Origin of the sequence: Amycolatopsis albidoflavus, assembly GCF_039525725.1 — a bacterium.
In the GTDB taxonomy this organism is placed as follows: domain Bacteria; phylum Actinomycetota; class Actinomycetes; order Mycobacteriales; family Pseudonocardiaceae; genus Amycolatopsis; species Amycolatopsis albidoflava.
The window spans coordinates 348,960-405,215 of the sequence record NZ_BAAAHV010000003.1 but is presented as its reverse complement, the minus strand read 5'-3'; the positions used below and the strand labels follow the sequence as shown (position 1 = coordinate 405,215).

Sequence of the window (56,256 nt, the reverse complement as noted above, 5' to 3'; positions counted from 1 at the left end):
CAGTCCAGATGAGTCCCAATCACCGGCACTTCACAGCAAGGCACAGCCGGGACACAGATTCCGCGAACCCGGACAGAGGATGTCAGGGTTCGCGCGCACGCTGGTGGTCCACCGAGAGAAAAGGGGACGAACGGAATGAGCGGGGAACTGGCGGGCAAGGTCGCGCTCGTGGCGGGCGGCACGCGCGGGGCGAGCCGGGCGATCGCGATCGAGCTGGGCCGGGCCGGGGCGTACGTGTACGTCACCGGTCGCACGACGCGCTCCGGGCGGTCCGAAGTGGACCGTCCGGAGACCATTGAGGACACTCTGGAGCGGATCGAAGCCGCCGGCGGCAAGGGAAGCGCGCTGCGGGTCGACCATCTGGTGAGCGACGAGGTCGCCGCGCTCGCCCAGCGGATCGACGCCGAGCACGGCGGGCTCGACATCCTGGTCGACGGCATCTGGGGCGGCGACCGCTACCTGGAGTGGGGCAAACCGGTCTGGGAGCATTCGCTGGACGCCAGCCTGCGGATGATGCGGCTGTCCCTCGACGCCCACCTGATCACCAGCCACCATCTGTTTCCGCTGGTCATCCGCCGTCCGGGCGGGCTCGTGATCGAGTTGACCGACGGCACCGCCGAGTACAACCGGAAGTACCGCGAGGGCACTTCGCTGCCCTACTACCTGGCCAAGGCGGCGATCAACGTCCTGGCCGTCGGCGAGGCGGCCGAGCTGAAAGCGCACGATTGCACGGCGATCGCGTTCACGCCGGGCTGGCTGCGTTCGGAGGCGATGCTGGAGATCTTCGAGGTCACCGAGGAAAACTGGCGCGACGCGACGGTCCGCGAGCCGCACTTCGTGATCTCGGAGTCGCCGGTCTTCTCCGGCCGAACGGTCGTCGCACTCGCCGCCGACGCGGACCGGCACCGGTGGACCGGCCAGACCGTTTCCAGCGGACAGCTGGCGAAGGTCTACGAGATCGACGACGTGGACGGCAGCCGCCCGGACGCGTGGCGGTACATCACCGAAGTCCAGGAACCCGGAAAACCCGCCGACGCCACCGGCTACCGCTGATGCCGACTGTCCGTGAAGGACTCCTTGAGGGAATCAGATTCCCTCAAGGGGCCCTTCACGGACGGTTGCGGTCGGCGAGCGCCTGACCGAATTCCGCGACGGCGGCGCGGATCTCCGGCGGGGTCAGCACCTCGACGCCGGGGCCGAGGGAAACCAGCTGTCCGACGGCGACTTCCTTGCCCTCCATGGCGAATTCGGCCTCGGCCCACCCGTCGTCGTCCTTCGGGCCGAGCGACACCAGCACCTCGTTCACGTGCTCCGGCCCGAAAACCCGCCGCAACGCACCCGCCGCGGATCGGTCGAGCCGAGCCGTCACCTTCAACGGCAGCGGCATCTTCTCGAACTCCGCCGACGACGCCCGCCACCAATCAGCGAGCGAGAATTCTTCCGGCCGCGCAAAGGTTTCCCCGGTCTCGGCGACCGCCTCCAACCGGGAAACGCGATACGTTCGCAGGTCTTCCCCGACCCGCGCCACCAGATACCAAACCCCGGCTTTCAACACGAGCCCCAGCGGATCGAGCGTCCGCCTGGTGACCTTGTCGCGCCGCCGATAGCGCACGTCGAGCTGTCGTTGCGTCCACACCGCTCTCGCGACCGCAGGCAGCGCGGCCGCGTCGTCCGGCGAGCTGAACCAGGCTGAGGCGTCGAGATGGAACCGCCCGGCGACCGTCCGAGCCTGTTCCTGCAGCTGAGCGGGCATGCTCGCGGACACCTTGGCGTGCGCGGCGGCCACCGCGGTGCCGAGGCCGAGCCCGGCGAGCGCGTCCGGCACGTCGAGGGCCAGCAGCGCGACGGCCTCCCGCGAGGTCAGACCGTCGAGCCTCGAACGCCAGCCGTCCACGAGCCGAATGCCGCCGTACCGCCCTGGTTCACTCCAGAGCGGCACGCCGGCTTCGCGCAACGCGGCGAGATCGCGCCGCATCGTCCGTTCGGTCACGCCGAGTTCGTCGGCCAGCTCCCCGACGGTGCCCGCGCGTTTGCGGTGCAGGGTGAAGAGCAGCGCGACCAGACGCTCAGCCCGCACACCTACCTCCCGCCCGGCCCCGACCGCCTAACCGCCCCAATGTGGCGTTGGGTGCATGCGATGCACCGAACGCCACATTGGGTGCGTGTGACGCACCCAATGCCACATTGGGGCGCATCAGGCTCGGGTCAGCGGTTGGCCCGGTTGACCGCGCTCACCACGGCGCGCAGCGAAGCGGTGACGATCGACGGGTCCACGCCGATGCCCCAGAACACGCGGTCGGAGATCGCGCATTCGATGTAGGACGCGGCGCGCGAGTCGTCGCCAGGGCTCAGCGTGTGCTCGCTGTAGTCCAGGAGCCGCAGGTCGTAGCCCACAGTGGACAGTGCGTCGAAGAACGCGGCGATCGGCCCGTTGCCGCGGCCGGTGATCTCGTGCTCGTCGCCCTCGACCTTCACCGTGGCCTCGAGGTCGTACTCGCCGCCGCCGTTGTCGGTGACCCGCTGCTTGATCAGCTCCAGCGGGGTCTTCGACTCCAGGTACTCGGCCGAGAACGCGCGCCACATGGTGGCCGGGTCGACCTCGCCGCCCTCGGTGTCGGTGTAGGCCTGGATGACCTTCGAGAACTCCATCTGCAGCCGGCGCGGCAGGTCGAGCTGGTGCTCGGCCTTCATGATGTAGGCGACGCCGCCCTTGCCGGACTGCGAGTTCACCCGGATCACGGCCTCGTAGGTGCGGCCGACGTCCTTCGGGTCGATCGGCAGGTACGGGACCTCCCACGGGTGCTCGTCGACCGGCACGCCCTTCTTGTCCGCGGCGTCCTTCATCGCGTCGAGGCCCTTGTTGATCGCGTCCTGGTGGCTGCCGGAGAAGGCGGTGAACACCAGGTCGCCGCCCCACGGCGAGCGTTCCGGGACGGGCAGCTGGTTGCAGTACTCGACGGTCCGCTTGATCTCGTCCATGTCGGAGAAGTCGATCTGCGGGTCGATGCCCTGGCTGTAGAGGTTCATGCCCAGCGCGACCAGGTCGACGTTGCCGGTGCGCTCGCCGTTGCCGAACAGGCAGCCCTCGATCCGGTCCGCGCCTGCCTGGTAGCCCAGTTCGGCGGCGGCGATGCCGGTGCCGCGGTCGTTGTGCGGGTGCAGCGACAGGATCACCGAATCGCGGCGCTCCAGGTTGCGGCTCATCCACTCGATCGAGTCGGCGTAGACGTTCGGGGTCGCCATTTCGACGGTCGCGGGCAGGTTCAGGATGACCGGCTTCTGCGGCGTCGGCTGCCAGATTTCGGTGACCGCGTTGCACACCTCGAGCGCGTAGGACAGCTCGGTGCCGGTGTAGGACTCGGGCGAGTACTGGAAGCGGAAGTCGGTGTCCGGCTGCTTCGCCGCCAGCTCGACCACCATTTCGGCGGCCTGCGTCGCGATCTTCTTGATGCCCTCGCGCTCCTCGCGGAACACCACGCGGCGCTGCAGGATCGAGGTGGAGTTGTAAATGTGGACGATCGCCCGCGGCGCGCCTTCGAGCGCTTTGAAGGTGCGCTCGATCAGCTCGGGACGGCACTGGGTCAGCACCTGGATGTGCACGTCGTCCGGGATCGCGCCCTCTTCGATGATCTCGCGCACGAAGTCGAAATCGGTCTGCGAGGCGGCCGGGAAACCGACCTCGATCTCCTTGTAGCCCATGCGGACCAGCAGGTCGAAGAACTTGCGCTTGCGTGCGGGAGACATCGGGTCGATCAGCGCCTGGTTGCCGTCGCGCAGGTCGACCGCACACCACAGCGGCGCGCGCTCGATGCGCTTGTCCGGCCAGGTGCGGTCGGGTACGTCGATGTTCTCGACTACGTCGTACCAGGGGCGGTACCGGTGCACCGGCATGGACGTGCCGCGCTGCGGATTCCACGAGGGCTGTCCGGCGGGCGCGGGACGGGAGGGCGTGCGCAGACGGGAGTTAGTGGTGCGGGGGTCGGTGCTCATCGCGGGAAAATCTCCTGACGGGTTCGGTGCGGACGACCGGCACCACAAAGCCCCGCGACGAGGAGCCGGTCAGATCAGGCCCCGTCGCGGCAGCGAAGCAGGAGTTCACGCGCCACGAGGTCACTGTAACCACCCGACGCGCCGAAAGGAAAGCCGCCCGCCGCGATCGAACTGTTACGTCGGGTGGCTGATACCTGTTACTAGCGGGTAGCGGGCCGCGAGGCGACGTGCCAGACTGCCCGGCATGGGCGAGCACGCGGAACAAGCGCAGGAAACCGAGGCGAAGGCGCGACCCCAGCGCACCCCGGTGGACTGGCGGCGCACTCGTGAGCGCACGGTGTCGTTCATCGCGTCACTCGTGCGCTGGGTCGGCCTGCTGTTCGCCGCGGTCTTGGTGCTGCACGTGATTTTCGTCATCGGCGAGGCCAACCAGGGCAACGGCATCGTCTCGTTCGTGCGCAGCTGGGCCGACGGGTTGTCGCTCGGTTTCAAGGACCTGTTCACGCCGAGCGACGCGAAGCTGCGAGTGCTGGTGAACTACGGCATCGCGGCGGTGTTCTGGCTGATCGTGTCGGGGATTCTGGCGAAGATCATCCGTCGGGTCGGGGGCGCTGGCGCCTGATCACGGCTGCCAGACGATCGGGTTTTCCTGGTAGTCCGTGCCCTTGGCCAGCCAGGCGTAGCCGTCGTCGTCGTACTTCGCGCCGGTAACCGTGGTGCCGGGGATGGCCAGTTCCATCGTGCAGGTGCCGTAGGCCGCGCCCTTGGCCGTGAAGTCGCCGGTGGTCGTCGCCGAGATTCATCCGGGCCAGCTCCGCCTCGGTGCCTCGGTCGATGCGCGTCACCGTGATGCCGACCGCGCCGACGGGCGAGTAATCGGTCGTGAACGGCACCACGGCCTTCTCGCCGATTTTGAGTTTCGTGCCCGGCTTGGTGTAGGCGATCTTCTTCCGCGCGGGCGCACTGGTCGAGGCAGGTGCTGAGGCCGTGGCGGTGCCCGGCGGCGGTGCGTCGGCCGCGCTCGAACACGCGGACAGCGCGAACGCCAACGCCGCGACCACAACGATCGGTCTTCTGCCAGACATCAAGCTCCCCCAGGACGCGAAGAGGGGCGCCAGTCCTCGACTGACGCCCCCGCGGCGGTCTCGCGCCCAGCTTACTGCCAGGTCACCGCGTCCTTGCCGTAGTCAGTGTTCGGAGCCAAGTCCCGATACGTGCTAGCCCCATAGCTAGCCCCCTTGACCTCCGCGCCAGCCGGGGCCAGCGCCAGCACGCAGCTGGTGTACGAAGCGCCCTTCGTCGTGAACGCCTTGCCGGAGTTCCCGCTGTCGCACTTCTCGAACTTGCCGATCACCGTCACGTGCGGGCCGCTGGTGCCGTCCGCGAGCAAGCCGTTCATCAGGCCCAGCGAGCTGTACGCGAAGTCCGAGCCGGTCTCGTTCGTGACCTTGACCTGCACGTAGTACGGCGTCATGCCCTTCGCTCGGTCGCCGAGCTTCAGCGGGGCCAGGTCGGCCTCGACGCCCTTGTCGATCCCGGTCACCGTCACGCCGATCGCGCCGGTGTTCTTCTGCGACTTGAACGGCACCACGGCCTTCTCGCCGATCTTCAGCTTCGTGCCCTGCTTCGTGTACTCGGCCGAGGCGGAGTCGCCGGCGGGCGCGGCGGCGGAGGAAGACGGAGCCGCCGCCGAGGACGAAGCGGGCGGCGTGGCGATCGCCGGAGTGGGAGCCTTGTCGTCCGAGCTGGAACACCCGGACAGCGCGAACGCCATCGCAGTTGCGGAAACCGCCATCAAAACCGGCACCCCAGTACGCATCTCGTCACTCCTTGAGGAATCTCCCACCGATTCAGTGGCCTGACCGGTTTGGTGCCTATCAGACCTCGGAAGCGGGGCGCCGGTTCCCTCGAATGCTCACGGATCGGTCACAGTGCGGGCGAACCCCATCGGTCGCCGAACGCGAACTCCTCGAGCGGCAGCCGTCGCCGCGGGGCGAGTTCCCGTTCGATGCGGCGCGGGTCCTCCAGTACCGAAGGGTCGGCGGGCGAGCCGACGGCGATCGCCACCCGAGCCACCGCGTCGGAAGGCAGGCCGAATTCGTCGTGCACCCGCTCCGGCGAGAAGCCCGCCATCTGGTGCGCGATCAGGCCGAGTTCGACCGCTTGCAGGACGAGATTCTCGGTCGCCAAGCCCAGTCCGTAGTCGGTGTAGGGCACCTCGCCCTTTTCGTTCGTGGTGACCATCACGCCGATCAGCAGCGCGCTCGCCCGGAACGCCCACGCCTGGTTCCCGGAGTTCAGCGTCGCGAGGAGGCGCGGGAACACCGGATCGCCCCGGCGGCCGACGAGGTAGCGCGCCGGCTGGGTGTTGCCGAAAGACGGCGCCCACCTGGCGGCTTCGAGCAAGGCGGTCAGCTGGGCGTCGGTGATTTCGGCGGTCTCGTCGTAGGCCCGCGGGCTCCAGCGCTCGGCGATGGCCGGCGCGACGGGGACGCTCGTCTCGGCTGGTTTGCGCATGCGGCGAACCGTAGTACGAGCGGGAGTGCTCTCCGTCACTCCGGAGGAAGGGCTTCGAGCTTTCCCCTGGCGTCAAGGAAAATTTACTTCCAAATGCTCCGAAGGGGCCGTGGCGGACCACTCGATGGGGTGGCGGGCGCCGTTCTCGCCGGTAGGCTCTTCTCCAAATGAAGGGCCGTGGGCGCTCCTCGGTGCCCTCCAAGGAGTACGCCCCGGCCCGTCAAGGAGGTTCGGGCGTGGCCCTCGTGGTCCAGAAGTACGGCGGATCGTCGCTGGAAAGTGCCGACCGGATCAAGCGCGTCGCAGAACGGATCGTCGCGACCAAGAAGGCGGGCAACGACGTGGTCGTCGTGTGCTCGGCGATGGGCGACACCACTGATGAGCTGCTCGATCTGGCGCAGCAAGTGAACCCGGCGCCGCCGGAGCGGGAAATGGACATGCTGCTCACCGCCGGTGAGCGCATCTCGAATTCGCTGGTCGCGATGGCGATTTCCGCCCAAGGCGCGCAAGCCTGGTCGTTCACCGGTTCCCAAGCGGGCGTGGTCACCACGTCGGTGCACGGCAACGCGCGCATCATCGATGTCACTCCGAGCCGCGTCACCGAGGCGCTGGAGCAGGGTTACGTCGCGCTGGTGGCCGGTTTCCAAGGCGTGGCACAGGACACCAAGGACATCACGACGCTCGGCCGAGGCGGTTCCGACACCACCGCGGTGGCGCTGGCCGCCGCGCTGAACGCGGATGTCTGCGAGATCTATTCCGATGTGGACGGTGTGTATTCGGCCGACCCGCGGATCGTGCCGGACGCCAAAAAGCTCGACACCATCCCGTACGAGGAGATGCTGGAGCTCGCGGCGAGCGGATCCAAGATCCTGCACCTGCGTTCGGTCGAGTACGCGCGCCGCTACGGCGTGCCGATCCGAGTCCGTTCTTCTTACAGCGACAAGCCGGGCACCACGGTGGCCGGATCGATCGAGGAGATCCCCGTGGAACAAGCGCTGATCACCGGTGTGGCACACGACCGCTCGGAAGCGAAGATCACCGTGACCGGCGTGCCGGACCACGCCGGGGCCGCGGGCAAGATCTTCCGGGTCGTCGCCGACGCCGAGATCGACATCGACATGGTGCTGCAGAACGTGTCCAGCACGTCGTCGGGCCGCACCGACATCACCTTCACGCTGTCGAAGGCCAACGGGGCCAAGGCGGTCAAGGAACTCGAAAAGATCAAGGCCGGGATCGGCTTCGAGTCGGTGCTGTACGACGACCACGTCGGCAAGGTTTCGCTCGTCGGTGCCGGGATGCGCTCGCACCCGGGCGTCACGGCGACGTTCTGCGAGGCGCTGGCCAACGCGGGCGTGAACATCGAAATCATCAACACCTCGGAGATCCGCATTTCGGTGCTGATCCGCGACGCGCAGCTGGACGAGGCCGTGCGCGCGATCCACGAGGCGTTCGAACTGGGCGGCGACGAGGAAGCCGTTGTCTACGCGGGGAGTGGTCGCTGATGGCACAGGGTCTTCGGGTCGGCGTGGTCGGGGCGACCGGCCAGGTCGGCGCCGTGATGCGCAAGCTGCTCGACGAACGGAACTTCCCGGTCGAGCAGATCCGGTACTTCGCCTCGGCCCGCTCGGCGGGACGCACGCTGCCGTGGCGCGGCGAGGAAATCACCGTCGAGGACACCGCGACCGCTGATCTGTCCGGTTTGGACATCGCGCTGTTCTCCGCGGGCGGCGCGACCTCGCGCGAGCAGGCGCCGCGGTTCGCCGAGGCGGGCGCGATCGTGGTCGACAACTCGTCGGCCTACCGCCGCGACCCGGACGTGCCGCTGGTCGTCAGCGAGGTCAACCCGGAAGCCATCAAGGACGCGCGCAAGGGGATCATCGCGAACCCCAACTGCACCACGATGGCCGCGATGCCGGTCCTCAAGCCGCTGCACGACGAAGCCGGTCTGGTGCGGATCATCGCGAGCACCTACCAGGCAGTCTCCGGAAGCGGCCTGGCCGGCGTCGACGAGCTGGCCGCGCAGGTGAACGCCGTCGCCTCGCGCGCGGCCTCGCTCACGCACGACGGTTCGGCGGTCGAATTCCCGGCCCCGGCCAAGTACGTCGCGCCGATCGCGTTCAACGTCCTGCCGATGGCCGGGTCCATTGTGGACGACGGCACGTTCGAGACGGACGAGGAACAGAAGCTGCGCAACGAAAGCCGGAAGATCCTTGGCATCCCGGAGCTGCTGGTTTCGGGTACGTGCGTGCGCGTCCCGGTGTTCACCGGGCACTCGCTGTCGGTGAACGTCGAATTCGAGCGGCCGCTGTCGGTCGAGCGGGCGACGGAACTCCTGTCGACCGCACCGGGCGTGCAGCTGGCCGACGTGCCGACGCCGCTGCAGGCCGCCGGCATCGACCCGAGCCTGGTCGGGCGCATCCGCACCGACCCGGGCGTCCCGGACGGTCGCGGGCTGGCGCTGTTCGTTTCCGCCGACAACCTCCGCAAGGGCGCGGCGCTGAACACGGTGCAGATCGCCGAGCTGGTGGCGCAGAACCGCTGAGTTTCCCGGTAAAACTGCCCGGTCCCTTGTTCAGGGGCCGGGCAGTTTTCACTTCTTCTTCTGCCGCGGCTTGAGCGGTTTCAACCCGAACGCGGCCCGGAACTCCGGCTTCTGCAGCGGACGCAGGACGGCCTGCATCAGGAAGCCCCACAGGATCAGCCCGACCGGTGCGCCCGAGGAGCCCGAACTCGTGGCCAACGCCACGATCGCACCGAGCAGCAGCATCGCCATGAACCCGCACTCCAGCCAGATGAGCGCGAGCACGACGGTGCGCTGACGCCTGCTCAGCAGGACGGCGCACACCACCAACGCGATGGTCAGCGCCGAGTTGATCACCATGATCGTCACCGGAACGGCCACGGCGCTCGAGGTGCCGCCAAGCCCGAGCAGGTATCCGACGAACGCCGCGAGAGCCAGGTAAACCACGGCCTGGCCGCCGATCGCCCACCGCATCGACCGGATTCCTCGCCGCACCTCCTGCTCCGCGTTCGCACCGGACGCGGGCATGGGCTGATCAGGACTGGACGGGAACACCGCGGACACCACCTCAGGTCGGGAGCCGGGCCAGGGGACCACGCGGCGCCCGGGACCGGTCCCGGCTACTTGGCCAGCCGGCAGGCCCGGCTCCGGATCTTCCGGAACTCGTGCACCGAGCCGAACGCGTGGTAGGACCACACAAAACCGTCCGCGTGCGCGCCGAGGTGCCGGAACTGCTCGATCGCTTCCTTGCCGCGGTTCAATTCCACCAGTGCGCGGGCGGCGAACGCGCGGCTGTCCCGGGCTTCCGGCGCGTCGCGGCCATCGCCGTCGAGCCAGGGCAGCAGCGTGTCGAGGGCTTGCTCGACCCGCTTGTCCTGCCACGGGTTCTTGACGTCCGCGGCCCACATTTCAAAAGCGGCCGCCAAAGGCAGCCACGCCAGCTTCGGATGCTTCGCCGCGCCTTCCTCGGCGAACTCCCACATCAGCTCGTGCGAGCCGAACCACTTCGCGCACCAGTACTGCATCGCGCGGCCGTGTGCGGCGACGTGCAGCGGGTCACGCTCCATGACTCCAGCCCATACTTCGCGGAAATCGTCGCGCGAGTACTGGCGGCCCATCGCGATCGAGCACCGCTTTTCCCACGGCGTCGGGTCTTCCGGGGCGAGGTCCGCGGCGAGCTGGCAGGCTTCGTCGGCCTGTTCGAGGACGCGCCGGAAGCCGGCGAATTGCTCCGCGCTGACGTTGCTCGCCCGGTGCGAGCTCCGGATCTGCCAGGCGACCTCCGTGAGCGAGTCCGCGTGGACGATGGCGGCGTCCGCGTCGTCGGGACGGGCGGCGCGCCAGGCTTTCAACGCGGTGTCGTCGTCGGCCGCGGCCTTGGAAAGGACGCTCACCGCGGTGCTGCGGCGGTCCCAATCCGTGCCGATTCCGGCCAGCAAGTCGGCACCCGGCTGCCATTCTCCGGCTCGGTAGGCGTCCCGGGCGACGCGAAGCGGTTCGGGCAGCAGCCGTTCTTCGGTGATGTCGTCGTCCGCGGGCAGGCCGAAGCGGGCGACGTCCGTCGGCTTGAGCGGCGGAGTGAGGTAGCGGGCCATGTCCTCCTGGTTGAGGGTCTCCATGAAATCGAAAGTGCCCATTCCGCGCTGCTTCGCGTCTTTCGCGACCGCCTTCATCATCCGGCGGTATTTCGGAACGGTGTAGAGCTTGATCAAGCCGAGCAAGGGTGTTCCTCTCAGGAATGAACCGGGGCGAGCAACGCACGGAGCGCAGCGGTGTCCCCGTCGATCGCCGCGCCGACGGCGGGATCCAGTTCGGTGGCATACGGTTCGGCCAGTACCAGCTTCGCCGGCCCGGACCAGGACAGTTCCCAGTGCGCCGCATCGGCTTTGGCGAGCCGCGCGTGCACCACAATGGACAGTCTGTTGTGGACTGAGTGCCGGTAGAACTCGCGTTTCGCCCGCAGCCCGGCCCCCGCCGGTGCGGGGTTCTCCGGGTCGGCAAGGTCCTCGATGCGCCCGGCGTCGAGCAGGTCGAGCAGCTCGTCGACGCTGCGGCTGCGGCGAATTCTCAGCGCCTCGGCCTGAGTGGAATCGCGCATCCCGATGTCGACCAGGCTGGCCCAGTCGAGCTTCTTCTTCGAGGCCGCGTCCTCGGTGAAGCCCGTCGCCAGTACCGCTTCGAGCAGCTCCGAACCGTTGCGCAGGAGATCCGTCGCGGGCCGTTCGCCGCCGGGCGGCACCGGGATGGCCGGCGCGGCCTCCAGCAACGCGATCCGTTCGGAGATCGGCGGGTGGCTGTCGTATTTCGAGGCAGGCCGCGACGGCGGATTCTCCCGCAGGGAAGCCATTTCCTCCGCGCGGGTTTCGTCGGCGAGCAGCAGCTGATAGCCCCCGGCCAGCTGCTTCGGCAGATATCCGGAGGACCAGGCGACCGTCGCGTAGTTCTCCAGGAAGACCCACCAGGCCGCGTCCAGGACTTCGGTCTCGCGCAACGCGGTGGTCGCGGCCGTGGTGCCCGCGGCCCGCGCGGAGGCGATGTCCGCGGCGAGTTCCTGTTCCTGGCTCACGCGCGCCGAGACCCGGTAGTACACGGCGGCATACGCGGTGAAGACCGGCCGCAGCAGCCGGCCGGACCCCGACGAGCGGAGTCCGTTCACGACTCGCCCGATCGTCTGCCGTCCGCGATAAGTCGCACCGGCGAACCGCGTGTGGCGATTGCTGTAGTGGCCGAGTTCGTGCCCGAGAATGGCCCGGAGCTGACTGATCCGCAGCCCGGCGAAAAGCTGCGCGCCGATGAACATCCGGCGCCGCCGCACGCGCAGCCCCGCCCAATGCGTCTCCTCGGTCACCCCCGCGTTGACCTGGGGCAGGAGGTAAATCTCGTCCGGCGGCCGGGTGCCGACTTCCCGGGCGAGTTCGCGGACGGCCGCCCACAGCTGCGGCTGCTCCTCGGGCGTGACGGGCACCCCGTCCACGTCGTCGCGCGATCGCTCGTAGGTCACCAGGGCGGCGAACAGCACGTACAGCACCGGACCGACGAGGAAGGCGAGCCGTTCCGCGGTGAACGGACTGTGGCGGAACGCGGCGATCTCGAGCCAGATCAGCGACCCGGCGACGGCGAGCACCAGCACCGGAAAACCGGCCAGCAGCAAGACAGCGAGCAACGCCCGCGGCGAGTTCTTCATGGAAAAACGGAATCCTCCCCAAGACCGGCACCCTGGGCGAACCGGTCGTCCGAGCCCGTTATCGACGCAAACGCCGATTTCGTTTCATCCGTGCCCCGATGCCGGAAAACCCGTTGTCGCGTGCGGCCCGGTGCCGGATGCTGACTTGAGCAAACTTCGTTCTGGGAAAGGAAAGTCATGTACACGGCAGTGGACGGCGCGCGGGTTCCGATCCGGATGTGGGCAGACCCCGCTTCGGTCGAAGACCAAGCGATGCGTCAGCTGCGCAACGTCGCCAACCTTCCGTGGGTGCACGGCGTCGCGGTGATGCCCGACGTCCACTACGGCAAGGGCGCGACGGTGGGCAGCGTCATCGCGATGCGCGACGCCGTCTCCCCGGCCGCGGTCGGCGTCGACATCGGCTGCGGGATGAGCGCGGTGCGGACGTCGCTCACCGCGCGCGACCTGCCGGACGACCTCGGCAAGCTCCGCAAGCGGATCGAATCGTCGGTGCCAGTCGGGTTCGGGCTGCACAAGACGCCGGTCAACACGGCGAAGGTGCACGGAGTCGGCGGCTGGGACACGTTCTGGAAGTCGTTCGGCGACCTGCACGAGGGCGTCCAGGACCTGCGCAAGCGAGCGCACCTGCAGGTCGGCAGCCTCGGCGGCGGCAACCACTTCATCGAGGTCTGCCTCGAACAGGGCGGAGCCGACGAGGGCCGCGTGTGGCTGATGCTGCATTCGGGTTCGCGCAACATCGGCAAGGAACTCGCTGAGCGGCACATGGCGATCGCACGGAAACTGCCGCACAACCGGGATCTGCCGGATCCCGACCTGTCGGTGTTCGTCGCGGACACGCCGGAAATGCGGGCGTACCGGCGCGACCTGTTCTGGGCGCAGGACTACGCGGCGCGGAACCGGGCGACGATGATCGCGCTGGTGAAGCTCGCGGTCGCGGAGGTCATTCCCGGAACCAGTTTCGACGACGCGATTTCGTGCTTCGCCGCCGAAACTTTGGTCATGACCGAAGCGGGCAGTCGCCCGATCTCGGAACTGTCGGGCGGTGTGCACAAGGTGCTCACTGAAGGCGGCGAGTGGGTCAAAGCGCCGGTGAAGTCATTCGGCCGGCAACCGATCTGGGAGGTCGTGATCGGCCGCTTCGGAGAGGAGCGGACGATTCGCACGACCAGAGAACACCGTTGGTTGCTGCGGCCAAAGGTGGCGCACAACCGAACTGAGGCAACAACGGCAGGGCTTCGAGTCGGAGACCGTCTCGCCTACGTGTTCCCGGCGCGCACTCCCGGTCTGCGGCCGTCTCGCGAAGGTGTGGCGCGCGGATTCGTCTTCGGCGACGGGTCAATTTCCGGCCGAGGGATGGCGCATGCCAACTTTTACGGGAAGAAGGACGAAGTTCTGCTGCCATACTTCGACCAAGCGGATCGTGCGCGGACGTACTACTACGCGTACGACAAGGCTGAAGCGAAGAAGACGCATGTGCCCGCAGGCGAGGTCGGAACACTTCGGTCTGCGGGAGTCGTGGTCGGGGAAATGAAGCGACTCGGCGGTCTTCCTTGTGAGTGGAAGCGCGAATATCCCCGCGTCGAGGGTTCGGTGACGGACCTTTACGGGTGGCTCGCGGGCTACTTCGCGGCCGACGGGGAGGTAGGCAAGACAGGTCGGCCTGCGATCTGGTCCGCGAACAGGCAAAACCTCGAGTTCTTCAAGGAGGCGTGTGACTCGCTGGGCATCTGGACGCTTCCGATCCGGCAAAAGATGCGCACTGGGTTCGGCACGGTCGACACTCCGATATTTGTGATGGGGCTGTCGAGAACTGACCTCACGCAGGAGTTCTTCATCCACGACGAGCACCGGGCCCGTTGGGAAGCGAACCGGGATGCTGTCGAGCGGCGTGGCTGGACCGTCCGCGCAGTGCGTGCCACCGATGAGATCGAGGAGGTGTTCTGCGCCGTAGTCGAGGACAGTCATTCATTCGCTCTCGATGGGAACATTCTGACCGGCAACTGCCATCACAACTATGTCGCCGAGGAAACCTACGACGGCGTCGACCTGCTCGTCACCCGCAAGGGCGCGATCCGGGCCGGCTCCGGGGATCTCGGGATCATCCCGGGCAGCATGGGAACCGGTTCGTACATCGTGCGCGGACTCGGCAACACGGCGTCGTTCGAATCCGCGTCCCACGGCGCCGGCCGGCGGATGTCGCGGACGAAGGCCCGCAAGACGTTCACCGCAGCCGACCTCGCGGCGCAGACCGCGGGCGTGGAATGCCGGAAGGACACCGGGGTCGTCGACGAGATCCCGGCCGCGTACAAGGACATCGAGACCGTGATCAAGGCACAGACCGACCTGGTCGAGGTGGTCGCGCACCTCAAGCAGGTCGTGTGCGTGAAGGGCTGAGGAATCCCGCGGGCGAACCGCACTGGTCCGCCCGCGGGACCCGCTACCCTGAAGCCATGAAGTACTGGGGGGCGGCTGTCGCCGTGGTGGCGGCCGGAACGCTGCTGGCCGGATGCGACCAGGTCGATTCGGCGGTCAATCAGACGAATTCCGCGGTGGACAAGGTCTCCACGTGCACCGAGGCGCTGGGGCTGGCGGACCTGAACCCGTTGGTGGACGGCGAAAAGCTCAAAGCCCGCGCGCAGGACAAGGAACGACGGCTGCGCGAACTGGCGGCGAACGTCAAGGAGGAGGACGTCAAGAACGCCCTCCTCGGCATGGCGGACTCGTACGTCCAGGTGCAGAAGGAACACCTCGAGGACGCCGGGGTGATCGCCCGGTGGACCAAGCGGAACCTGGAGAAGCTCGACGGGCTGCGCAAAGCCTGCACCTGACCGGGCCCGCGGCCTTGGCCCGTCCCGACCCGGCGACCTGCTTCGACCTGCCCCGTGCCTGCCACGACCCGATCTGACGGCCCGCTAGCGTGACCCCAATGCCACATTGGGTGCGTTGAACGCAGCGAATGCCGCATTGGGTGCGTTGAACCCACCGAACGTCACATGAGGCGGTTCAGCGGCGAGCCCGAACCGCGGCCGCCAGTGAAGGCGTCCGCACCGGCCTCCGGCGCAGCGACCACACCAGACCCAGCGCCGCCAGCGCCAGCCCGCCGAATCCGGCTGCCGCGAAGCCCCACGCCGGGCTCGAATGGTCGATCGCGAACCCGACCACCGGGCTCCCGGCGGCCAGCCCGAGCCGCGTCGACGCGTCCTGCAGTCCCATCGCCTCGCCGCGGACCGCGGGCGGGGCGAGTTCGCTGACCGCCTCCGTGGTGGCCGCGAGCGTCGGGGCGCAGACCAGGTTCGTCGGGATCAGCACGAGCATCAGCAGCCACCACGGCTGCGTCACCAGCCCGACCGGGATCACCAGCAGCGCGAGCAGCAGCATCAGCAGCCCCTGCGGCAGCGACTTCCGCACCGCGCCGTGCACGATGCCGCCGATCATCGACGCCGCGCACATCACCGCGATGACCAGGCCGGTCCAGCCGACGTCGCCGTGCGAGCGCAGCGCGGCCAGCGTCGCGACCTCCGTGCCGACCAGGCAGAACAGCGTCCCGGCGGCGATCAGCAGGGTCGCCAGCAGGCGTCCGGTCAGCCACGATCGCAGCGGCGGCCGCGCGGTGCCGGTCGGGGCGAGTTCGTCCTCGTTCCGGATCGGCGGGTTGAGCAGGAAGATCAGCAGCGCGGTGACGCCGAAGATGGTGCCGATGCCGCTCAAGGTCAGCGTCGCCGACAGCCCCGAGATCGCCGCGATCCCGGCCGCCGGGCCGATCATGAACGACGCCTCGACCAGGATCGTGTCCAGCGAGTACGCCGCGCGCCGCTGGTCGGCGGGCACGAGCGCGGCCAGGATCTGCCGTGCCAGCGAACCCGCGGGCACCGACAGCACGCCGGCCGGCAGCGCGCACACCACCAGCGCCTCGTAAGAAAGATGCGGAGCCGCGAACCAGAACGCCGTGGACGACAGCCCGCACACCGCGACCACCGGGCGCAGGCCGTAGCGGTCGATGGTGCGCCCGATTAGCGGCGCGCCGAGCGCCATGCCCAGCGTGACGGCCGCGCCGACGACGCCCGCCGCGCCGTAGCCCCGGCCGAGACCGCTGACGACGTACAGCGTCAGCGTCACGCCGGTCATCGTCATGGGCACGCGTGCGAAGAACATCAGCGCCATCGACGGGCGGACCCCGGGGACGCTCAGGACGCGGCGATACGGCTGAAAAGGCACGTACCCCATGAGAGCAAGAGTTGGTACGAGCGTGCAACTTCTTTTCGTCACACCCTCCGCGCTGCGTCGCGCACCCGGTCGGGTGTCGCGCAGGCGTTCGGCGGGGCCGGAAAACGCACGCGCGACCTGGGTGATAACTTCGTCGTCAGCACGGAAAAGCATTCTCGCCGCCCATTCGCGAACAGTTTTTCACTTTTCTGCGCCGACCTTGGAGTTCTCCGGTCGAAGCGGCGGCGGTCCCCGGAAAAAGGGGAACCGACCCGAATGCGGGCGGCGGTGCGTGCGTGGGGGACCCACCACGGTCGGACGAGCGAGATCGCGCGTCCCGACGGGGTGATGAAGGTAATCGATCACGAACTACGCCTGTGTGAGTGAGCAATGCCGCCATTTGGGCAATCCGGCTACTATGAGTCAGATTCAGGTCCGCGGTCCGTGATCGTCGGGGGACGCGCAAGCCGTCCACGTTAATCAATTGCGGGCCGGTTCCCGGTTCTTGGATTCGGCACGTAAGGGTTAGAAAAACTCCCTATCCGGTGATCGGCTGGTGTTGGGCCGACACGGCGGGTATCGATTTACCCGGCAGGTCCCAAAGGCCAGGGAGGTAAAGAATGAAAGGCAAGATCGGGCGGATCATCGCCGTGGTCGCCGCGGGCAGTCTGCTGGCCGTCGGCACTTCGGGGATGGCCTCCGCGAGCCCGGCGGGCGGCAAGGGCTCCTCGGCCACTCAGGCCGTCGCCGCGCAGGTGCTGCAGATGCGTGACGACTTGACCAAGGTGGCGTACGCGGGCGACGTCGCGAAGACGAGGGCGGACCTGGGCAAGCTCAGCCCGGTGCTCGCCGACATCGCGGCGGGCAAGCGCTACCAGGTCCAATCCGAAACCCAGCAGCTCTCGTCGGCGGCGAAGGTCCGCGCGGACGAGTCCAACCGGCTCCTGGCCGACCCGACTGCGACGCCGCGGCAGATCCCGCCGTTGCCGATTCCGCCGCTGCCGGACCTGCCCGGACCGCTCAAGGCGGTGAGCGACCTGGTCAAGGGCCTGCTCGCCGCGGTCACCAGCCTGCTGGGCGGTTTGCTCGGCGGGGTGCCGGTGCCGCCGCTTCCGGTGCCGACGCCGCCGTTGCCCGCACCGCCGGTGCCCGCGCCGGTGCCGGTGCCTGGCACCTGAGCAGCCTGAACAGGAGGGGAAAAGGCCCGGAGCCTGGTGCGGTTCGCCGCGCCAGGCTCCGTTCCATGTCCGGGCTCGTGAGTGGCGATGCCGGTTCTAGCCGGTTCTAACCGGCATAGACGCTCACGAGCGCTTCGCGAGTCCCACCCGCAGCGCGCCGGCCATCTCCGCGATCGCCTCCCGGAACCGCGTCCCGACTCCGGCGAAGTTGAGGAATCCGTGGATCAGGTCGGACTGCCGGCTGAGCGCCACCGGAACCCCCGCCGCACGCAGTTTTTCCGCGTACGCCTCGCCTTCGTCGCGCAGCGGGTCGAAGCCCGCGGTCACGATGTAGGCGGGCGGGAGTCCACTGTGGTCAGTCGCGAGCAGCGGCGACATCCGCGGGTCGGCCTTGTCGACGCCCTCGGGCGCGTAATGCCCCTCGAACCACACCATCGCCGCGTCGGTGAGGAAGAGGTCTTCGCCGAACAGCGTGCGAGACCGGCGTCGCGTGGTGAAGTCGACCGCCGGGTAGATCAACAGCTGGAACGCCGGCGCCGGGCCGCCGCGCCGGGTCGTCTCCAGCGCGACGACGGCGGACAGGTTGCCGCCCGCGCTGTCGCCGCCCACCGCGATCCGGTCCGGGTCCGCGCCGAGGTCGGCCGCCTTGGCGTGCGCGTAGTCGAACGCGGCCAGCGCGTCGTCCACCGGCCCGGGGAACGGGCTCTCCGGTGCGAGCCGGTACTCCACCGACAGCACCCGGACGCCGGCGTGCTTGGCCAGGTAGCGCGCGGCGTTGTCGTGCGTGGCCCGGCTGCCGATGACCCAGCCGCCGCCGTGGAAGAACACCAGCAGCGGCGACGGTTCGGGCAGCCCGGCCGGGGTGTAGAGGGTGGCGTCCAGCGACGCGTCGCCGGACGGGATGGCGACGTCGCGGGTCGCGACGGGGTTGACCCGCTTGCCGTTCACCAGGTGCTGGCTCGCTTCCAGCAGCACGCGCGACCGCTCGACCGAGCCGTTGACCAGCGCGGCGCCGGAAAGCTTCTGCAGCCGCAGCAGCAACTGGGCGTCGAGAGCGAGTTCCTGGCCGTCCAGCCGCAGCGGCGCTCCGGCGATCAGCCTGCGCACCGGCCGGGGCAGCCAGAACAGCAACTGGGCGGCGGCAGTCTGGGCGCGGATCTGCAGCGGAATGGCCATCGTTCCTCCTCGAACGCCGGATGAGCCGAGGTTACTTGCCAGTAGGTACGTTGGTCCAGTCGGTGTGTGACCCAAGCCTCCGTCCCAGATTCTGGTCCTCCAGTTAGGTCGAGGGGTTAGCCTCGAAACGAGCCAGCGTGGCGCAGCCACTCCGTTGAGGGTGGCGGTGGGGAGGAAGGTCGGAAGTGACTTCAGCAAATAAGGTCAAGGTGCTGGGCATTGGCGGCTCCCTGCGGGAGGGCTCGCAATCCGAGCGCGCGTTGCGCATCGCGCTCGCCGCCGCCGAAGAACGCGGCGTCGTGACCGAGCTGATCCCGGGTCCCGAGCTGGTCCTGCCGTTCTACGACACCGCCATCCCGGAACGGGACGAACGCGCGCGGAAGCTCATCGAGGGCATCCGCCAGGCGGACGGGCTCATCGTCGTCTCGCCCGGCTACCACGGCGGGCTGTCCGGGCTGGTCAAGAACGCCCTCGACTACGTCGAAGACCTCCGCGAAGACACCCGCCCCTACCTCGACGGCCGCGCGGTGGGTCTCGCCGCCGTCGCGTACGGCTGGCAGGCCGCGGTCACCACGCTCGAACAGCTCCGCACGATCACGCACGCGCTGCGCGGCTGGTCCACTCCCTTGGGTGGTTCGATCAACTCCGCCGAGACGAAGTTCGACGAGGCCGGCGGGGCCTCCGACGAGAAGAGCGTCCGCACGTTGCGGCTCATCGGAGAGCAGGTCGCGGAGCACGCGCTGCTTCGCGCGCGCTGACGTTTGGCCTCCTCGCATCCCGGTTATTCCTGGGGTGATGACTGCCATGCCGGGGCACTGTTCCGCGGATGCGGAGCGTTGAACTCATTGAGACGCTGACTCCGGAGGCGTCCCCGATGAGGAGGCAATACGCATGGCCGAGCCGATTTACACCGCTGTCGCGACCGCGCGAGGAGAAGGCCGCAACGGCGACGTGACGTCCTCGGACGGCGTGATCGACGAGTCGCTGGCGATCCCCAAGGAGATGGGCGGTCCCGGCGGCGACAAAACCAACCCGGAGCAGCTGTTCGCCGCGGGGTACTCCGCGTGTTTCCTGAGCGCGCTGCAAGCCGTGGCCCGGCAGGCGAAGGTCGCGCTGCCGGCGGCGACGGTGACCGGTTCGGTCAGCGTGTTCAAGAAGGACGTCGGGTTCCAGCTCGGCGTGCGGCTTGACGTGTCGCTGCCCGGCTTGGCGAAGGCCGACGCCGACCAGCTGGTCGAGCAGGCGCACCAGGTCTGCCCGTACTCCAACGCGACCCGCGGCAACATCGAGGTGGAGCTGACCACCCGTGTCTGATTAGGCACCGTCTGAACCAAGACCGAGGAGGGACACCCGAGATGACGACTTCCCCCATCAAGAGCCCGCTTTCCGACGCGGACAAGGAGATCACCAGCAACGCGTTGCAGGCGACGCTGACCGATCTGATCGACCTCTCGCTCATCGCGAAGCAGGCGCACTGGAACGTGGTGGGCCAGAACTTCCGCAGCGCGCACCTGCAGCTCGACGAGCTGGTGTCGACCGCGCGGCAGTACGTCGACGAGGTGGCCGAGCGCGCCGCCGCGATCGGGGTTTCGCCCAACGGCAAGGCGAAAACCGTCGTGGCGACGTCCGGGGCCCCGGAGTACCCGGACAACTGGCAGTCCGTCGACTCGACCATCTCCGCGATCGTCGACACGCTCGCGACGCTGATCGAACGGCTCCGCAAGCGCATCGACGAGACCGACAAGAGCGACCTCGTGACGCAGGACCTGCTCATCGAGATCACCCGCGCGCTGGAAGAGGCGCACTGGATGTGGCAGGCGCAGCAAGCCTGACCCGCCTCGCTCGCCAGAAAAGCCGTCCGCCTTCGTGGCGGGCGGCTTTCGGCATCCGGTGGTCGTCACCGGCGCCCCGCAGTAGGTTCGCAGCCATGGTGCTGCATCAGGGGAAACAAGATCGGGCAGACCGGAAGACGGGCACGAATCCGTTGTACGCCGGGAGCAATCCGGCGCTCGCAGCGGACTTCACGATGCCGCGCGACCGGCTGCGGGACGATTCGCTGCCGCCGGACACTGCGCTGCAGCTGGTGCGCGACGAGCTGATGCTCGACGGCAACGCGCGGCTCAATCTCGCCACGTTCGTCACGACGTGGATGGAGCCGCAGGCGCGCGAGCTGATGGCCGAATGCGTCGACAAGAACATGATCGACAAGGACGAGTACCCGCAGACCGCCGAACTCGAGCGGCGCTGCGTCAACATCCTCGCCGATCTGTGGCACGCGCCCGATCCCGCCGACATCATGGGCTGTTCGACCACCGGGTCGTCCGAGGCCTGCATGCTCGCCGGGATGGCGCTGAAGCGGCGCTGGGCGAAGCTGGGCCGCACCGGAAAGCCGAACCTGGTGATGGGCATCAACGTCCAGGTGTGCTGGGAAAAGTTCTGCGAGTACTGGGAAGTCGAGCCGCGCCTGGTGCCGATGGAGGGCGACCGGTACCACCTGTCCGCGGAAGAAGCGGTGAAGCTCTGCGACGAGAACACCATCGGCGTCGTCGCGATCCTCGGCTCGACCTTCGACGGCAGCTACGAACCGGTCGCCGAGGTCGCGGCCGCGCTCGACGCGCTGCAGGAACGGACCGGCTGGGACATCCCGGTGCACGTCGACGGCGCGTCCGGCGCGATGATCGCCCCGTTCCTCGACGAGGACCTGGAGTGGGACTTCCGGCTGCCGCGCGTCGCGTCGATCAACACCTCCGGGCACAAATACGGCCTCGTCTACCCCGGCGTCGGCTGGGTCGTGTGGCGCGACAAGGCCGCGCTGCCCGAGGAATTGGTGTTCAACGTCAATTACCTGGGCGGCGACATGCCGACCTTCGCGCTCAACTTCTCCCGCCCCGGCTCGGAAGTCGCCGCGCAGTACTACACGTTCGTCCGGCTGGGCCGCGAAGGTTTCCGTGCGGTGCAACAAGCTTCGCGCGACGTGGCGATGTATCTGGCCGACGAGATCTCCAAACTGGAGCCCTTCGAACTTCTCACTCGCGGTGACCAGTTGCCGGTTTTCGCCTTCACCACGCGCTCGGACATCACCGCGTTCGACGTCTTCGACGTTTCCCGCCGCCTCCGCGAACGCGGCTGGCTCGTGCCCGCGTACACGTTCCCGGACAACCGCACCGACCTGGCTGTGTTGCGGGTCGTCGTCCGCAACGGCTTCACCCACGACCTGGCCGATCTGCTGCTCGCCGACCTGAAGCGCGTGCTGCCGGAACTGAACCGTCAGCCGTCGCCGCAGCACGACCCAGCCACGTCGACGGGATTCCACCACTAGCGGCTACCAGCGAGTAACCTGGCCGGCATGGGCCTTGCCAAGGATGAACGCCAAGCGCTGAGCGACCTCTTCGAGCAGCTCGGCCCGGACGCCCCGACGCTGTGCGAAGGCTGGCAGACGCGGGACCTCGCCGCGCACCTGGTCGTTCGAGAACATCGACCGGACGCGATGCCGGGGATCGTGGTGCCCGCGCTGGCCGGTCACACGCAGAAGGTGCAGGACGGCGTCGCGGCGCGCCCGTGGGACGACCTGGTCTCCCAGGTCCGCCGCGGCCCGTCCCGGTTCTGGCCGACGTCGATCGGTCCGGTGGACGAGGCGACGAACAGTGCGGAATTCCTGGTGCACCACGAGGATGTCCGCCGGGCACAACCGGAGTGGACCCCGCGCCCGGCAGACCCGTCGCGAGACGCGGCGGCCTGGAAGCTGGCGACGCGGACGGCGAAGCTGAACCTGCGCAAGTCCCCGGTCGGGGTGGTGCTGCGAACCCCGGGCGGCCAGTCGGCCTCGGTGAAGTCGGGGGCGCCGGTGGTCACGGTGGTGGGCGAGCCGGTGGAACTGCTGCTGTTCGTCTTCGGGCGCGATGCGGTGCAGGTGACTTATGAGGGTGACGATGCCGCGGTGGCGCAGTTGAAGGGCGCTAAGCGCGGGCTGTGAGCCGGGCCGTCCAGTCGAACCTGGACGGCCCGAACCCTCAGCGCATTCCCAATGCCCGCAAGGCGAAGTAAACCTCAATCGACGTCTGCTTGATCGTCTCCGCGATCACCAGCGACCCGTGCCCGGCGTCGTACCGGTAGAACTCGTGTGGCGCGTCGCGCTTGGCGAGGCGGTCCAGGTAGTTCTCGATCTGCCGGATCGGGCAGCGCGGGTCGTTGTCGCCGGCCAGGATCAGCACCGGGGCGGCGACCGCGTCCACATAGGTCAGCGGCGAGCATTCGCGGTACACCGCCGGCACGTCGTCCGGGGCGCCGCCGAACAGGGCGCGGTCGAACGAGCGCAGTTGTTCCATCTCGTCCTCGTAAGCGGCGACATAATCGGCCACCGGCACGCCCGCGACTCCGGCCGCCCATCGCGTCGGCTGGGTGCCCATTGCCAGCAGGGTCAGGTATCCGCCCCACGAAGCGCCGTTCACCACGCACTTGTCCTTATCGGACAGTCCACTTTCGACAGCCCAGTCGTGCACCGCCGCGACGTCTTCCAGTTCCGTCAAGCCCGGGCGGCCTTCGATGGCGTCGCGCCACGCCGAGCCGTAGCCGGTGGAGCCGCGGTAGTTCACCTCGACCACGGCGAATCCGGCGTCCAGCCAGGTCGCGCGGTAAGCGGAGAACCGGTCCTCGTCGGCCGCGTGCGGGCCGCCGTGCAGGGAGAACACCGTCGGCAGCGGGCCGTCGGGAGCGTCCGCCGGACGGGAAACCAGCGCGTGGATCCGGCCGCCGACGCCCTCGACGAACGCGTCGGTGACCGGCGACGAACCCGGCGCGCGCTCGCCCGGCGGCGTCAGCAGTACGGAATCGGTGCCGTCGGCAGCGCGGGCACGGACCGCGGCGGGTTCCGCGGCGCTGGACCACGAGTACTCGATCGTCCCGTCCGGGCGCACGCCCGCGCCGCCGATCCGCCCGGCCGGAGTGTCCACAGCGGACAGTTCGCCGGTGTCGAGGTCGTAGCGGTACAACGAACTGCGCGCCTCGTGGAAGTGCACGACCAGCAGCGCGCGAGCGTCCGGATACCAATCCGCGACGACCTCGCCGGGCAAATCGATCAGCAGCTCGGTTTCGGTGTCCGCCTGCACGTCCCACACCAGCAGTTCTTCGCGACCGCGGCGTTCGTGCAGGACCAGTACGCGCTGGTCGCCCGGAAGCGGCGAGAACTCCAGCGCCTGCAAGCCTTTTCCTTCGCCGTCCCACTTCTCCGCGACGGTGGCGAACCCGTCGGTGGACAGCACCCGCAACGCCGGATGCCGCGAATCCCCGTGCTCGGAATGGGAAATCGCGAGGAGGCTTTCGTCGCGCGACATCGACGCGATCCCAGCGTCATCCGAGTGCTGGTAGAAACGCTCGGTCACGCCGTCGATTTTCGCGAACAATTCGCTGCCGTCGTCGGTCGAAACGCCGGCCGCGATCACTCGCCGGCCGATCTCCAGACCGGCCGGATATCCGTCGTGAATATCGGGCAATGCTTTGACGGCCGCGGAACTGTCGCCGTCGAACGGCTGGCTGCGCCACGATCCGAACTCGTCGCCGTCGGTGTCGTCGAACCACCAGATGGCCGTGCCGTCGGGCGCGGGCGTCGCGTGCAGGGTGCCGTTGGGTCGATTGGTGACGCGCCGGTGACTGTCGGTGGCCCGGTCCCACGCGTAAACCTCCCAGACGCCGCTGGCGTTGGAGACGTACACGTTGGCCTCGGGTGCGTCGCGGGCCCATTCGGGCACCGAGATGCGCGGCGCGTGGAACCGCGCCAGCCAGCGCTTTTCGGCTTCGGCGTCGTCGAACAGGCGGTCCGGGACCACCGCGGGCGGATTTTGGTTGCCTGACTGCGTGCTCACCCCTCGATCCTGCCACCTTCCACCCGTACTCTGTGCGGGGTGCTGGAGGGTTACGCGCCGGGCTATGCCCAAGACGCGCTGTCGATGATGAACACGCGCACAGCGAGTGACCGCGCCGCGTTCGCCCGACCGCTCTTCACCCCGGGCTCAAGAGTCCTCGACCTTGGTTGCGGCCAAGGCTCGATCCTCAGTTCCGTGGCCCCGGACGTGCGGGTGATCTGCGTCGACGTCCGTCCCTCGGCAATCGCTTCGCCGTCCACAACGGACTACGTGGCCGGAGCGGTCTACGCACTTCCCTTTGCCGCTGCATCGATCGACGTAGTGTTCGCTCATTCGCTCTTCGAGCATCTGTCCGACCCGCACGCGGCTCTGACCGAAATCCGCCGCATCCTGCGCCCCGGCGGCAGGCTGGCGTTGGCCGCGCCGGACTGGAGCCGGGCGAAAATCCGTCCCAGAACAGCAAACGTGGACGCCGCCCTGCGCGGCTATTACTTGGTGCGCCGCCGCGCGGGCGGCGACCCCTTCGTGGGTCGCGCGATCGCCGCCCACGTCGCCAACGCCGGATTCACCGACATCGTCGAGCGCGCTCGCTTCCGTGAAGAGCTGTCCTACCGATCCCTGGCCGCCTACATGGAATCCCGGCTGGCCGTCGCCTTGTCGGAATCCGGCGGGAACGATCGCGACCAAGTGACCTCCGCGGCTCGTTCCGCTTGGTCCTGGGCAAGAACCGCCGCCGTCGGCGACTTCCAGCAGTGCTGGCAAGAGCTGACCGCTACCTGCTAGTGCGCGCGGGCGGGATTACCCGGCGTGGCCGGAAAAAACACTCGCCGCCGCGAGGACGACGGGTACCGCGCCGAGCGCGACGCAGAACAGCCCGGCGGACCAGAGCGTCCGGCTGTACATCCGCCGAGACAGCCAGACCGCGAATCCGCCTGCCAGCAGGGTCCAGACCGAACCCGCCGCGAACGTGGTGAATGCCGCGTCCGCGTTGACCCAGCCTTGACCGCCGCGGCTTAACGCGAGAACGAAGAGAAGCCCGCAAACAGCGGCGATTCCCAGCGCGATCAAGGCCAGCCCGAGAACCAGGACTACCGTTCTCGCCGCCCGGATGTCCCGGTCGCAGGAAAGCACCGCAGCAGAATAGCCGTCGCCGTCTCCGGAAGGTAATTGCTTTCCGATTTCGTAGTGACAGCGCAGAACCATCTGGTTCAAGATCGCGGTTGCCGGTCCAACGCGCCTCGCGAACTCGGTCGGCGCAGGGAGCAGTCGAACCGCGGAAGGTGGCGGAAACAATGAAGGCCGGGTAGTCACTCTCGTGGCTACCCGGCCTTCATACGTCGGGGTGGCGGGATTTGAACCCACGACCTCCTCGACCCGAACGAGGCACGCTACCAAGCTGCGCCACACCCCGAGGTACTGCTTAGCGGGTCGAGAGTAAGTCTAGCGGACGGGTTTCGCGGCTTTGCGCGGGGCCGGTTTGCGGGGGTCGGAGGCCCCGGATCCGCGCGGGACCAGCGTCAACAGGCTCGCTTCCGGCGGGCAGGCGAAGCGGGCGGGGGCGTAGGGGGAGGTGCCCAGCCCGGCGGAGACGTGCAGCCACATGCGGGCGCCCCAGCGGGAGGCGCCGCGGGCGCGGCTGCGGTCGAGTTCGCAGTTGGTGATGATCGCGCCGTAGCCGGGGATGCGGAGCTGGCCGCCGTGGGTATGGCCGGCGAGGACCAGGTCGTAGCCGTCGGTGGCGAAGGTGTCGAGGACGCGCGGTTCCGGGGAGTGGGTGACGCCGAGGCGGACAGCCGCCGTGGTGTCGGCGGGTCCGGCGATGTCGGAGTAGCGGTCGCGGTGGAGATGCGGGTCGTCGACTCCGGCGGCGAAGACGGCGCGGCCGCCGACGTCGACCGTGCGGCGGACGTGCGTGAGGTCGACCCAGCCGTGTTCGACGAAGGCGGCGCGGAGGTCGCGCCAGGGCAGCTGGGTGCCGTGGATGCGCTTCTTTTTGCCGCGCGGCATGAGGTAGCGCGCCGGGTTTTTGGGCTTGGGCGCGTAGTAGTCGTTGCTGCCGAAGACGAACACCCCTGGCCGGTCCAGCAGCGGGCCGAGCGCGCGGAGCACGGACGGGACCGCGGTGCGGTGGGAGAGGTTGTCGCCGGTGTTGACGATGAGGTCGGGTTCGAGTTCGCCGAGCGCGGCGACCCAGCGCTGTTTGGCCTGGTGACCGGGCAGCATGTGCAGGTCGGAGACGTGCAGGATGGTGAACGGCGGCGTGCCGGGCGCGAGTACGGGAAGTTCGGCGGTCCGCAGCGTGAAGCGGCGGCGTTCGATGCCGACGGCGTAACCGAGGGTGGCGGCCCCGAGGGCGATGGTCCCTGCGGCCAACCGCTTCGCGGTGCCCCCGGGCGGATTGGCGTTACCGAGCGTGCTCACAAGGTCGAGGATACGTGTTCGATCGGGTCGTCCGCTGTGGCCGGTGCCGGACGACGCGGGGCGACGGTCTCAGCGGCATTCTCTCGACTTCCGGCACCGGGCGTCGTTGGATCGAATTGGACTGGACCAGCCGGACGACGACGCGGAGCCGGGCGAGGGGACTGGCGATTCTCTTCTTGCTCTCGGTGCCGCGGCTTTTCCGGATAGCGCGCAAAGGATGACGGCTGAGCCCGGACAAGCGAAACGGGGCGGGAGATCGCGTCTCCCGCCCCGTTTTCACCGGATTCAGTTGGTGTACGCCGGATCCTCCGGCGGCAGCGGAACCACCGGCTGGTCCTTCATGATGTTCGTCATCGCGCCGAACCACGTCTGCGCGGGCGTCTTGCCGCCGAACATGTTGCCGGTGCCGCAGGTGGACACGTCGCCGGGTCCGCCGTAGCACAGACCGCCGCTGCCGCCTTCCGGACGGAACACCATGGCCGCGCCGGCCATCTGCGGAGTGCCGGCCACGAAGGTCGCCGAGCCGTTGTTCTGGGTCGTGCCCGTCTTGCCGACGAGCGGACGGTTCCAGCCGACCGCTCCGGCCGCGGCGGCGGACGTGCCGCCGGGCTGGTCGTCCTTGCTCATGCCGACTGCCATCGTGTTCGCGAGGCCTTCCGGCACGACCTGCTCGCACGGCGCTTCCTTGATCGGCACCGGTTTGCCGTCGCGGTCGGTCACCGACGCCAGCGGGGTCGGCGGGCACCATTTGCCGCCGCTCAGGATGGTCGCCGCGACGTTCGCCATCTCCAGGCCGCTCGTCGGGCTGAAGCCGAGGGTGAACGCACCCGTGCCGGGATAGTTCGGCTTGGGGCCGTAAGCCTGTGCCTGGCTCTGGTTCTTGCCCGATTCGTTCGACTTCGGGTCGACGCGGCCGCCGCCGGGGTTGCTCGCCATGGTGTCGCGCATGCCGAGCTTGATCGCCATGTCGATGCCGGGCCCGGTGCTGCCGATCTTGTCCTCCAGCGCCACGAACGCGGTGTTGGGCGAGGTCGCCAGCGCCATCTGCAAGGAAAGCGATTCGGGGGAGGATTTGCTGGCGTTGCCGACGCAGTACCAGCGGGAGTTCAGCGGCGGACCGGTCGGCGGGCAGTGGTTGCCACCACCGGTGAAGACGTGCGACGTATAGCCGCTGCCGACCGGGATGTTGCTGTAAATCCCGGCGACGTGCTGGTTCAACGCCGCCGCGGTGGTGAAGATCTTGTAGCTCGACCCCGCGCCGCCGGTGTTGAACACGCCGGACGGGAGTGCGTACGTCGTCTGCCCTTGATCCGCGTCGATGCCGTAATCCCGGTTCGCCGCGAGCGCCACCACTTCATGCCGGTCCTTGCCGGGCCGGATCAGCGAAAGCGTGTTCGCGACGTTCTTCTGGGTTTTGCTCACCTGTTGCTCGGCCGAGACCTTCGCCTCGTGGTTGGCCTTCTCGTCCAGCGTCGTCTTGATCGTGTAGCCGCCGGTGTACAGCTGGTCCTTCGACATCCCGGACTTGATCAGATAGTCCTCGACGTACTGGCAGAAGAAGCCGTTCTCCGGCCCGGCCCCGGTGCAGTTCGACGCGGGCTTCTGCGGGGTGTCCGGCACCACGCCGAGCGGTTCCGCCTTGAACTTGTCCGCGTCCGCCTTCGCCAGCTTCTGGTTGCTGACCATCCGGTCGAGCACCAGGTTGCGCCGCTTGGTCGCCTTGTCCGGGTGGTTCCACGGGTCGAAGACGATCGGGTTGTTCACGATGCCCGCGAGCAGCGCGGCCTGCGGCACGGTCAGGTTCTCCGGCGTGGTGTTGAAGTAGGCGTGCGCGGCCGCTCCGACCCCGTAGATCTGCCTGGAGAACTCGACGATGTTGAGGTAGCCGGCGAGGATCTGGTCCTTCGAGAGCTTGGTCTCGAGGTTGATCGCGATCCGGGCTTCCTTGAGCTTGCGCGAGAGCGACTGCTCCTGCGCCTTGGCCTGGCCGTTCTTGTCGCCCCGGTAGACGACGTTGATCAGGTAGTTCTTCACGTACTGCTGCGTGATCGTCGAGGCGCCCTGCGTGTCCCCGCCCGCGGTGTTGGAGACGGCGGCGCGCAGCGTCCGGCCCCAGTTGACCCCGTGGTGCTCGTAGAACGCCTTGTCTTCGGCGGACAGCAGCGCCCACTTCAGCGCCGGGTTGATCTGGTCCGGGCGGACCGGGATGCGGTACTGGTCGTACAGCGTCGCGATCGGCTTCCCTCCGGAGTCGGTGACAGTCGTCACCAGCGGCGGCGGGATGTCGGCGAGGTCGGAAGACGTCTTGTCGACCGTCTCGCTCGCCTGGTTGGACACGACCCCCGCGGCGCCCACCACCGGGAACATGATCCCGGCGACCAGCACCCCCGCCAGCAGGCACAGGCCGATGAGCTTGAAAAGACCATCCGTTTTGCGCACGAAAGCCAGGGTACTGAAGCCCCGTGTCGCCTCCGTGACCTCACGCCCGCGCGCCCCCGGCGGAGATCGATAACGGGACCCCGTGTCGTGACCTCAGGTAACGGAATGCATGCTAGGTCTCGACGGAGGGAACCGAGGGACCCTACAGTCCGTCAACGTCTCACGTAGATGCCGACAGACGGAGCAGCCCGGGTGGGAGCCTGGCTGGTCCGGAAAGCGGCAGCGGCACCGGGGAGGTGCCGTCACCGACGTGCGGCGCAGTGGGAAACGCTCGCGGGGGTGGGAGCGGGAGCTTCGCCTTCGCTGGTGCCATACACCAGATGAGGGAGCTGGGGGTATGCAAACCAATCAGGTTGGCTGGCGGGTCGATGCCTCGTGCCGGGACGCTGATCCCGACGGGTTGTTCGTGCGAGGCGCCGAACAGAACAGGGCGAAAGCCGTGTGCATGGGGTGCCCGGTCCGCACCGAATGCCTCTCCGAGGCACTCGACGGCCGGATCAATTTCGGGGTCTGGGGCGGGATGACGGAACGGGAGCGGCGCGCCCTGCTGCGCCGTCGCCCGGACGTGACCAGCTGGACTGACCTGCTCGAAGCGGCCAAGCGGGACGCGCTGGCCGCCGCGGCGGGCTGAAACCCGCTCGTGAGCGGCTGTGCTCAGGCGCAGCCGCTCACGACGTCAGTTTTGCTCCGATGTCGCGCAGGCCCTCGAGGTCGTGCACGTCACCGGCGAGCGCGGGCACCCGGGTCAGCGGCACTTCCGGATGCGCGCGGGTGAAGCGCGCGAGCAGGCGGTTTTCGCGTTCGGCCAGCGCGACGCGGTCGGCGTGCAGCCGCAGCACGGCCTCGGCGAGCGGCGCGTTCTGCACCGACTCGGCGGCGGTCAGCGCTTCGGTCGCGGACAGCGGCGCGAGCACCGGATGCGTGCGGTTGGCGACCAGACCGGCCAGCGGCATCGATTCTCCGGCCAGCCGCTCCACGAAGTAGGACGCCTCGCGCAGCGCGTCCGGCTCCGGCGCGGCCACCACGAGGAACGACGTGCCCGAAGACCGCAGCAGCTCGGCGGTCTTGCGCGCGCGTTCGCGGAATCCGCCGAACATGCTGTCGAAGGCCTGCATGAACGCCGACGCGTCGGCGAGCAACTGGCCGCCGATGATCGTCGACACGGCCTTCGCGAACATCGAGAACCCGGCGCTCACGACCTTGCGCAGACCCCAGCCGCCCGCTTTCGCCGGGCCGGTGAGCAGCCGGATCATCCGGCCGTCGAGCGCGGTGGACAGCCGGGTCGGCGCGTCCAGGAAGTCGAGCGCGGACCGGCTCGGCGGCGTGTCGACGATGATCAGATCCCATTCGTCGGTCGCCGCGAGCTGGCCCAGCTTCTCCATCGCCATGTACTCCTGCGTGCCGGAGAACGACGTGGAAATGGTCTGGTAGAAGGGATTCTGCAGCAGCTGCTCGGCCCGCTCCGGGCCGGCGTGCACGCGCACCATGTCGTCGAACGTGCGCCGCATGTCGAGCATCATCGCCCACAGCTCGCCCTTGGGCTCGAAGCCTTCGACCTGCACCTGCTTCGGGTGATTGCCCAGTTCGCGAAGCCCGAGCGCCTGTGCGAGCCTGCGCGCCGGGTCGATCGTGAGCACCACGGTCTGCCTGCCGCGTTCGGCGGCCCGCAGCGCGAGCGCCGCGGCGGTGGTGGTCTTGCCGACGCCGCCGGAACCGCAGCACACGATCACGCGGCTGGCCGGGTCGTCGAGGAGGGCGTCCACGTCGAGCGTCGTGTCGGCGGGCATCAGCGCACCCCCTGTTCCTGCAGCGTTTCGGCGAGTTCGTAGAGCGCGGCGACGTCGACGCCGTCGGTGAGGTCCGGCAGCTCCAGCGTCGGCAGATCGGCCTCGGCGAGCTGTTCGCGGGCCCGTTGCTCGGCGGCGACGCGGACGGCGTGCTCCACGGTTTCCTCCACGAGCGCGTCGAGCGTCGCCTCTGGCAGGTTCAGCCCGGCCGAGGCGAGGCCGGAACGGACCCGGTCGGCGTCCACCCGGCCGTCGGCGGCCGCGGTCACCGAGCGCGCGGGCAGCCGCGGCGGGCGGACCCGGTTCACCAGCACCGCGCCCGGCCGCAGGTCCGCGCCGTCCAGTTCAGCCACCGCCTCGACGGTCTCGCGCACGGGCATCTCCTCCAGCAGCGTGGTGAGGTGCACGGCGGTCTCGCCGGAATGCAGCAGCCGGACCACGCCGTCGGCCTGGCCGCGGATCGGGCCAGTCTTGGCGAGGTCGGTGAGAGCCTTGGTGACGTCGAGGAACTTCACCACGCGCCCGGTCGGCGGCGCGTCGACCACGACCGCGTCGTAGGTGTGGCGGCCGTCGGATTCCGTGCGCCCGACGCATTCCTTGATCTTCCCGGTGAGCAGGACGTCGCGAAGGCCCGGCGCGAGCGTGGTGGCGAACTCGATCGCCCCCATCCGGCGCAGCGTCCGCCCGGCGAAACCGAGGTTGTAGAACATCTCGAAGTATTCGAGCAGCGCCGCTTCTACGTCGATGTGCAGCGCGCGCAGTTCGCCGCCGCCGGGGACCGACGCGATCCGCTGTTCCGCGTACGGCAGCGGTTCGGTGTCGAAAAGCTGGGCGATGCCCTGGCGGCCCTCGACCTCGATCAAGAGCACCCGGCGCCCGCGCGAGGCGAGTGCGAGACCCAGCGCCGCGGCGAGCGTGGTCTTGCCAGTACCGCCCTTGCCGGTGACGAAATGCAGCCGGGCCCTGGCGAGCTCGTCGGTCCAGCCGGCGGAGGGTGTGGTCACATCCTCAACACTAAACCGGTGCTCAGCTGGCCAGCATCATGACGCTGACCGCAGCCGCGACCGCCGCGACGACGATCCAGGTCACCAGGGCGGGCAGCACGGTCAGCGTGAGCACTGCCACCACGATCAGCCCGGTGAGGGTGACCGCTCCGGCGATCGCGACCTGGCCCGAATCGTTGACCCGGTCCCGGGTTTTGGCCATCACGGCCAGCACGAGCGGCACTCCGGCAACGGCGAGCAGCACGGTCGCGACGATCCGCCAGGTCTCCACGTGCCCACGCTAGCGAGCGACGATCGGATGTGAAGTGACCCACACTCACCCGGCCTAGCCAGGCGTTGCCCTGGACGGGTGACGGGCTTTCGGCGGCGGCGGTCCGGAGGGGCCTTGCCCGCTTGGTTACGCTCCCGAGTCATGAGTGCGACCAAATGGGAGTACGCCACCGTCCCGCTGCTGATCCACGCTACGAAGCAGATTCTCGACCAGTGGGGCGAGGACGGCTGGGAGCTGGTGACCGTGCTGCCCAACCCGAGCGGCGAACAGCACGTCGCGTACCTGAAGCGGCCGAAGAGCTGAGGGGGCGGCGTTGACCTGGAGCGACCGGCTCGCCGAGCTCGGAATCGAACTGCCCGGAGTCGCCGCACCGCTGGCCGCGTACGTGCCGGCCGTGCGCACCGGCTCGCACGTCTACACCTCCGGCCAGCTGCCCTTCGTCGACGGAGCGCTCGCCGCGACCGGGAAGGTCGGCGGCGAGGTCAGCCCGGAGGAAGCCAAGGGCCACGCCCGCACGGCGACGCTGAACGCGCTCGCCGCGGTGCACGCCCTCGTCGGCATTGACTCTGTTATCCGGATTGTCAAGGTGGTCGGTTTCGTCGCCTCCGCGGAGGGCTTCACCGGCCAGCCCGCGGTCGTGAACGGGGCGTCCGAGCTGCTCGGCGAGATCTTCGGCGACGCCGGGGTGCACGCCCGGTCGGCCGTCGGCGTCGCGGAGCTTCCGATCGCTTCGCCGGTGGAAGTCGAACTGATCGTGGAGGTGGAGTGATGGACCCCGACATCGAACAGTCCCTGCACGAACTGCTGCTGCGCCTGGCGGGCCGCACGCCAGACCAGCTGTTGTGGCGTTTCCGCGACTGGCTCGGCGAAGGCGCGATGGGGACGCTCGCGCGGACCCTGCCGAGGTCTTTGCTCAAGCACAGGATCGATTTGGACCAGGCGGAGTACCGGCTGCTCGTGGCCGGTCTGATCCCGCACGGCGCCGACTGGCACCAGGTGAGTTCGACCCTGGGGGTAGACGACGTCACCGAGACCAGGTACACATTCACGCAGAGTGCGCCCGAATGGGTGAACTCCGTCGACTCTGTGTCCGTCTTGCTCCACGCGACGTTGCGTGGACGCGCGGATGTGGGGGAAGTACGGCAGAGCTGGCGGCGCCTCGGCGCTTCCGGCGAGGGCGGGGCGAAGCGTGTCCTGCTGGTGACGGCGACCGCGGGACAGCCCCGGCTCACCGGTGAACTGCAGCGGGTGCTGCGGGTCATGGGGGACGAGGAACCCAGCGTCGAGGTCATACCGCCGCGCTTCGACCTTCCCGGGTACCACCGGGCCGCGCTCGCCGAGTCCGAGCTGGTCTGCGTAGGCGCCGCGGGCGCCGGTCATCGACTTGTCGCCGCTTAACGCTCGTTGCCGCCAGGCGAGCTGGGAGGAGCAGAGCCATGGTGGAGGTTCACGACGGCCCGATGGACGGGTTCTCGGTGCCCCTGCGCCTGCATAACTTGTTGCTGGCCCTGGCGGGCCGCATCGACGACAGCGCCCTTACCGAAGCGCGGGAACTGATCGCCCGCGCCCACATCGACGAGGCGGTGGAACTCACCACCGGCACGTTGATCGCGGGCCGGATCGGGGTGAGCGAGGCCGAACAGCGCGAGCTGGCGCTGGTCCTCGAGATGAGCCGGTCGGACGCGACGCTCGCGAACGACCTGCTGGTCACCGACCACGAACCGATGCACACGCACCGGTTCACGGGCGACAACCAGCCCGAGTTCGGTCTCGCCGAAGCGCTCGACCGCACCCTGCAGGTGCTGCCCGACGTGCGTTCCGTGCACGCGGTGTGGCGCAACACCCCGGCGGGCAGCGTGCCGGGCGCGCTGCCGCAGCGGGTCGTGCTGGTCGAGCTGGGTCCGGAGGGCAATCCGCCCGCGGTCGCGTTCCGCGTCGACACCGCGTTGCGCCGGGCGGGCATCCGCTCGGTCGTCGAGGTGAGCGGCCCGGGGATCCCGCAGTCGGATTACCACCAGGCCGCGGGTGCTGTCGCGAGCCCGGTCTGGGTCACCGGCAGCACGCATTCGGCCCCGGACTACCGGCCGGAACCGACGCCGCAGCGCAGCGCCCCGGCGCCCGCTCCGGCTCCGGTGCCCGAACCGGTCTCGGAAGCCCCGAGCCGCCACGGTCACCGTCAGCCCGAACCGGAACCGGTTGCCGCGGCGGAGCCGGTGGTTCCGGTCGCGCCGGTGGTGCCGATCGTGCAGGCCGTGCCCGCACAGCCGGTCGCGATGCCGGAGCCGGCGGCTGAGCCCGCCGCGTCTTCGGAGCGTCCGCGGACGGCCGGGTCGGAGACGCGTGCCGAGCGCACGTCGGACCTGACTCCGTCCGAGGTGGCGCAGCTGCGGCGCGCGCTGGCCGAGGATCCGGAGAAGGGCCGCGAGATCGCCGCGGGCAAGCCGAGCATGCACGAGGTGGTCGAGCTGCCCGCGCTGGATCTGGACGATCCGAGCCTGTCCGAACGCGACCGTGCGTTGCTGCGCGAGCTGCACGAGGAACTGGCCGAGCGCGAACGTGCCGAGGCCGCCCGGTTGCGGCTCAACGGCGCGTCCCGCTCCGGCGGGGACCAGCACTGGTCCTGACTGTTGTTCCGTGAAGGGCTCCTTGAGGGAATCTGATTCCCTCAAGGAGCCCTTCACGGCTTTCGGGCGAGCGGCTTCGGGCTGGTTTGGGTCGCGGTCCGTGAGGGACTCTGAGTCCGTGAAGGTTCCCCTCACGGACTGTCGCGAGGTGACACAAGTAATCCGCGACGCGTACGGATTGCGAGGTATGTTGCCCGGGTGGAACGGCCGCGTGAATTCGTTTTCGACATCCCCGCCCGTCCCGGCATCGCGATCCGGGACAACGCGGATGGCCCGCCGGCGACCCCGAAGGACGCCGCCACGGTGATCCTGCTGCGGGACACTTCGGACGCTGGTGTGGAGGTTTTCCTCCAACATCGTGTGATGGGCATGGCGTTCGCCGGCGGCATGACTGTGTTCCCCGGCGGCGGGGTGGACCCGCGCGACGCCGACGCGTCCGTGGCTTGGGCCGGGCCGCCGCCGTCGTGGTGGGCCGAGCAGTTCACCTGCGACGAAAGCCTCGCCCGCGCGCTCGTGTGCGCCGCGGTGCGCGAGACGTTCGAGGAGTCCGGCGTGCTGCTGGCCGGGACCGAGGATTCGGTGGTCGCCGACGTCGCTCCGTATCACGAAGCGCGAAAAGCCTTGGAATCACGGGAAATCTCGCTCGCCGGCTTCCTCGCCGACGCCGGGCTCACGTTGCGCGCGGACCTGCTGCACCCGTACGCGCACTGGGTCACGCCGCCGCAGGAACAGCGCCGATACGACACCCGCTTCTTCGTCGCGAAGCTGCCCGAAGGCCAGCGCGCCGACGGCGCGACCTCCGAAGCGGTCGCCGCCGGTTGGCAACCGCCCGCCGAGGCAGTCGCGGACGCACGCGAAGGCCGCCGCACGCTGATGCCGCCGACCTGGCTGACCCTCGTCGAACTCGCCGAGTTTTCCAAGGCCGACGCCGTGCTCGCGGAGCCGCGCGAGATCGTGAAGACCGTGCCGACCCTTGTCCGGGACGGCGAGAACATCCGCGTTGTCCTCGATACTTCGGAGTCCTGAGTGACCGCTCCTGCTTATGGCGTGCTGCGCCGTGTTTCCGAGACCGCGTCGGTGCTGTTGGAGAACAACCCGTCCACGATGACGTTGGAGGGAACCAACACCTGGGTCCTGCGCGGTGGTGACGCCGCCGCGTCCGTGGTCGTCGACCCCGGCTATCACGACCTGGACCACCTGGAAAAGCTGGCCGCGGTCGGCCCCGTCGAGCTGATCCTGCTTACCCACCACCATCCGGATCACGCCGAAGGCGCACCGTGGTTCTCCTCGAAAACGGGCGCACCCGTTCGAGCCTTCGACGCCTCCCTCTGCATCGACGCGCCCCCCTTCGGCGACGGTGACGTCATTACCGCGGGCGGCCTGGACTTCACGGTCTTGCACACCCCCGGCCACACCGACGATTCGGTGTCGCTGCTGGTAGCAGGCCAAATCCTGACCGGAGACACGATCCTCGGCCGAGGCACCACAGTCCTGCACGACCTGGGCGACTACCTGCGGTCGCTGCGCAAACTGATCGCCCTGCCAGCCGGTACTCCCGGCCTCCCCGGCCACGGTCCGGAGCTGCCGGATCTGCCCGCGACCGCCCGGGAGTATTTGGCGCACCGGGAACAGCGCCTGGATCAGGTGCGTTCCGCCTTGCGAACGCTCGGCGAAGACGCAACGCCGCGGCAAGTGGTCGAGGTCGTCTACGCCGACGTCGACCGTGCGCTGTGGGCGCCGGCCGAGGCGAGCGTGCGTGCACAACTGGACTACCTACGGGCTTCTGCGGAGGACGGACAATGAGCAACGTCGAGGTCGAGTTCTACTGGCGCCCAGGCTGCGGCTTCTGCTCAGCCCTGCGCCGCCCGCTGCTGGAAAGCGGCCTGCCGGTGCGGGAAATCAACATCTGGGAAGAACCGGGCGCGGCGGAGCGAGTGCGCGCAGTGGCGAACGGAAACGAGACGGTGCCCACGGTGATCGTAGGGTCGACCGCGCTGGTGAACCCGACTTTCGACGAGGTCAAAGCCGCGGTGGCAGCAGAGACCGCCGCCTGAGGACGGTTTGTGGCGCGTAGCGGCTGCTCCCTGGGCTTGCGTCGGGCGCGCCGAAGAGTCCTGGGGTGGGCGGGTGCCCGGATGCTCCCGCAGGCCTGCCGCCACAGCGCCGAGGAGGCCTGGATAGCTCCCGGCGTGTTCGGGGCACCGCGGCGCATGTCCGGGTGCCTCGGCGCAGAGCTGCTCGCTCCTAGCGCGGAGGCGCAGGCCCGGCTTGCTCGGGGCACCGCGGCGCATGTCCGGGTGCCTCGGCGCAGAGCTGCTCGCTCCTGGCGCGCCGGCGCAGGCCCGGTGTGTCGGGGTGCCGCGGCGCATGTCCGGGTGCCTCGGCGCAGAGCTGCTCGCTCCTAGCGCGGCGGCGCAGGCCCCACTTGCTCGGGATGCCACGGCGCAGGTCCGCGTAGCTCCGGCGTGATTCCGGCCAACCCAGCTCAACTCGGTGCCGCTCGGCACAGCCAAGCCAACTCAGCGCGCTGGCCCAGCCAGCCCCGCGCGGCATGGCGCGGGTGAGCTTCGCGCTGCTTGTCCGCCCAACCCGGCTCGGCCAGTCCAATCCAGTTTGGCTCCCGTTCGCTCCGGCAGCGCCCTGCAGCCACGCCCGGCACCCGTGCGTCCGGGAACCGCGACAGCCCGGGACCGCACCCCGCTCGGTGCGAATCGGCTGCCGCTTTGACCGGGATCAGCGAAGACCGGACTCAGCGAGCGCCGGGTCACCGAGGCAGCATCGGCATCAGGTAGTACTTCAAGCTCACCTCCCGTCCATCCGCATCCGCCGGGGTCAGGACGCACGCTCGCAGCCCGGGCTGGATTGCCAGGCGGACTCGTTCTCCGGTGAACGGGGCTAGTGCGTCCAGGAAGTATCGGGCCTGGAAGGACGGCGAGGTCCGGCCGCCGCAAACGTTTGCCTTCAGGTGTTCCTCTGCCTCTCCGGTGTCTTGCCGGGTGCTGGCCAGGCGCAGGTGCGCATCGCCGACTTCCAGGGTCAGGACACGGCGGTCCTCGGAGTAGACGCCGACTCGGCGGACGGCCGCGGCTAGCTCGTCGGCGCCGACCTCGACTTCTGTGTCGACTGCGTCGGACGGGATTGCGTCTGCGGACAGGAAGCCCGCGTCCAGGACTGCCGTCGTCACTGTGCCGCCAGGCCAGCTCAGGGCGAAGTGGCCGGTGTCGGCGTGGAGTCCCATCGCACCGGCGCTGTGGCGGGCGGCTTCGGTCAGCAGGGTGGCTGGGACCAACACATCGATGGGGTCTTGGACGTCTTGCAGCGGCAATCGAGCCACGGCCATTCGGTAGCGGTCCGAGGCCGTCAGGCATAGCTCGTCGCCGATGGATTGCACTCGTACGCCGGTGAAGATCGGGAGCGGATCGTCCTTCGCGGCGGTGCCCGCGACGGTGCGCAAAGCCGTGCGGAGGGCAGCGCCGTCCACTTTGGACAGTAAGGGTGGCGGTGCTGGATCGTGGAGCAGGTCGCGGTCCAGCAGAGGCAACGCGAAGCGGGCGTTGTCCGTTCGGATCGCGAGGCGAGTTCCTTCGACAGCTAGCCGGACCTGGTCGACATCCAGCATGCGGATCGTTTCGGCGAAAGGCGCGGCTGGCACTACGACTTCGCCGTCCAGGTGCGTCGTCGCCGGGCAGGACAGCTGCACGGCCAGGTCGCGGTCGTTTCCGGACACGACGAGACCGTCAGCGTTCGCCCGCAAACGCAGGCGGGCTTGCCTTGAGAGGAGTCGGGCGGCGGCGGTCACGGCGGCTGTGAGCGGCCGTACGAGGGAGGTGAGATCCATGCCACGCAACGTAACGGCGACCACCGACAAAAACGCGAGCCGAAGCCGTTGGGCTGCGAAAACACGTGGGCACGGACAGCGTGCGAGAAGGCCCCGCGGCGGGGGAACGGCTAGCTGGCAGCCCCGACGAGAGCGCCGTCCGCCGGAACCGGCGTAGCGGCCCGCACGGTCCCACGCAGCAGCCACACCACCCCGGCCAACGCGACGCCAGCCACCCCGGCGGCCAAGAAAGCCGCAGCCGTCCCGGAATGCTCGACCAGGTAGCCGCTCACCGATTGCCCAGCCGCGAGGCCCAGCGTCACCGCGGTGAGGACCCACCCGAACGCCTCGGCCGCAGTGCCGCGCGGGGCGACGACCTCGATCGCCGCGGAGTGGGTCGTCGACTGGGGCGTGATCATCGCGCCGGCCAGCAGCATCAGCAGCGCCAGCGCCCACAGGCTCGACGGAAGGGCAAGCAGCGCGACGAAAGCGCCGAAGCCGCCCAGCAAAACCGGCAGCCGCAGGCCGAGCCGGCGCGGCCACGGGTGCAGGCTGTAGGCCACGCCGAACGCCACCGAACTCAGCGACCACGCCGACAGCAGCAAACCGCTCAGCGAAGGATGGCCGGATTCCGTCGCGGCGGCGGGGACAGCGACCTCCACGAACCCGATCACCATGCCGAAACCGAGCGCTGCCAACGCAAGCGTCCGCATGCCGGGGCTGGCCAGCGCGCCGAGCAGCGGAGTCTTGGCCTTCGGGGCCGGACCCCACGCGCGCACGGTCGGGTTCAGCGCGAACAGCACCGCGCCGGTGACCATCGTGATCGAGCCGACGACCATGCCGGTGCCCGCCCACGGCGCGGTGATCAGCAGGCCCGCGATGCCGGGGCCGAGAATGAAGAAGACCTCCATGCTGATCGCCTCGTACGACAGCGCGGCGTTGCGCGCCGGCCCCTCCGGCAGGATTTTCGTCCACAGCGCCCGCGACGCGGAGCCGACCATCGGTTCCGACAGCCCGGTCGCGGCGGCCAGCGGGATCAGCGCGAACGTCGGCAGATGCGCCTCGATCGCGACCGCGAGCGACGCCATCGACAGCGCGAACACGGAGACGACGATCAGCAGCGGACGGCTCGGCCCGAACCGGTCGATCAGCCTGCCCTGCACGACCGCGCCCACCGAGACCCCGGCGAGCGAACTCGCCGAGACCAGCCCGGCCGCGGCGAACGAACCGGTTTCGCGCTGCACGTACAGCAGCGCGGAAATGCCGATCATCGCGATCGGGAGCCGGGCCAGGATCGACGCGATCACCGGCCCGCGCGAGCCAGGGGCGGTCAGCGCGGCACGGTAGTCGGCGAGCGTGGTGCGGCCTTCGGAATGGGCAGACTGGGACACGTGTACTAGTATGGCGAAATTGGTACGGAGGTACCAGTAATTTTCTGGTCGTCTTGGTCACGCCCGATCGGGTCAGTCGCTACGCTCGCGCGATGCGGCTGATGTTCTCCTCCGGAGCTGGCTACAGCCATATCGCACCGATGCTGCCGCTCGCCCAAGCAGCACGGAAAGCCGGGGACGAGGTCGCCTTCGTGACCGGCCCGGAAGCCATGCGGTACCTGGAAAAGACCGAGCTGCAGGCGGTCTCCGTAGGGCGGCCGAGCGACCCCGCCGCCGCGGCCGCGATGTGGCAGCGGGCTCGGGAGGAGATGGCCGGGATGACCGCGGACGAGCGGCTCTCCCACCTGGTCGCCGAGTACATGGTCGGCCTCGGCGCGGCCGCACGGCTCGACGACATGGTCGAGTTCGTCCGCGACTGGCAGCCCGATCTCGTCATCGCCAATCTCGCCGAACGTGCGGCGGTGATGGCCGCTTGCCTGGTCGGCGTCCCGTACGCGATGCACGCCATCGGCCCGCCGAAGTCCGCCGCGACGATGGAGCGGGCCTGGGAAGTCGCCAACGGCCTGGTCCGCGAGCGCGGCCTCGACGCCTTGCCGTCGCGCGACAACGTGCCCTATCTGGACTTCTGGCCGGAAGGACTGAGCCCGGCCGATGTCCCGTGGGAGTACCCCACGCGCTGGCCGCTCCTGCCCTCCGGAGTGGTCCCGACGCCTGGTCCGCGCCCGCCGGTGCTCGACGGGCTGCGGTACGACCGGACCGTCTACGTCACCCTCGGCACCACCCACAACGCACGGCCCGGCGTGCTGGAAGAAATGGTCTCCGCGCTGCGCGACGAGCCCGTGAACGTCGTGGTGACGATGGGCCAGGGCGGCGACGTCGGCCGGTTCGGCGAGCAGCCGGACCACGTGCGGATCGAGCAGTTCGTGCCGCAGACCCAGTTGCTGCCCGCAGTCGACGCGGTGGTCTGCCACGGCGGCTCGGCGACCGTTCTCGGCGCGCTCGCGCACGGAGTGCCGCTGGTGATTTCACCGTTGGCGTCTGATCATTTCGAAGTCGCCGAGCAGGTTCAGGCTGCGGAAGCAGGGATCGTGGCCGACTCCGGCGACGGAATTCTCGGCGCGGTCCAGGCGGTGCTCGCCGGCCGGAAGTACCGGGAGTCCGCCGAGTCCCTCGCCGCCCAGATCGCCGGGCAACCCGATCCGGCGGCGGTGGTCGCGCGGTTGCCTGCGCTGAAGGTCTCGATCCGGTAACAGCAGCTGGATTCTGCGTGAACTCGTGCAACGAAGACGCGGTCTTGGCGTCCTTGAGGGTGAATGGCCTTGAATTCGTGAGTTTTGGCCGTGATGGTTGAACGACAGCCCATTACGGGCTGGACAGCACTGCAGCACCCAGCTCCCTCCGGCATATGGGTCGGGGCCTGGTCCGGAGGGCGGGGAGCGCGGGTCGTCGGGGGATGATCCGTGCGCAGGCGAGGAGCCGGTGCGCCACGTCGGGGGTGGCGCCCGGCTCCTTGTCATTTTCCTGGTCGAGGCGGCCAAAACCGGCGGCGACACGGGGCCGCGGCGGAATGCCGCTCTTGTGGGGGATGTCCGGTGCAGACGGACGAAGGCCACCCCCAGTAGGAGATGGCCTTCGAAAAACCCGTACGGATTAACCCACTCGGGGGAAGATCAGCGGGCGCGGCGAGCGAGCCGCTCCGGGTCCAGGATCAGGACGCTCTTGCCCTCGAGCCGCAACCAGCCGCGGTGGGCGAAGTCGGCCAGCGCCTTGTTGACGGTCTCGCGGGACGCGCCGACGTACTGGGCGATCTCTTCCTGCGTCAGGTCGTGCGTGACCCGCAGCAGGCCCGCCTCCTGGCTGCCGAAGCGCTGCGCCAGCTGCAGCAGCGCACGGGCCACGCGGCCGGGGACGTCGGTGAAGATCAGTTCCGCGACCATGTTGTTCGTGCGGCGCAGGCGGCGCGCGACGACGCGCAGCAGCTGCTCGGCGATCTCCGGGCGGGTGGCGATCCACTGCCGCAGCGCCGGGCGGTCCATGGTGACCGCGCGGACCTCGGTGACCGTCGTGGCGCCGGACGTGCGCGGGCCGGGGTCGAAGATGGACAGTTCGCCGAACATGTCGGACGGGCCGGCGATCCACAGCAGGTTCTCGCGGCCGTCCGGGGACTTGCGGCCGATCTTCACCTTGCCGGACTGGATGATGTACAGCCGGTCGCCCGGCTCGCCCTCGTTGAAGATGACATGGCCGCGGGGGAACTCCACGGATTCCAAGGTCTGGGCCAGCGCCTCCGCCGCTGCCGGCTCCACACCCTGGAAAATGCCCGCACGGGCCAGGGTTTCGTCCACCTCGGGTGCCTCCTCGTCGAGAAACGATCACTTCCTTCGCAGGCCGAAGGCAGTGTCGCCGATCACTTTCGCGTCAGTCTAGGGCGTGTCGGGCAGATCGCTCGTCGGCTCGCCGCGCCCGGCGCGGCTGCCTGGAACGATCACGTCCGACTGAGCAGCCTAACTCCGCACCTTGCGCGCGCGTAGCCTGGCTGCCCGTCCGCCGAGCCGGCGAAGCCGGAACAGCTCGAGCGCGCGGCCGATCCCGTGCCCGTACAGGGCCCTGACCTCGTTGGGCTGAGCCTGCTCCAGGAACTCCTCGACCTCGTTCTCCTGGACCGCGACGTGCTTGAGCCGGCTTTCGACCCGCTCCATGAACAACGCGAAGAACATGATCACCAGCGGGACCAAGATCACGAACCACACGGTCATGCCACAGCTCCGCTGTTGTCGGTGACGCACTCGGTCATGGATCTCCAGATCCTCGCTCAGGGCGGACGCGCGGCCCGCAGAGGTGGTGCTCTGGCGGTTCGGCCGTCCACCGGCGGATGCTCCCGACCGGCTCGTCCGACTCGCCCGTAGGCTATCGGGGTGCCCCCTGTTGTCCCGAACGGGCCCCGCGCGGACCGCGAAGAAAGCCGGCTCGCCCTCGTGAGACGCGCCCGGCGGATGAAACGTTGCCTCGACGAGGTCTATCCGGACGCGAAGGCCGAGCTGGACTTCACGAATCCGCTGGAACTGCTGGTCGCGGTGGTGTTGTCGGCGCAGACCACGGACGTGCGGGTGAACCTGGTCACGCCCGCGTTGTTCGCGAAGTACCGCACCGCGGCCGATTACGCCGGAGCGGAGCGTTCCGAACTCGAGGAATACCTGCGCACGACCGGGTTTTTCCGGGCGAAAGCGAATTCGCTGCTGGGCCTCGGCGCGGCGCTCGTGGAGCGCTTCGACGGCGAGGTGCCGAAGAAACTGGACGACCTCGTCACGCTGCCCGGCGTCGGCCGCAAGACCGCGAATGTCGTGCTCGGCAACGCTTTCGACGTGCCTGGAATCACAGTGGACACTCACTTCGGCCGTCTCGTGCGGCGCTGGGGCTGGACCGCGGAAGAGGATCCGGTCAAGGTCGAACACGCGGTCGGCGAGCTGATCCCGCGGAAAGAGTGGACGATGCTGTCCCACCGCGTGATTTTCCACGGCCGCCGCGTGTGCCACGCGCGGAAACCGGCCTGCGGCGCGTGTCCGCTGCGCAAGGACTGCCCGTCGTTCGGTGCCGGGCCTACTGAGTTCGAGGTCGCCGCGAAGCTCGTCAAAGGCCCGGAGAAGGACCACATCCTCGAGCTGGCGGCGCGCGGGTGACTGCAGTCACCAAATGGGCGCTCGGGGTCGCGGTGCTGGCGGTGGCCGCGCTGGTCGCGGTGCTGACGCTTCGCGGCGGCGATTCGAGCTCCGCGCCACCCGCTTCCGGTGACCTCACGGCCGCGCGGGGCTCGGCGAAGCTCGAGGCTTGCCCGCCCGCCGCGGCGAAGGAGGTCGGCCAGCTGTCCGGGATCGAGGCGGACTGTCTCGGCGACGGCTCCCGGGTGGACGTCGGCAAGGTTCTCGGCGGCGGTCCGGTGCTGGTCAACGTCTGGGCGTCGTGGTGCCAGCCGTGCCGCACGGAATTGCCGGTGCTGCAGCGGTACGCCTCCGAGCCGGGTGCGGTGCGCGTCGTCGGCGTGCAGGTCGCGAGCCCGGCCGCCGACGGGCTGGGCTTGTTCACGCGACTCGGCGTGCATCTTCCGTCGCTCTACGACGGCGACGGCCAGGCCGGTCCGATCCGCACCGCGCTCAAGGCGCCCTCGTCGTTGCCCGCGTCGTACCTGGTCACCGCGGACGGCCAGGTCCGGTTCATCGCGAACCCGCGGTTGTTCGACAACACTGACCAGGTGCGCGCTGCTGTGAAGGACTACTCATGACCACCGGACCGCTCGTCGAACCCGAAGCCGTGCCGGAATGGCTGCGGCCGCTGGTGAAGGTGTCCGGTGAGGTCGACAGCCGCACGTTCACCCGGTTCAGCCCGCCGGAAGACCTGCTCACCCGTGCCGCCGCGGTGCTGATCCTGTTCGGCGAACGGCCTGGCGGCGACGGTCCGGACGTCCTGCTGCAGCGCCGGGCGGACACGCTCGGCTCGCACGCCGGGCAGGTCTCGTTCCCCGGCGGCGGCGCGGAGGACGGCGACGACGGTCCGGTCGGCACCGCGCTGCGCGAGGCCGAGGAGGAGACCGGAGTCGACCCGTCGGGGATCCTGCCGGTCGCGGTGCTGCCGGAGCTGTTCGTGCCGGTGTCGAAGTTCGCGGTCACGCCGGTGCTGGCGCATTGGCACACGCCGTCGCCGGTGCGTGCGGTCGACCCGGCCGAGACGGCGGCGGTCGCGCGGGTTTCGCTGGCCGATCTCGCGGACCCGGCGAACCGGTTCACCGTGCGTCGCGGCGACGCGTCCTGGCGGGGGCCGGCGTTCACTGTTGACGGCCTGTTCGTGTGGGGTTTCACCGCGGGTTTGCTGTCCGTGCTGCTGTCGCTCGGCGGCTGGGAACGGGCGTGGGACACCGGCGATGTGCGCGAGCTTGACGTAGCGTGGGCCGAACATCAGGGCCGGTCGGCGGTCCGGGACGGCACTGGCGAGGAGTGACGGCGCGGTGAACTGGGTCGATGTCGTCGTCCTGCTGCTCGCGGTCATGGCGGCGGTTTCCGGCGCGTTCCAGGGCGTGATTGTCGCGCTGCCCGCGCTCGTGGGCGTCGCGCTGGGCGCGGTGGCCGGGGTGAAGCTGGCGCCGTTCGTGATCAGCCTTTTCGACAGTCCCGTCGCGAAGGTGGCTTTCGCGTTCGCGGTGGTTGTGTTCCTGATCGTGCTCGGCGAGACGCTCGGTGTGTGGGCCGGGCGGAAGCTGCGGCAGAAGATCAATCCGGACAAGCTTTCCGGCATCGACAAGACTCTTGGCGCGATTTTGCAGGCGGCCGCGGTGTTCGTGGTTGCTTGGCTGGTGGCGAATCCGCTCACGACGGTGTCCTCGATCCCCGGGCTCGCGAAGTCGATCAACTCCTCGGTCGTGCTCGGCAAGGTCAATGACCTGATGCCTGCTGAGGCGCAGGGGCTTCCTAGTGACTTGCGGAAGTTGCTGGACGCGTCTGGGTTTCCGTCTGCGTTGTCGCCGTTTGAGAAGGCTCCTTCGGCGGATACGCCGCCGCCGGATACCTCGTTGAATGTGTCCGCGGTGGCTAAGCGGGTGCATCCGAGTGTGGTGAAGATTCGGGGGAATGCGCCTTCTTGTTCTCGGGCGCTTGAAGGCAGTGGGTTTGTGGTTGCGCCGCAGCGGGTTATGACTAACGCGCATGTGGTGGCTGGGACTGATGAAGTCGGGATTGAGTCGACTTCGGGGGATTATCGGGCTCGGGTTGTTTATTTCAATCCTGAGGTTGATGTTGCGGTGTTGGCGGTGCCTGGGTTGAAGGCTCCGGTGTTGCCGTTCGCTCCGCAGAATGCCCGGGCTGGGGATAATGCGGTGGTGTTGGGGTATCCGTTGGATGGGCCTTATACGGCTACTCCGGCTCGGGTTCGGGGGCGGATTAACTTGCGTGGGCCGGATATTTACGACGCCAATACTGTGCAGCGGGATGTGTTCACTGTTCGCGGGACGGTGCGGAGTGGGAACTCTGGGGGGCCGATGATCACGCCTGATGGGGATGTTATTGGCGTGGTTTTCGGGGCTGCGGTTGAGGATCCGGATACTGGGTTTACGTTGACTGCGGATCAGGTTCGTAGTGAGGTTGATGCTGCTTCGTCGCAGACTGCTCGGGTGGGGACTGGGGCTTGCGCTAATTGATGGCTCGTCGCCTGGCGGCGACCTTGCGCACGAGTTGGGCCCCCACCCCGAAGCCTAAGTGTGCTGACGGTTCGGGGGTGCTTGTCAAGGCGGGAAAGATGCCTTGACAAGCACCCCCGAACCGCAGAGAAGGCTTCCTATCGGGGTGCGGGGGAGGGGCTGGGTGCACCGCTGGTTGGGTGCAGCGGCTGCGGTTTAGGTCCGTGAGGGGAACCCTGAGGGACTCTGAGTCCCTGGAGGTGGCCCTCACGGACTACTGACTGGGGGTCAGCGGATGAAGTCCACAACGGACTTGGTGACCCGGGTTGGGTCTTCCAGGTGGGGGAAGTGGCCGATGGCTGGCCAGATTTTGGGTTCGCTGTGCGGGCCTGCCCAGTGGACTGACGTCAGGGCGGTTTCCGGGAGGATGCAGGTGTCGTCTGCGCCGTGGAGTTGCAGTACGGGGGCGGCGATGCGTCCCTCGACGGCGTCGGTGAAGCGTCTGCCTTCGCCGCGGAATTGGGCGCGGAAGGCCCAGCGGTAGTACTCCAGGGCGGAGTGGGCGACGCCGGGGACCAGCATGGCTTGGCGGAAGGCGGGCATCGTCTCGGTGAAGTCCGAAGAGGACCGCCAAGTCTCGCCGGACCATTTGGCGAACAGTTCTTCTACGGCCGCCGCGTTGTCGCGGACCAGCCATTTTTCTGGGGCCATCGGTACCTGGAAGCGGAAAAGGTGGCCTGCTGCGCGGATCTGGCTGCTGGTGCGTTTCACCGCCGACTTGAAGGCGAGGGGATGCGCGGCGCCGATGGCGGTTACCGAGGACACCAGGCGTGGGTGCAGTGCGGCGACTGTCCAGGCGAGCATGCCGCCCCAGGCGTGGCCTACCAGGTGTGCCCGGCGGGCGCCTAGGGCCTTGATCAGGCCGCCTACGTCGCCGGCCAGGGTCCAGGCGTCGTAGCCGCGTGGGGGCTTGTCCGAGTCGCCGTAGCCGCGCAGATCTACCGCTACCGCGCGGAAACCGGCGTCGGCCAGTGCGGGCAGTTGGTGTCGCCAGGTCCACCAGAAACCGGCGAAGCCGTGCAGGAGCAGCACTAGCGGACCCTCGCCGCATTCGGCTACGTGCAGGCGGATGCCGTTGGCCGAGACGTCGCGATGCGTCCACGGGCCGTCGACCCGCACGCTCGACGGGTCCGGCGTCAGCTCCACCACTGCGCGCGCGGGCTGGCGTCAGCCCTGCGTCGAGGGCAGGTCGTCGTCTTCGGCGGGCTTGCGCTTGAACGCCTCGGCCGTCTCCTTGACGGTGCTGATGGTGCGCTCCGGCGCGCGCAGCTTCTTCACCTTGCGCCAGCCGAGGAACGCGGTCGCGCCCACCGTGACCAGCATCAGGCCGAACACCGTCGCGAACGCGGGCCAGCGGATGCCCCACCAGTCCGACAGGCCCTCGGCGATCAGCAGGAACAGGAAGAAGGTGCTGTACAGAAAGACGGTGAGGGCGATCAGGAAGAAGACCGTCCCCTTGAGCGCCTTCTTCGCTTCCTGCGCCAGTTCGGCTTTCGCCAGCTCGATTTCGGCGCGGACCAGCGTCGACAGGTGCTGGGTGGCGTCGCCGACGAGCTTGCCGATGGACTGTTCGCTCGCCGCGGCTTCCTCGTCGCTGGACAGGGGCAGGTACGGCACGGCCCCCACGCCGTCGGGGCTGGTGCGCTCGTGTTTGGGGCTGCTCACTGGGTCATCGTGCCACGTGACCGTATGCGAGGCGCGACGGACCGGCGGGAGTGTCGGGATCAAGCCGCCTTCGCGTGTACCCGGCTGCGCCGCAAGAGGAGCACGGCGGCCGTCAGCGAGGCGATCGCCGAGGCGATCAAGACCGCCGCCTTGGCCACTTCAGCGGCTTCGGCGGGCAGGGCGAGTTCGGCGATCAGCAGGCTGACCGTGAAGCCGACGCCGCCGAGCACGGACAGCGCCGCCACGTCTCGCCAGCTCATTCCGCTGGGCTTTTCCGCCACGTGCAGCTTCACTGCCAGGAGGCTTGCCCCGAAGATCCCGATGAACTTTCCGACGACCAGTCCGATGAGGACAGCCAGCGGCAACGCGGTGGTGAAGACCGTCGACAGCGCCTCGCCGTTCACCGAGATCCCCGCGGCGAACAAGGCGAACACCGGCACCGCGACCGCCGCTGACCACGGCTGCAGGCGGTGTTCGAGCCGGACCGCGGGCGCTTCCTCCTCGCCCTCGTCCGCGCGGACGCGAGTGAGCAGACCGAGCGCGACGCCGGCGATCGTCGCGTGGATGCCCGCCGAATGCACCGCGACCCAGGTGATCAGCGCGATCGGCACGTACAGCCACGGCGAGCGGACGCGTTTGTGCTGCAGGAAGGCGTAAAGCCCGAGCGCGACCACCGCGACCGCCGCCGCGATCAGGTTGAAACTGCTGGTGAAGAGGATCGCGATGACGAGAATCGCGCCGAGGTCGTCCACCACGGCAAGGGAAAGCAGGAACACCCGCGCGCTGCTGGGCAGGTTGGACGCGGTCAGCGCGAGCACGCCGAGCGCGAACGCGATGTCCGTGGCCACCGGGATCGCCCACGCCCGGTCGACCTCCGGCGTGCCCCACGCGATCGAGAGCGCGACCACCGCGGGCACGACCATCCCGCCGACGGCGGCGATCACCGGCAGCACGGCTTGCCGCCACCGGGACAGCTCGCCGACCACCAGTTCTCGTTTGAGTTCAAGCCCGGCGACGAAGAAGAACAGCGCGAGCAGGCCGTCCTTCGCCCAGTCTCCGACGGAGAGGTTGAGGTGCAGGAACTCCGGGCCGATCCGGAAGTCGCGCAGCGCCTCGTACGCCGGCGCGAGCGGGGAGTTGGCCCAGACCAGCGCGACCGCGGTGGCGGCGAGCAGGATGAGCCCGCCAGTGGTCTCCGTGCGGAGGAAACGGGCGAATTCGGCGACGGCGCGGGCTGGGGTCACGAAAAACTCCTTGCGGGGACGGCGGATCTCCCGCCGACCAGACTTCCCGGCACACCGATGTCCAGTTTACCGTCCGCAGTCGCCGATTACCGGCCGTTGTGACGAACGGCAACCCGGGCCTGCCCGATGACGCTCGCATCGCGCCGCGCTGAGCGCAAACGCAGGTCAGCCGTTCGCGTCGGCCAAGTTGTCTAGTCCATACTGACGCCGGTTTTTCGTTCACCTGTTCGCCTTCTAGCATGCGAGGAGAGAACGACAATGATGTTGAATACAGGGACGAGGCAGTAGTGAGCACCCCTATCGACGCCCAGGCCGATACCAGATTTTTCGGGCACCCGCGGGGGTTGGCAAACCTCTTCGGCGTGGAGATGTGGGAGCGCTTCTCCTTCTACGGGATGCAGGGCATCCTCGCCATCTACCTCTACCACTCGGTCGCCGCGGGCGGCCTCGGCCAGCCGGAAGCCGCCGCGACCAGCATCGTGGGCGCCTACGGCGGCCTGGTTTATTTGTCGACAATCGTGGCGGCCTGGGTCGCCGACCGGCTGCTCGGCTCCGAGCGCACGCTGTTCTACAGCGCCGTGCTGGTGATGGCCGGGCACATCGCGCTGGCGGTCGTGCCGGGGCTGGCCGGGGTGGGCGTCGGCCTGGTCTGCGTCGCCCTCGGCAGCGGCGGGATCAAGGGCAACGCCACCGCGCTGGTCGGCACGCTCTACACGGAGAAGGACCCGCGCCGGGACGGCGGCTTCTCCCTCTTCTACATGGGGATCAACCTCGGCGCGCTGGTCGGGCCGCTGATCACCGGATGGGTACAGCAGGAGATCGGGTTCCACGTCGGCTTCGGCGTCGCGGCGCTCGGCATGGCCGCCGGTCTCGTGCAGTACACCCTCGGGAGGCGCAATCTGCCGGACACGGCGAGGACGGTCCCGAACCCCCTCCCGGCCGGCCAGCGGGGCGGTGCGGCCGGCATCGGGCTGGCGGTGGTAGCCGTCGTGGTCGTCGCCGTGCTGCTGGGCTGGGTCACCGCGGACAACCTCGCCACCGTCACCGCGCTCGTGATCACCGCGGGTTCCGTCGTGCTCTTCGCGGTCTTGCTCACGAGCAAGAAGGTCACCCGGATCGAGCGGCGCCGGGTGTGGTCGTTCATCCCGATGTTCGTGGCGAGCGTGGTCTTCTGGTCGCTGTACCAGCAGCAGTTCACCGTGGTCGCGATCTACGCGGACAAGCGGCTGGACCGGGACCTGTTCGGCTGGACGATGCCGGTGTCCTGGGTGAACACGATCAACCCGGTGTTCATCGTGGTGTTCGCCGGGGTGTTCGCCGCGCTTTGGACCCGGCTGGGCGACCGGCAGCCGCCGACGCCGATCAAGTTCGCCCTCGGCACCGGGCTGATGGGCGTGGCGTTCCTGCTCTTCCTGCCCACCGCGGACAGCACGACCCAGACCCCGCTGTTGATGCTGGTGCTGATCCTGTTCGTCTTCACGCTCGCGGAGCTGAATCTGTCCCCGGTCGGGCTCTCCCTGTCGACGAAACTGGCACCGGAGGCGTATCCGGCGCAGATGGTCGCGTTGTTCTTCCTGTCGGTGGCCCTCGGTTCCGCGCTCTCGGGTGCGCTGGCCGGGTACTACGCGCTGGACAACGAGACTCCGTACTTCGGGATCCTCGGCGGGATCGCGGTACTGGTGGGGGCTGTGATCGCGGCCGCGTCGCCGCTGATCCGCAAGCTGATGTCCGGCGTGCGCTGAGGCTCAGGCCCCGGTCGCCTCGTCGAGCCTGCTGATCACCCACGCGGTAAGGCTCTGGCCCGCCGCTTCGGCGGCCTCCGCCCAGCGCTGTTTGCGCTGCGGCGGAGCGTCGATCCGCAGGGTCACCGGACGCACCCGGCCCGGCCTGCCCCGCAGTTGGTCCCGCAACGCGTTGCGGGACCAACTGTTTTCCTCGGCCGCGCGCAGCCAGCTGGTCTGCTGCTCGGCGGGCAGCCGGGCGATCTCCGCGTGGTGCTGGAAGCTCAGGCTCCGCCGCCGCTGCGGCAGGCGGACGTGGCGGGAGACCCACGCGTAGTTGCGCAGCGTCTGGTAGTCCAGCGCGTGTTCCGCCATGCTGCGCCGGTACCGGTCCTGGTAGCGGTCCTGCCCGTAGACGAGCCAGTCGCCGATCCACCACGCGGCCGCGGTGCCCAGCTGCGCCACGTGCGAGCCGAGCCGGCACCAGGCGGGCAGGCTGAGTTCCGACTCGAAGCGCAGCCCGACCGGGTTGGCGGTCACGTCGAGGCCGGGCAACGAGACGCCGAACGCGGTTCTCGGACGGCCGCCGGTGCCGTTGCGCGCTGCGGTGTCCTGTACCACGGTCATTCCTTTCCTCGAGGTCATCGGGCATCCGTGGACTGCAGGGCCGGGTAGTCGGTGTATCCGGCGGCACCGCCGCCGTAGAAGGTCTCCCGGTCCGGTTCGTTGTACGGGCCGCCAGCGCGAAGCCGGGCGGGCAGGTCGGGGTTCGCCAGGAACAGCCTGCCGAAAGACAGGACATCAGCGAGACCTTCGTCGAGCAACGGCAGGTCCGCGGGCCCGGCTGGGACCTTGCCGTCGCCGTAGTTCGCGTGCGGGTTCAGCACGAACGGGCCCGGCCAGCGTTCGCGCAGCCGCCGGGTGAGGTCGCGATGTCCGGTCTCGAAAAGGCTCAACCCGCCGAAGGAGACGGGCAGCGCGGCGAGCAGGGCGTCGTAGAGCGCGGCAGAATCGCCCTCGACGATGTCCTCGCCGATTTTCGCCGGGGTGAGATGCAAAAGCACCCGATGCGGTGGCACGACCTCGCAGACCGCCTCGACGACTTCAACGACGAAGCGCAGCCGTCCGGTCAGCGAGCCACCGTAGCCGTCGGTCCGGAGATTGGTGTTCTCGGCGAGGAACTCGTGGAGCAGATAGCCGTTGCCGGCATGCAGGGTCACGCCGTCGAAGCCGGCGTCGAGCGCCAGGCCCGCGGAGGTGGCGAAATCGCGCACAGTCTGGTCGATCTCGGCTGTCGTCAGCGCTCGCGGACGCGGATGTGGTTGGCGGCCGCGATGGGTGTAGATCTCGCCGGGAGCCCGCACCGCCGACGGCGCCACCGGTTCGAGCCCTTCTGGATTGTTCTCTGGATGGCTGACCCGGCCGGAGTGCATCAGCTGTGCGAAGAAAAGCGTGTCCTTGGCTTGGACCGCGTTGACGACTGGCTGCCACGCCTCGGCCTGTGCCCTGGCGTACATGCCGGGGGTGTCGGGCTCGCCTTGCCCGCGCGGGTTCGGGTGCATGCCTTCGGAAACGATCAGCCCGGCGCTCGCGCGCTGAGCGTAGTACTCGACCGTGTCCGGTCCCGGTGTCTGTTCCGCGCCGTACGCCCTGCTGCGGGTCATCGGTGCCATCGCGATGCGATTCTTCAAGATTGAGCCGAACAATTCCGCTGGCGCGAAGGCGGAGCGCACCTGTTCCCTCCCCGTTCCGGTGTCGATCACCAGCCTTGGCCCGAAACCGCCCGGTGGGCAACTGCTCGTCCGAGTGGTGTGCCCCGCGCGAGCGAGTAGGTGTGTCCGCACCCGCTCGCCGGTTACGTTGGCGGCGAAGGTTTCGGCTCGGCGAAAGGGAAAAGACGTGGGCGTGCCAGCGATCGCACCGTACGCGATGCCCGCTGCGGAAGAGGTGCCGGAGAACATCGCCCACTGGCGGTTCGATCCGAGCCGGGCGGTGCTGCTCGTGCACGACATGCAGCGGTACTTTCTAGCCCCGTTCACCGAAGGGGCCTCGCCGCGAGACGAGCTGGTGCGCAATTGCGCGGCACTGCGCGGCCGGTGCGTGGAACTCGGGGTCCCGGTCGTCTACACCGCACAGCCAGGCGGGATGACGGAGTCCGAACGCGGGCTGCTCAAGGACTTCTGGGGGCCGGGGATGACGGTGGCTCCGGTCGATCGCGAAGTCGTCGACGAACTGGCCCCGGCTCCGGACGACGTGGTGTTCACCAAGTGGCGCTACAGCGCGTTCCACCACACGGGATTGCTCCAGCTGTTGCGCGACCACGGCCGCGATCAGCTGGTGATCTGCGGGGTTTACGCGCACGTCGGCTGCCTGATGACCGCGTGCGAGGCGTTCTCCCACGACATCCAGCCGTTTCTGGTCGCGGACGCGGTGGCCGACTTTTCCGCCGAGTACCACCGGATGGCCCTGCGCTACGCGGCCGAGCGCTGCGCCGCGACGCCGACCACCACCGAGCTGCTGTCCCATGTGGACAGTGGGGCGGTCACTGCGGGCTCTGGTGGATGAGCCGGGTCAGGTCGACGCGGGAACGGATCGCGAGCTTCCGGTAAATGCTGCGGAGGTGGTAGTTGACGGTGTGCGCGGAGATCATCGCGTCCCTGGCGACCTGCCGGTTCGTCAGCCCGGAGCCGACCAGTTCGGCGATGTGCCGCTCCGTGCTGGTCAGCAGGGTCCAGCGGGCGGACGGATCGTCCTCGGCCGGGGTGTCTGATGCGGCGGCCGGCGCGTCCCGCAGCGCCTCGGCTTCGGCTCGCAACGGCACGAACGCGCTCGGCGGAACGGAATCGGCCACGCCCTGCCACACCAGCCGTCCCGGGAAGCCGAGCCGGTCGCCGGACTCGACGAGCAGTCCCGCGGCCAGCGCCTCGTCCACGCACAGCAGCAGGTTGCCGGGAGTCTCCCGCAGGAGTTTCGCCGCGTCGGCGAGCAGGAAAGTGTGGCCGAGGCTCGCGCCTACCTGGACCAGCTTGCGGGTCGGCGGGGTCAGGCTGCGGACTTTGTGGACGAACGTCGTCTGCAGCCGTCCGGGTGGCATCGGGCCGCGAAGCCGGGCGATCCCGTCCGCCGTCTCGATGCCGTTTTCCGCCTGAAGACCGGTCACCAGATCGACCAGGAGCCGGGGGTTGCCGCCGAGTTCCTCGGCCACCCAGCGGAGCGCGTCGTCCGGCTTCGCGCCGAGCAGGTCGACGAGCATCTCGCTCGACGCGGTGGAGTCGAGCGGGCCCAGCCGGATCGAGTAGAGCTGAGTGCTGGTGGTGGTGAGCAGCCGGTTCAGTTCGGTGCCGCCCATTCCCGGAACCCGGGCGAGGACAAGACAGAACGGGCGGGAGACCAGCAGTTCAGGCAGCCAGGACAGCCGCCGGATCGTTTCGGGGGCCGCCAGCTGAGCGTCGTCGGCGAGCATGAGAATCCGCTGGGCGCGCGGCTGCTGTTCGCACCAGGAACGGACCTCGCCGGGGTGCCGCGCGGCGTCGAACAAGGAAAGCTCGCGCGGGGCAAGGCGAAACCCGAGCTCCGTGCCCAGCTGCCGAACCTTTCGCAGCACGCTGCTTTTCCCGATGCCGGGCGCACCTTCCAGGGAAATGATTATTCCCGGATTATCCTCGACCCGGCCGAGTAATTCGCGTATTCGGCCGTGGACTTCGTCGCGGCCGCGCAGCACAGTATTCTTGGACATCCTACCGCCCGTAGCCCCGCCAGAACCAATACGGTGATCATGCCATCAGGGCTATCCGCGGTGCGGCGGTGTGGCTCAGCACACTGATATTTCATGCGAACAGCGGCGGCCGATTGGGTGATGTCCCGCCGTCGCGGGACATCACCCGTTGATCAGTGCGCGATGATTTCCGGCCGCCCGGCCGCTGGCGCCGAATTCGCGAGGCGGTCGGCGAGCGCCGCCGCGACCGGTTCCACGGCTTGTGCGATTTCCCGGGTTCCCGGCGTGTTCATCTGCTCAGTCAGCAGCATTCCCGGTCGGCTGATGAAGAATTCGCACTCGGAATGGCGGGCCGCCGCCCACTGCGTGAGCCCTTCGACCGCGTGCTTGACCGCCACGTAGTGCGGCCAGTCCTCCGGCGGATCGGTGACCGCGGCGGACGAAATGAGCAGGAAACGACCGGAGTTTTTCGCCACCGCGGGCAGGAGCCCGGCCAGCGGGGCGCTGACGAGCGCGAAGGCGTCGGCGACGAACGCCTGTACCCGGGGCAGGCCCGCCGGATCGAGGCGCAGCGGGCGGATCGGCGGGGCGGCGCTGCAGATCAGCAGATCCAGTTTTCCGCCTGCCAGCTGGCTGATTTGCTCGGACCAGGCCGGATCAGCCGCGTCGCCGGGGCACGACACGACCTCCCCGCCGAGTTCCGCGCCGTGGTCGGCGAGTTCGGAAAGGCCGCCGCTTCGGTGGCCGACGAGAACGCGCGCGCCCTGGCTCGCGAGAGCGAGAACCAGCGCGGCTCCGAGGCCCCGGCTGCCGCCCACGATCGCCGCGGTGTGCCCGTAAAGCCGGTCGGAGGCAGGCAGAAGTGCGGAGAGCCGCTCGGCCGACGGTGCCGGAACCGGACGGCGAACCATCGTTTCCAGGGTCGCCTCGGCGACGATTGCCGCCCCGTCGGCGAGCGCCGCCTCCACGGTGAGCAGCCCGAACCGGGGGTCGAAATCCCGTACTGTGGCACGGTATTCCGGCGCCAGGATTCCGCTGACCGGGTGAAGCTTCAGCGAGACGCCGTTGAGCAGGCAGTCGCGGCCCGGCAGCTCCATTCCCGCGACGAAACTGCACCACACCAGGCAGGTCAGCGCGTGCCTGCCGAGCAGCCGGGCCGTTCCCGGCCACCGCTTCATCAGCGCGTCCAGCGCGTCGCCCGGGCCGTACTGCCCGGTTGTCTCGAGACCCGGGACGAACTCTTCCGGGGCGAGGGAACGCGGCTGGCTGCGCGGCCGGCGCGGCACCGCGACCGCGGTGGCGGCGGGTCC

Annotated in this window: 55 protein-coding genes, 1 tRNA gene and 1 pseudogene (1 of these 57 cut by a window edge); 29 read left to right on the top strand and 28 right to left on the bottom strand. The window is 68.9% G+C overall.

What is annotated here, in order from left to right:
• Positions 1–135 precede the first annotated feature (135 nt).
• Positions 136–1,053 (top strand): SDR family oxidoreductase, encoded by a 918-nt coding sequence (locus ABD156_RS02935; RefSeq protein ID WP_344265894.1) that lies wholly within the window; start codon positions 136–138, stop codon positions 1,051–1,053.
• A 55-nt stretch (positions 1,054–1,108) separates the two neighbouring features.
• On the opposite strand, the gene ABD156_RS02930 is transcribed toward ABD156_RS02935, so the two are convergent.
• Both ABD156_RS02930 and leuA read right to left on the bottom strand, forming a co-directional pair.
• Positions 1,109–2,077 (bottom strand): helix-turn-helix transcriptional regulator, encoded by a 969-nt coding sequence (locus ABD156_RS02930; RefSeq protein ID WP_344265891.1) that lies wholly within the window; start codon positions 2,075–2,077, stop codon positions 1,109–1,111.
• A gap of 128 nt (positions 2,078–2,205) precedes the next feature.
• Positions 2,206–3,990: a 2-isopropylmalate synthase gene (gene leuA / locus ABD156_RS02925; RefSeq protein WP_344265888.1), complete on the bottom strand. Its 1,785-nt coding sequence runs from the start codon at positions 3,988–3,990 to the stop codon at positions 2,206–2,208.
• Between the two features lie 244 nt (positions 3,991–4,234).
• Between leuA and ABD156_RS02920 the strand changes: the two genes are divergently transcribed.
• Positions 4,235–4,612, top strand: coding sequence for a hypothetical protein (locus tag ABD156_RS02920; RefSeq protein WP_344265885.1), 378 nt, complete (start codon positions 4,235–4,237; stop codon positions 4,610–4,612).
• Between the two features lie 534 nt (positions 4,613–5,146).
• On the opposite strand, the gene ABD156_RS02915 is transcribed toward ABD156_RS02920, so the two are convergent.
• Both ABD156_RS02915 and ABD156_RS02910 read right to left on the bottom strand, forming a co-directional pair.
• Positions 5,147–5,809 carry a hypothetical protein gene (locus tag ABD156_RS02915; RefSeq protein ID WP_344265882.1) on the bottom strand — a complete coding sequence of 221 codons (663 nt, stop codon included), beginning with the start codon at positions 5,807–5,809 and terminating at the stop codon, positions 5,147–5,149.
• A 107-nt stretch (positions 5,810–5,916) separates the two neighbouring features.
• Positions 5,917–6,507, bottom strand: coding sequence for a nitroreductase family protein (locus ABD156_RS02910; protein ID WP_344265879.1), 591 nt, complete (start codon positions 6,505–6,507; stop codon positions 5,917–5,919).
• A 236-nt stretch (positions 6,508–6,743) separates the two neighbouring features.
• Here ABD156_RS02910 and ABD156_RS02905 point away from each other — a divergent pair, with 236 nt between their 5' ends.
• Both ABD156_RS02905 and ABD156_RS02900 read left to right on the top strand, forming a co-directional pair.
• Positions 6,744–8,009 (top strand): aspartate kinase, encoded by a 1,266-nt coding sequence (locus ABD156_RS02905; RefSeq protein WP_344265876.1) that lies wholly within the window; start codon positions 6,744–6,746, stop codon positions 8,007–8,009.
• Positions 8,009–9,049 carry an aspartate-semialdehyde dehydrogenase gene (locus ABD156_RS02900; protein ID WP_344265873.1) on the top strand — a complete coding sequence of 347 codons (1,041 nt, stop codon included), beginning with the start codon at positions 8,009–8,011 and terminating at the stop codon, positions 9,047–9,049. The genes ABD156_RS02905 and ABD156_RS02900 overlap by 1 nt, the downstream gene beginning before the upstream one ends.
• Positions 9,050–9,097: 48 nt before the next feature.
• Here the strand turns inward: ABD156_RS02900 and ABD156_RS02895 are convergent, their stop codons facing one another.
• The 3 genes from ABD156_RS02895 to ABD156_RS02885 form a co-directional block, all read right to left on the bottom strand.
• Positions 9,098–9,556 carry a hypothetical protein gene (locus ABD156_RS02895; RefSeq protein ID WP_344265870.1) on the bottom strand — a complete coding sequence of 153 codons (459 nt, stop codon included), beginning with the start codon at positions 9,554–9,556 and terminating at the stop codon, positions 9,098–9,100.
• A gap of 92 nt (positions 9,557–9,648) precedes the next feature.
• Entirely contained in the window at positions 9,649–10,749 is a 1,101-nt protein-coding gene (locus tag ABD156_RS02890) for a DUF4034 domain-containing protein (protein ID WP_344265867.1), read from the bottom strand.
• An 11-nt stretch (positions 10,750–10,760) separates the two neighbouring features.
• A complete protein-coding gene (locus ABD156_RS02885) occupies positions 10,761–12,212 on the bottom strand; it encodes a M48 family metalloprotease (protein ID WP_344265864.1) in 1,452 nt (483 codons plus the stop codon).
• 177 nt (positions 12,213–12,389) lie between these two features.
• Here ABD156_RS02885 and ABD156_RS02880 point away from each other — a divergent pair.
• The 3 genes and pseudogenes from ABD156_RS02880 to ABD156_RS02865 form a co-directional block, all read left to right on the top strand.
• Positions 12,390–13,190 (top strand): annotated as a pseudogene (locus ABD156_RS02880) (RtcB family protein); the annotation flags it as partial.
• Between the two features lie 21 nt (positions 13,191–13,211).
• Complete coding sequence (locus ABD156_RS47970; RefSeq protein ID WP_486303412.1) at positions 13,212–14,606, top strand: RtcB family protein; 1,395 nt, start codon at positions 13,212–13,214, stop codon at positions 14,604–14,606.
• A 56-nt stretch (positions 14,607–14,662) separates the two neighbouring features.
• Complete coding sequence (locus ABD156_RS02865) at positions 14,663–15,040, top strand: hypothetical protein (protein WP_344265861.1); 378 nt, start codon at positions 14,663–14,665, stop codon at positions 15,038–15,040.
• A 175-nt stretch (positions 15,041–15,215) separates the two neighbouring features.
• On the opposite strand, the gene ABD156_RS02860 is transcribed toward ABD156_RS02865, so the two are convergent.
• The gene (locus ABD156_RS02860; RefSeq protein WP_377926891.1) at positions 15,216–16,364 is read right to left on the bottom strand and encodes an MFS transporter; all 1,149 of its coding nucleotides are present in this window, start codon (positions 16,362–16,364) and stop codon (positions 15,216–15,218) included.
• 671 nt (positions 16,365–17,035) lie between these two features.
• On the opposite strand from ABD156_RS02860, the gene ABD156_RS02855 reads away from it, so the two are divergent.
• The gene (locus ABD156_RS02855) at positions 17,036–17,593 is read left to right on the top strand and encodes a hypothetical protein (RefSeq protein WP_344265858.1); all 558 of its coding nucleotides are present in this window, start codon (positions 17,036–17,038) and stop codon (positions 17,591–17,593) included.
• Positions 17,594–17,716: 123 nt separating this feature from the next.
• On the opposite strand, the gene ABD156_RS02850 is transcribed toward ABD156_RS02855, so the two are convergent.
• Positions 17,717–18,769: an alpha/beta hydrolase gene (locus tag ABD156_RS02850; RefSeq protein WP_344265855.1), complete on the bottom strand. Its 1,053-nt coding sequence runs from the start codon at positions 18,767–18,769 to the stop codon at positions 17,717–17,719.
• 185 nt (positions 18,770–18,954) lie between these two features.
• On the opposite strand from ABD156_RS02850, the gene ABD156_RS02845 reads away from it, so the two are divergent.
• The 5 genes from ABD156_RS02845 to ABD156_RS02825 all read left to right on the top strand — a co-directional run bounded on the left by ABD156_RS02845 (position 18,955) and on the right by ABD156_RS02825 (position 22,742).
• On the top strand, positions 18,955–19,527 hold the full coding sequence (locus tag ABD156_RS02845) for an NADPH-dependent FMN reductase (protein WP_344265852.1): 573 nt from the start codon (positions 18,955–18,957) through the stop codon (positions 19,525–19,527).
• A gap of 133 nt (positions 19,528–19,660) precedes the next feature.
• Positions 19,661–20,083, top strand: a complete 423-nt coding sequence (locus ABD156_RS02840; protein WP_344265849.1) for an organic hydroperoxide resistance protein — start codon at positions 19,661–19,663, stop codon at positions 20,081–20,083.
• Positions 20,084–20,124: 41 nt separating this feature from the next.
• Positions 20,125–20,601, top strand: coding sequence for a Dps family protein (locus ABD156_RS02835; RefSeq protein WP_344265846.1), 477 nt, complete (start codon positions 20,125–20,127; stop codon positions 20,599–20,601).
• A gap of 95 nt (positions 20,602–20,696) precedes the next feature.
• On the top strand, positions 20,697–22,088 hold the full coding sequence (gene gad, locus ABD156_RS02830; RefSeq protein WP_344265843.1) for a glutamate decarboxylase: 1,392 nt from the start codon (positions 20,697–20,699) through the stop codon (positions 22,086–22,088).
• A 27-nt stretch (positions 22,089–22,115) separates the two neighbouring features.
• Positions 22,116–22,742: a TIGR03085 family metal-binding protein gene (locus ABD156_RS02825; protein WP_344265840.1), complete on the top strand. Its 627-nt coding sequence runs from the start codon at positions 22,116–22,118 to the stop codon at positions 22,740–22,742.
• A 37-nt stretch (positions 22,743–22,779) separates the two neighbouring features.
• Here ABD156_RS02825 and ABD156_RS02820 read toward each other — a convergent pair whose 3' ends face one another.
• On the bottom strand, positions 22,780–24,627 hold the full coding sequence (locus ABD156_RS02820) for a S9 family peptidase (RefSeq protein ID WP_344265837.1): 1,848 nt from the start codon (positions 24,625–24,627) through the stop codon (positions 22,780–22,782).
• A 39-nt stretch (positions 24,628–24,666) separates the two neighbouring features.
• Between ABD156_RS02820 and ABD156_RS02815 the strand changes: the two genes are divergently transcribed.
• On the top strand, positions 24,667–25,410 hold the full coding sequence (locus tag ABD156_RS02815; RefSeq protein ID WP_344265834.1) for a methyltransferase domain-containing protein: 744 nt from the start codon (positions 24,667–24,669) through the stop codon (positions 25,408–25,410).
• A 15-nt stretch (positions 25,411–25,425) separates the two neighbouring features.
• Here ABD156_RS02815 and ABD156_RS02810 read toward each other — a convergent pair whose 3' ends face one another.
• The 4 genes from ABD156_RS02810 to ABD156_RS02795 form a co-directional block, all read right to left on the bottom strand.
• Positions 25,426–25,758 carry a hypothetical protein gene (locus ABD156_RS02810; protein ID WP_344265831.1) on the bottom strand — a complete coding sequence of 111 codons (333 nt, stop codon included), beginning with the start codon at positions 25,756–25,758 and terminating at the stop codon, positions 25,426–25,428.
• 206 nt (positions 25,759–25,964) lie between these two features.
• Positions 25,965–26,038: transfer RNA gene (locus ABD156_RS02805), tRNA-Pro, on the bottom strand.
• A gap of 29 nt (positions 26,039–26,067) precedes the next feature.
• Complete coding sequence (locus ABD156_RS02800) at positions 26,068–27,000, bottom strand: metallophosphoesterase (protein WP_377926889.1); 933 nt, start codon at positions 26,998–27,000, stop codon at positions 26,068–26,070.
• A 333-nt stretch (positions 27,001–27,333) separates the two neighbouring features.
• On the bottom strand, positions 27,334–29,487 hold the full coding sequence (locus tag ABD156_RS02795; RefSeq protein WP_344265825.1) for a transglycosylase domain-containing protein: 2,154 nt from the start codon (positions 29,485–29,487) through the stop codon (positions 27,334–27,336).
• Between the two features lie 337 nt (positions 29,488–29,824).
• Here ABD156_RS02795 and ABD156_RS02790 point away from each other — a divergent pair, with 337 nt between their 5' ends.
• Positions 29,825–30,118 (top strand): WhiB family transcriptional regulator, encoded by a 294-nt coding sequence (locus ABD156_RS02790; protein ID WP_116205781.1) that lies wholly within the window; start codon positions 29,825–29,827, stop codon positions 30,116–30,118.
• A gap of 37 nt (positions 30,119–30,155) precedes the next feature.
• Here the strand turns inward: ABD156_RS02790 and bagB are convergent, their stop codons facing one another.
• The 3 genes from bagB to ABD156_RS02775 are packed head-to-tail and all read right to left on the bottom strand — an operon-like array spanning position 30,156 to position 32,549.
• Positions 30,156–31,274 (bottom strand): ATPase BagB, encoded by a 1,119-nt coding sequence (gene bagB, locus ABD156_RS02785; protein ID WP_344265821.1) that lies wholly within the window; start codon positions 31,272–31,274, stop codon positions 30,156–30,158.
• A complete protein-coding gene (gene bagA, locus ABD156_RS02780) occupies positions 31,274–32,278 on the bottom strand; it encodes an ATPase BagA (RefSeq protein WP_116205783.1) in 1,005 nt (334 codons plus the stop codon). Before bagA ends, bagB begins: the two co-directional genes overlap by 1 nt.
• Before the next feature lie 22 nt (positions 32,279–32,300).
• Positions 32,301–32,549 (bottom strand): hypothetical protein, encoded by a 249-nt coding sequence (locus tag ABD156_RS02775; RefSeq protein WP_344265815.1) that lies wholly within the window; start codon positions 32,547–32,549, stop codon positions 32,301–32,303.
• Between the two features lie 141 nt (positions 32,550–32,690).
• Between ABD156_RS02775 and sp36 the strand changes: the two genes are divergently transcribed.
• From sp36 to ABD156_RS02740, 7 genes are all read left to right on the top strand, one after another.
• Positions 32,691–32,852, top strand: a complete 162-nt coding sequence (sp36, locus tag ABD156_RS02770) for a Sp36 family protein (RefSeq protein WP_020664158.1) — start codon at positions 32,691–32,693, stop codon at positions 32,850–32,852.
• 10 nt (positions 32,853–32,862) lie between these two features.
• On the top strand, positions 32,863–33,318 hold the full coding sequence (locus tag ABD156_RS02765) for a RidA family protein (protein ID WP_344265810.1): 456 nt from the start codon (positions 32,863–32,865) through the stop codon (positions 33,316–33,318).
• Positions 33,318–33,947 (top strand): hypothetical protein, encoded by a 630-nt coding sequence (locus ABD156_RS02760; protein WP_037808399.1) that lies wholly within the window; start codon positions 33,318–33,320, stop codon positions 33,945–33,947. The genes ABD156_RS02765 and ABD156_RS02760 overlap by 1 nt, the downstream gene beginning before the upstream one ends.
• Positions 33,948–33,985: 38 nt before the next feature.
• Positions 33,986–35,173, top strand: a complete 1,188-nt coding sequence (locus ABD156_RS02755) for a hypothetical protein (RefSeq protein ID WP_344265805.1) — start codon at positions 33,986–33,988, stop codon at positions 35,171–35,173.
• A gap of 198 nt (positions 35,174–35,371) precedes the next feature.
• Positions 35,372–36,199: an NUDIX hydrolase gene (locus tag ABD156_RS02750; RefSeq protein ID WP_344265802.1), complete on the top strand. Its 828-nt coding sequence runs from the start codon at positions 35,372–35,374 to the stop codon at positions 36,197–36,199.
• Positions 36,200–36,976 (top strand): MBL fold metallo-hydrolase, encoded by a 777-nt coding sequence (locus ABD156_RS02745; protein ID WP_344265799.1) that lies wholly within the window; start codon positions 36,200–36,202, stop codon positions 36,974–36,976.
• Positions 36,973–37,227 carry a glutaredoxin domain-containing protein gene (locus ABD156_RS02740; RefSeq protein WP_344265796.1) on the top strand — a complete coding sequence of 85 codons (255 nt, stop codon included), beginning with the start codon at positions 36,973–36,975 and terminating at the stop codon, positions 37,225–37,227. The genes ABD156_RS02745 and ABD156_RS02740 overlap by 4 nt, the downstream gene beginning before the upstream one ends.
• A gap of 710 nt (positions 37,228–37,937) precedes the next feature.
• Here the strand turns inward: ABD156_RS02740 and dnaN are convergent.
• Together dnaN and ABD156_RS02730 are read right to left on the bottom strand one after the other, a co-directional pair.
• Positions 37,938–39,011: a DNA polymerase III subunit beta gene (dnaN, locus tag ABD156_RS02735; RefSeq protein ID WP_344265793.1), complete on the bottom strand. Its 1,074-nt coding sequence runs from the start codon at positions 39,009–39,011 to the stop codon at positions 37,938–37,940.
• Positions 39,012–39,121: 110 nt separating this feature from the next.
• A complete protein-coding gene (locus tag ABD156_RS02730; RefSeq protein ID WP_344265790.1) occupies positions 39,122–40,381 on the bottom strand; it encodes an MFS transporter in 1,260 nt (419 codons plus the stop codon).
• 92 nt (positions 40,382–40,473) lie between these two features.
• Between ABD156_RS02730 and ABD156_RS02725 the strand changes: the two genes are divergently transcribed.
• Positions 40,474–41,631, top strand: a complete 1,158-nt coding sequence (locus tag ABD156_RS02725) for a glycosyltransferase (protein ID WP_344265787.1) — start codon at positions 40,474–40,476, stop codon at positions 41,629–41,631.
• Between the two features lie 420 nt (positions 41,632–42,051).
• On the opposite strand, the gene ABD156_RS02720 is transcribed toward ABD156_RS02725, so the two are convergent.
• Together ABD156_RS02720 and ABD156_RS02715 are read right to left on the bottom strand one after the other, a co-directional pair.
• Positions 42,052–42,726 (bottom strand): Crp/Fnr family transcriptional regulator, encoded by a 675-nt coding sequence (locus tag ABD156_RS02720; protein WP_009084463.1) that lies wholly within the window; start codon positions 42,724–42,726, stop codon positions 42,052–42,054.
• 159 nt (positions 42,727–42,885) lie between these two features.
• Positions 42,886–43,137, bottom strand: coding sequence for a hypothetical protein (locus ABD156_RS02715; RefSeq protein ID WP_037369289.1), 252 nt, complete (start codon positions 43,135–43,137; stop codon positions 42,886–42,888).
• A gap of 237 nt (positions 43,138–43,374) precedes the next feature.
• Here ABD156_RS02715 and nth point away from each other — a divergent pair, with 237 nt between their 5' ends.
• Genes nth through ABD156_RS02695 form a run of 4 tightly spaced genes read left to right on the top strand, consistent with a single transcriptional unit; the run spans position 43,375 to position 46,562 of the window.
• The gene (nth, locus tag ABD156_RS02710) at positions 43,375–44,058 is read left to right on the top strand and encodes an endonuclease III (protein WP_344266698.1); all 684 of its coding nucleotides are present in this window, start codon (positions 43,375–43,377) and stop codon (positions 44,056–44,058) included.
• Positions 44,055–44,657, top strand: coding sequence for a TlpA family protein disulfide reductase (locus ABD156_RS02705; RefSeq protein ID WP_344265771.1), 603 nt, complete (start codon positions 44,055–44,057; stop codon positions 44,655–44,657). Before nth ends, ABD156_RS02705 begins: the two co-directional genes overlap by 4 nt.
• Positions 44,654–45,370, top strand: a complete 717-nt coding sequence (locus tag ABD156_RS02700; RefSeq protein ID WP_344265768.1) for an NUDIX hydrolase — start codon at positions 44,654–44,656, stop codon at positions 45,368–45,370. Before ABD156_RS02705 ends, ABD156_RS02700 begins: the two co-directional genes overlap by 4 nt.
• A gap of 7 nt (positions 45,371–45,377) precedes the next feature.
• On the top strand, positions 45,378–46,562 hold the full coding sequence (locus ABD156_RS02695) for a MarP family serine protease (RefSeq protein WP_344265765.1): 1,185 nt from the start codon (positions 45,378–45,380) through the stop codon (positions 46,560–46,562).
• A gap of 267 nt (positions 46,563–46,829) precedes the next feature.
• Here the strand turns inward: ABD156_RS02695 and ABD156_RS02690 are convergent, their stop codons facing one another.
• From ABD156_RS02690 to nhaA, 3 genes are read right to left on the bottom strand one after another with little or no spacing between them, the layout of a single operon-like run.
• Positions 46,830–47,747: an alpha/beta fold hydrolase gene (locus tag ABD156_RS02690; RefSeq protein ID WP_344265762.1), complete on the bottom strand. Its 918-nt coding sequence runs from the start codon at positions 47,745–47,747 to the stop codon at positions 46,830–46,832.
• Between the two features lie 21 nt (positions 47,748–47,768).
• Positions 47,769–48,266 carry a phage holin family protein gene (locus tag ABD156_RS02685; protein ID WP_344265759.1) on the bottom strand — a complete coding sequence of 166 codons (498 nt, stop codon included), beginning with the start codon at positions 48,264–48,266 and terminating at the stop codon, positions 47,769–47,771.
• A 59-nt stretch (positions 48,267–48,325) separates the two neighbouring features.
• Positions 48,326–49,510, bottom strand: coding sequence for a Na+/H+ antiporter NhaA (gene nhaA / locus ABD156_RS02680; RefSeq protein ID WP_344265756.1), 1,185 nt, complete (start codon positions 49,508–49,510; stop codon positions 48,326–48,328).
• Positions 49,511–49,797: 287 nt separating this feature from the next.
• Here nhaA and ABD156_RS02675 point away from each other — a divergent pair, with 287 nt between their 5' ends.
• Positions 49,798–51,252: a peptide MFS transporter gene (locus ABD156_RS02675; protein ID WP_344265753.1), complete on the top strand. Its 1,455-nt coding sequence runs from the start codon at positions 49,798–49,800 to the stop codon at positions 51,250–51,252.
• A 3-nt stretch (positions 51,253–51,255) separates the two neighbouring features.
• Here ABD156_RS02675 and ABD156_RS02670 read toward each other — a convergent pair whose 3' ends face one another.
• Positions 51,256–51,858 (bottom strand): LmbU family transcriptional regulator, encoded by a 603-nt coding sequence (locus tag ABD156_RS02670; protein ID WP_344265750.1) that lies wholly within the window; start codon positions 51,856–51,858, stop codon positions 51,256–51,258.
• Positions 51,859–51,872: 14 nt separating this feature from the next.
• Positions 51,873–52,964 carry an oxidoreductase gene (locus ABD156_RS02665; protein ID WP_344265747.1) on the bottom strand — a complete coding sequence of 364 codons (1,092 nt, stop codon included), beginning with the start codon at positions 52,962–52,964 and terminating at the stop codon, positions 51,873–51,875.
• Between the two features lie 172 nt (positions 52,965–53,136).
• Here ABD156_RS02665 and ABD156_RS02660 point away from each other — a divergent pair, with 172 nt between their 5' ends.
• On the top strand, positions 53,137–53,796 hold the full coding sequence (locus tag ABD156_RS02660; RefSeq protein WP_344265745.1) for an isochorismatase family protein: 660 nt from the start codon (positions 53,137–53,139) through the stop codon (positions 53,794–53,796).
• Here the strand turns inward: ABD156_RS02660 and ABD156_RS02655 are convergent.
• Together ABD156_RS02655 and ABD156_RS02650 are read right to left on the bottom strand one after the other, a co-directional pair.
• Positions 53,774–54,835, bottom strand: a complete 1,062-nt coding sequence (locus ABD156_RS02655; RefSeq protein WP_344265742.1) for a helix-turn-helix domain-containing protein — start codon at positions 54,833–54,835, stop codon at positions 53,774–53,776. The genes ABD156_RS02660 and ABD156_RS02655 overlap by 23 nt on opposite strands.
• 284 nt (positions 54,836–55,119) lie before the next feature.
• Positions 55,120–56,256 carry the 3' portion of an SDR family NAD(P)-dependent oxidoreductase gene (locus ABD156_RS02650; protein ID WP_344265739.1) on the bottom strand. The gene runs 315 nt beyond the window's last position, so only the last 1,137 of its 1,452 coding nucleotides appear in the window; its start codon lies off the right edge, out of view; it ends in the stop codon at positions 55,120–55,122.

Coding starts and splice junctions, on each gene's coding strand:
- ABD156_RS02935 (WP_344265894.1), top strand. CDS start 136: ATGAGCGGGGAACTGGCGGGCAAGGTCGCGCTCGTGGCGGGCGGCACG.
- leuA (WP_344265888.1), bottom strand. CDS start 3,990: ATGAGCACCGACCCCCGCACCACTAACTCCCGTCTGCGCACGCCCTCC.
- ABD156_RS02920 (WP_344265885.1), top strand. CDS start 4,235: ATGGGCGAGCACGCGGAACAAGCGCAGGAAACCGAGGCGAAGGCGCGA.
- ABD156_RS02915 (WP_344265882.1), bottom strand. CDS start 5,809: ATGCGTACTGGGGTGCCGGTTTTGATGGCGGTTTCCGCAACTGCGATG.
- ABD156_RS02910 (WP_344265879.1), bottom strand. CDS start 6,507: ATGCGCAAACCAGCCGAGACGAGCGTCCCCGTCGCGCCGGCCATCGCC.
- ABD156_RS02900 (WP_344265873.1), top strand. CDS start 8,009: ATGGCACAGGGTCTTCGGGTCGGCGTGGTCGGGGCGACCGGCCAGGTC.
- ABD156_RS02895 (WP_344265870.1), bottom strand. CDS start 9,556: ATGCCCGCGTCCGGTGCGAACGCGGAGCAGGAGGTGCGGCGAGGAATC.
- ABD156_RS02885 (WP_344265864.1), bottom strand. CDS start 12,212: ATGAAGAACTCGCCGCGGGCGTTGCTCGCTGTCTTGCTGCTGGCCGGT.
- ABD156_RS47970 (WP_486303412.1), top strand. CDS start 13,212: ATGACCGAAGCGGGCAGTCGCCCGATCTCGGAACTGTCGGGCGGTGTG.
- ABD156_RS02865 (WP_344265861.1), top strand. CDS start 14,663: ATGAAGTACTGGGGGGCGGCTGTCGCCGTGGTGGCGGCCGGAACGCTG.
- ABD156_RS02860 (WP_377926891.1), bottom strand. CDS start 16,364: ATGTTCTTCGCACGCGTGCCCATGACGATGACCGGCGTGACGCTGACG.
- ABD156_RS02855 (WP_344265858.1), top strand. CDS start 17,036: ATGAAAGGCAAGATCGGGCGGATCATCGCCGTGGTCGCCGCGGGCAGT.
- ABD156_RS02850 (WP_344265855.1), bottom strand. CDS start 18,769: ATGGCCATTCCGCTGCAGATCCGCGCCCAGACTGCCGCCGCCCAGTTG.
- ABD156_RS02840 (WP_344265849.1), top strand. CDS start 19,661: ATGGCCGAGCCGATTTACACCGCTGTCGCGACCGCGCGAGGAGAAGGC.
- ABD156_RS02835 (WP_344265846.1), top strand. CDS start 20,125: ATGACGACTTCCCCCATCAAGAGCCCGCTTTCCGACGCGGACAAGGAG.
- gad (WP_344265843.1), top strand. CDS start 20,697: ATGGTGCTGCATCAGGGGAAACAAGATCGGGCAGACCGGAAGACGGGC.
- ABD156_RS02825 (WP_344265840.1), top strand. CDS start 22,116: ATGGGCCTTGCCAAGGATGAACGCCAAGCGCTGAGCGACCTCTTCGAG.
- ABD156_RS02790 (WP_116205781.1), top strand. CDS start 29,825: ATGCAAACCAATCAGGTTGGCTGGCGGGTCGATGCCTCGTGCCGGGAC.
- bagB (WP_344265821.1), bottom strand. CDS start 31,274: ATGCCCGCCGACACGACGCTCGACGTGGACGCCCTCCTCGACGACCCG.
- sp36 (WP_020664158.1), top strand. CDS start 32,691: ATGAGTGCGACCAAATGGGAGTACGCCACCGTCCCGCTGCTGATCCAC.
- ABD156_RS02760 (WP_037808399.1), top strand. CDS start 33,318: ATGGACCCCGACATCGAACAGTCCCTGCACGAACTGCTGCTGCGCCTG.
- ABD156_RS02755 (WP_344265805.1), top strand. CDS start 33,986: ATGGTGGAGGTTCACGACGGCCCGATGGACGGGTTCTCGGTGCCCCTG.
- ABD156_RS02740 (WP_344265796.1), top strand. CDS start 36,973: ATGAGCAACGTCGAGGTCGAGTTCTACTGGCGCCCAGGCTGCGGCTTC.
- dnaN (WP_344265793.1), bottom strand. CDS start 39,011: ATGGATCTCACCTCCCTCGTACGGCCGCTCACAGCCGCCGTGACCGCC.
- ABD156_RS02725 (WP_344265787.1), top strand. CDS start 40,474: ATGCGGCTGATGTTCTCCTCCGGAGCTGGCTACAGCCATATCGCACCG.
- ABD156_RS02715 (WP_037369289.1), bottom strand. CDS start 43,137: ATGACCGTGTGGTTCGTGATCTTGGTCCCGCTGGTGATCATGTTCTTC.
- nth (WP_344266698.1), top strand. CDS start 43,375: ATGAAACGTTGCCTCGACGAGGTCTATCCGGACGCGAAGGCCGAGCTG.
- ABD156_RS02700 (WP_344265768.1), top strand. CDS start 44,654: ATGACCACCGGACCGCTCGTCGAACCCGAAGCCGTGCCGGAATGGCTG.
- ABD156_RS02670 (WP_344265750.1), bottom strand. CDS start 51,858: ATGACCGTGGTACAGGACACCGCAGCGCGCAACGGCACCGGCGGCCGT.